General features: G+C 68.4%; 46 protein-coding genes and 1 pseudogene (1 of these 47 running past the window's edge). 24 read left to right on the forward strand and 23 right to left on the reverse strand.

Going from position 1 to position 57671, the window contains the following annotated elements; genetic code table 11:
* Both K3G64_RS10100 and K3G64_RS10105 read right to left on the reverse strand, forming a co-directional pair.
* Positions 1–323, reverse strand: the beginning of a protein-coding gene (locus K3G64_RS10100; RefSeq protein ID WP_238949564.1) for a CPBP family intramembrane glutamic endopeptidase. It extends 439 nt beyond the left edge of the window; the window shows 323 of its 762 coding nt (coding positions 1–323); its start codon is at positions 321–323; its stop codon lies beyond the left edge, outside the window.
* A 28-nt stretch (positions 324–351) separates the two neighbouring features.
* On the reverse strand, positions 352–1140 hold the full coding sequence (locus K3G64_RS10105) for a DUF2470 domain-containing protein (RefSeq protein WP_238949565.1): 789 nt from the start codon (positions 1138–1140) through the stop codon (positions 352–354).
* Between the two features lie 134 nt (positions 1141–1274).
* Here K3G64_RS10105 and pheA point away from each other — a divergent pair, with 134 nt between their 5' ends.
* Together pheA and K3G64_RS10115 are read left to right on the forward strand one after the other, a co-directional pair.
* The gene (gene pheA, locus K3G64_RS10110; protein ID WP_238949566.1) at positions 1275–2201 is read left to right on the forward strand and encodes a prephenate dehydratase; all 927 of its coding nucleotides are present in this window, start codon (positions 1275–1277) and stop codon (positions 2199–2201) included.
* Complete coding sequence (locus K3G64_RS10115; protein WP_238949567.1) at positions 2198–2884, forward strand: histidine phosphatase family protein; 687 nt, start codon at positions 2198–2200, stop codon at positions 2882–2884. The genes pheA and K3G64_RS10115 overlap by 4 nt, the downstream gene beginning before the upstream one ends.
* Here the strand turns inward: K3G64_RS10115 and K3G64_RS10120 are convergent.
* From K3G64_RS10120 to K3G64_RS10130, 3 genes and pseudogenes are all read right to left on the reverse strand, one after another.
* Complete coding sequence (locus tag K3G64_RS10120; protein ID WP_238949568.1) at positions 2864–3064, reverse strand: hypothetical protein; 201 nt, start codon at positions 3062–3064, stop codon at positions 2864–2866. The genes K3G64_RS10115 and K3G64_RS10120 overlap by 21 nt on opposite strands.
* A 148-nt stretch (positions 3065–3212) precedes the next feature.
* On the reverse strand, positions 3213–3563 hold the full coding sequence (locus tag K3G64_RS10125) for a metallopeptidase family protein (protein ID WP_238949570.1): 351 nt from the start codon (positions 3561–3563) through the stop codon (positions 3213–3215).
* A 4-nt stretch (positions 3564–3567) separates the two neighbouring features.
* A pseudogene (locus K3G64_RS10130) lies at positions 3568–4996 on the reverse strand (septum formation family protein).
* Positions 4997–5089: 93 nt separating this feature from the next.
* Here K3G64_RS10130 and serS point away from each other — a divergent pair.
* Positions 5090–6349, forward strand: coding sequence for a serine--tRNA ligase (gene serS / locus K3G64_RS10135; protein WP_238949571.1), 1260 nt, complete (start codon positions 5090–5092; stop codon positions 6347–6349).
* Positions 6350–6358: 9 nt separating this feature from the next.
* Here serS and K3G64_RS10140 read toward each other — a convergent pair whose 3' ends face one another.
* Positions 6359–6694, reverse strand: coding sequence for a hypothetical protein (locus tag K3G64_RS10140; RefSeq protein ID WP_238949572.1), 336 nt, complete (start codon positions 6692–6694; stop codon positions 6359–6361).
* Complete coding sequence (locus tag K3G64_RS10145) at positions 6691–8259, reverse strand: MBL fold metallo-hydrolase (protein ID WP_238949573.1); 1569 nt, start codon at positions 8257–8259, stop codon at positions 6691–6693. Before K3G64_RS10145 ends, K3G64_RS10140 begins: the two co-directional genes overlap by 4 nt.
* 95 nt (positions 8260–8354) lie before the next feature.
* Here K3G64_RS10145 and K3G64_RS10150 point away from each other — a divergent pair, with 95 nt between their 5' ends.
* From K3G64_RS10150 to K3G64_RS10160, 3 genes are read left to right on the forward strand one after another with little or no spacing between them, the layout of a single operon-like run.
* Positions 8355–9131, forward strand: a complete 777-nt coding sequence (locus K3G64_RS10150) for a lysophospholipid acyltransferase family protein (RefSeq protein WP_238949574.1) — start codon at positions 8355–8357, stop codon at positions 9129–9131.
* A 4-nt stretch (positions 9132–9135) separates the two neighbouring features.
* Positions 9136–9897: a lysophospholipid acyltransferase family protein gene (locus K3G64_RS10155; RefSeq protein WP_238949575.1), complete on the forward strand. Its 762-nt coding sequence runs from the start codon at positions 9136–9138 to the stop codon at positions 9895–9897.
* A 31-nt stretch (positions 9898–9928) separates the two neighbouring features.
* Positions 9929–10744, forward strand: a complete 816-nt coding sequence (locus K3G64_RS10160; RefSeq protein WP_238949576.1) for an HAD family hydrolase — start codon at positions 9929–9931, stop codon at positions 10742–10744.
* 13 nt (positions 10745–10757) lie between these two features.
* Here K3G64_RS10160 and K3G64_RS10165 read toward each other — a convergent pair whose 3' ends face one another.
* Both K3G64_RS10165 and K3G64_RS10170 read right to left on the reverse strand, forming a co-directional pair.
* A complete protein-coding gene (locus K3G64_RS10165; protein ID WP_238950576.1) occupies positions 10758–12323 on the reverse strand; it encodes an N-acetylmuramoyl-L-alanine amidase in 1566 nt (521 codons plus the stop codon).
* Between the two features lie 238 nt (positions 12324–12561).
* A complete protein-coding gene (locus K3G64_RS10170; protein ID WP_238949577.1) occupies positions 12562–13479 on the reverse strand; it encodes a hypothetical protein in 918 nt (305 codons plus the stop codon).
* Between the two features lie 205 nt (positions 13480–13684).
* Between K3G64_RS10170 and glf the strand changes: the two genes are divergently transcribed.
* The 12 genes from glf to K3G64_RS10230 all read left to right on the forward strand — a co-directional run bounded on the left by glf (position 13685) and on the right by K3G64_RS10230 (position 33557).
* Positions 13685–14941: a UDP-galactopyranose mutase gene (gene glf, locus K3G64_RS10175; RefSeq protein WP_238949578.1), complete on the forward strand. Its 1257-nt coding sequence runs from the start codon at positions 13685–13687 to the stop codon at positions 14939–14941.
* 13 nt (positions 14942–14954) lie between these two features.
* A complete protein-coding gene (locus tag K3G64_RS10180; protein WP_238949579.1) occupies positions 14955–16925 on the forward strand; it encodes a glycosyltransferase in 1971 nt (656 codons plus the stop codon).
* A 12-nt stretch (positions 16926–16937) separates the two neighbouring features.
* Positions 16938–17483 carry a phosphatase PAP2 family protein gene (locus tag K3G64_RS10185; protein ID WP_238949589.1) on the forward strand — a complete coding sequence of 182 codons (546 nt, stop codon included), beginning with the start codon at positions 16938–16940 and terminating at the stop codon, positions 17481–17483.
* 29 nt (positions 17484–17512) lie between these two features.
* Positions 17513–18427, forward strand: a complete 915-nt coding sequence (locus K3G64_RS10190; RefSeq protein ID WP_238950577.1) for a decaprenyl-phosphate phosphoribosyltransferase — start codon at positions 17513–17515, stop codon at positions 18425–18427.
* Positions 18405–20477, forward strand: a complete 2073-nt coding sequence (gene zomB, locus K3G64_RS10195; RefSeq protein WP_370647136.1) for a flagellar motor control protein ZomB — start codon at positions 18405–18407, stop codon at positions 20475–20477. Before K3G64_RS10190 ends, zomB begins: the two co-directional genes overlap by 23 nt.
* 212 nt (positions 20478–20689) lie before the next feature.
* Entirely contained in the window at positions 20690–21739 is a 1050-nt protein-coding gene (locus K3G64_RS10200; RefSeq protein WP_238949591.1) for an esterase family protein, read from the forward strand.
* A gap of 154 nt (positions 21740–21893) precedes the next feature.
* Entirely contained in the window at positions 21894–22793 is a 900-nt protein-coding gene (locus tag K3G64_RS10205; protein ID WP_370647137.1) for an alpha/beta hydrolase-fold protein, read from the forward strand.
* A 57-nt stretch (positions 22794–22850) separates the two neighbouring features.
* Positions 22851–23312 (forward strand): DUF732 domain-containing protein, encoded by a 462-nt coding sequence (locus tag K3G64_RS10210; RefSeq protein WP_238949594.1) that lies wholly within the window; start codon positions 22851–22853, stop codon positions 23310–23312.
* An 18-nt stretch (positions 23313–23330) separates the two neighbouring features.
* A complete protein-coding gene (gene culp6 / locus K3G64_RS10215; protein ID WP_238949595.1) occupies positions 23331–24338 on the forward strand; it encodes a carboxylesterase Culp6 in 1008 nt (335 codons plus the stop codon).
* A 162-nt stretch (positions 24339–24500) separates the two neighbouring features.
* Positions 24501–26390, forward strand: coding sequence for a long-chain-fatty-acid--AMP ligase FadD32 (fadD32, locus tag K3G64_RS10220; RefSeq protein ID WP_238949596.1), 1890 nt, complete (start codon positions 24501–24503; stop codon positions 26388–26390).
* 12 nt (positions 26391–26402) lie between these two features.
* Entirely contained in the window at positions 26403–31940 is a 5538-nt protein-coding gene (gene pks13, locus K3G64_RS10225) for a polyketide synthase Pks13 (RefSeq protein WP_238949597.1), read from the forward strand.
* Positions 31941–32054: 114 nt separating this feature from the next.
* Positions 32055–33557, forward strand: coding sequence for an acyl-CoA carboxylase subunit beta (locus K3G64_RS10230; protein ID WP_238950579.1), 1503 nt, complete (start codon positions 32055–32057; stop codon positions 33555–33557).
* A 52-nt stretch (positions 33558–33609) separates the two neighbouring features.
* Here K3G64_RS10230 and K3G64_RS10235 read toward each other — a convergent pair whose 3' ends face one another.
* Positions 33610–34029 (reverse strand): hypothetical protein, encoded by a 420-nt coding sequence (locus K3G64_RS10235; protein ID WP_238949598.1) that lies wholly within the window; start codon positions 34027–34029, stop codon positions 33610–33612.
* A 451-nt stretch (positions 34030–34480) separates the two neighbouring features.
* On the opposite strand from K3G64_RS10235, the gene K3G64_RS10240 reads away from it, so the two are divergent.
* Positions 34481–34870 (forward strand): phage holin family protein, encoded by a 390-nt coding sequence (locus K3G64_RS10240; RefSeq protein WP_238949600.1) that lies wholly within the window; start codon positions 34481–34483, stop codon positions 34868–34870.
* Between the two features lie 29 nt (positions 34871–34899).
* The gene (usfY, locus tag K3G64_RS10245; protein WP_238949602.1) at positions 34900–35196 is read left to right on the forward strand and encodes a protein UsfY; all 297 of its coding nucleotides are present in this window, start codon (positions 34900–34902) and stop codon (positions 35194–35196) included.
* 23 nt (positions 35197–35219) lie between these two features.
* Here the strand turns inward: usfY and K3G64_RS10250 are convergent, their stop codons facing one another.
* A complete protein-coding gene (locus K3G64_RS10250; RefSeq protein WP_238949606.1) occupies positions 35220–38411 on the reverse strand; it encodes an arabinosyltransferase domain-containing protein in 3192 nt (1063 codons plus the stop codon).
* On the reverse strand, positions 38408–41695 hold the full coding sequence (locus K3G64_RS10255; protein ID WP_238949615.1) for an arabinosyltransferase domain-containing protein: 3288 nt from the start codon (positions 41693–41695) through the stop codon (positions 38408–38410). Before K3G64_RS10255 ends, K3G64_RS10250 begins: the two co-directional genes overlap by 4 nt.
* Positions 41696–41838: 143 nt before the next feature.
* Between K3G64_RS10255 and K3G64_RS10260 the strand changes: the two genes are divergently transcribed.
* Both K3G64_RS10260 and K3G64_RS10265 read left to right on the forward strand, forming a co-directional pair.
* On the forward strand, positions 41839–42201 hold the full coding sequence (locus K3G64_RS10260) for a PadR family transcriptional regulator (RefSeq protein WP_238950580.1): 363 nt from the start codon (positions 41839–41841) through the stop codon (positions 42199–42201).
* A 14-nt stretch (positions 42202–42215) separates the two neighbouring features.
* A complete protein-coding gene (locus K3G64_RS10265; protein WP_238950581.1) occupies positions 42216–43550 on the forward strand; it encodes a permease prefix domain 1-containing protein in 1335 nt (444 codons plus the stop codon).
* Between the two features lie 21 nt (positions 43551–43571).
* Here the strand turns inward: K3G64_RS10265 and K3G64_RS10270 are convergent, their stop codons facing one another.
* Genes K3G64_RS10270 through pdxR form a run of 6 tightly spaced genes read right to left on the reverse strand, consistent with a single transcriptional unit; the run spans position 43572 to position 52762 of the window.
* Positions 43572–46793, reverse strand: a complete 3222-nt coding sequence (locus tag K3G64_RS10270) for an arabinosyltransferase domain-containing protein (RefSeq protein ID WP_238949617.1) — start codon at positions 46791–46793, stop codon at positions 43572–43574.
* 11 nt (positions 46794–46804) lie between these two features.
* A complete protein-coding gene (locus tag K3G64_RS10275; protein WP_238949618.1) occupies positions 46805–48703 on the reverse strand; it encodes a galactan 5-O-arabinofuranosyltransferase in 1899 nt (632 codons plus the stop codon).
* A complete protein-coding gene (locus K3G64_RS10280) occupies positions 48703–49497 on the reverse strand; it encodes a decaprenylphospho-beta-D-erythro-pentofuranosid-2-ulose 2-reductase (RefSeq protein ID WP_238949619.1) in 795 nt (264 codons plus the stop codon). The genes K3G64_RS10275 and K3G64_RS10280 overlap by 1 nt, the downstream gene beginning before the upstream one ends.
* Positions 49498–49509: 12 nt before the next feature.
* Positions 49510–50880 carry an FAD-binding oxidoreductase gene (locus K3G64_RS10285; RefSeq protein ID WP_238949620.1) on the reverse strand — a complete coding sequence of 457 codons (1371 nt, stop codon included), beginning with the start codon at positions 50878–50880 and terminating at the stop codon, positions 49510–49512.
* Positions 50881–50899: 19 nt separating this feature from the next.
* Positions 50900–51295: a GtrA family protein gene (locus K3G64_RS10290; protein WP_238950583.1), complete on the reverse strand. Its 396-nt coding sequence runs from the start codon at positions 51293–51295 to the stop codon at positions 50900–50902.
* Between the two features lie 48 nt (positions 51296–51343).
* Entirely contained in the window at positions 51344–52762 is a 1419-nt protein-coding gene (gene pdxR, locus K3G64_RS10295) for a MocR-like pyridoxine biosynthesis transcription factor PdxR (RefSeq protein ID WP_238949621.1), read from the reverse strand.
* A gap of 49 nt (positions 52763–52811) precedes the next feature.
* Here pdxR and K3G64_RS10300 point away from each other — a divergent pair, with 49 nt between their 5' ends.
* Both K3G64_RS10300 and K3G64_RS10305 read left to right on the forward strand, forming a co-directional pair.
* On the forward strand, positions 52812–53282 hold the full coding sequence (locus K3G64_RS10300; RefSeq protein WP_238949622.1) for a carboxymuconolactone decarboxylase family protein: 471 nt from the start codon (positions 52812–52814) through the stop codon (positions 53280–53282).
* 12 nt (positions 53283–53294) lie between these two features.
* Entirely contained in the window at positions 53295–54053 is a 759-nt protein-coding gene (locus K3G64_RS10305) for a phosphotransferase family protein (RefSeq protein ID WP_238949623.1), read from the forward strand.
* 6 nt (positions 54054–54059) lie between these two features.
* Here the strand turns inward: K3G64_RS10305 and K3G64_RS10310 are convergent, their stop codons facing one another.
* Genes K3G64_RS10310 through K3G64_RS10330 form a run of 5 tightly spaced genes read right to left on the reverse strand, consistent with a single transcriptional unit; the run spans position 54060 to position 57489 of the window.
* On the reverse strand, positions 54060–54377 hold the full coding sequence (locus tag K3G64_RS10310) for a TFIIB-type zinc ribbon-containing protein (protein ID WP_238949624.1): 318 nt from the start codon (positions 54375–54377) through the stop codon (positions 54060–54062).
* Positions 54378–54433: 56 nt separating this feature from the next.
* Entirely contained in the window at positions 54434–55264 is an 831-nt protein-coding gene (gene wzm / locus K3G64_RS10315) for a galactan export ABC transporter permease subunit Wzm/RfbD (protein WP_370647138.1), read from the reverse strand.
* On the reverse strand, positions 55261–56166 hold the full coding sequence (gene glfT1, locus K3G64_RS10320; RefSeq protein ID WP_238949625.1) for a galactofuranosyltransferase GlfT1: 906 nt from the start codon (positions 56164–56166) through the stop codon (positions 55261–55263). The genes wzm and glfT1 overlap by 4 nt, the downstream gene beginning before the upstream one ends.
* On the reverse strand, positions 56159–56965 hold the full coding sequence (wzt, locus tag K3G64_RS10325; RefSeq protein WP_238949626.1) for a galactan export ABC transporter ATP-binding subunit Wzt/RfbE: 807 nt from the start codon (positions 56963–56965) through the stop codon (positions 56159–56161). Before wzt ends, glfT1 begins: the two co-directional genes overlap by 8 nt.
* Before the next feature lie 20 nt (positions 56966–56985).
* On the reverse strand, positions 56986–57489 hold the full coding sequence (locus K3G64_RS10330) for a bacterial proteasome activator family protein (protein WP_238949628.1): 504 nt from the start codon (positions 57487–57489) through the stop codon (positions 56986–56988).
* Between the last annotated feature and the right edge of the window lie 182 nt (positions 57490–57671).

The following is a 57671-nucleotide window of genomic DNA, read 5'->3' on the forward strand; positions in this document are numbered from 1 at the left end:
CCGAGCAGATCCGGCTGCCAGCGAGGCCGGCCCAGCCCGATTGCGCTCGGCCCGATACCGCTGCGCCACAACAGGTACACCGCCAGCGCACCCCACGCGAGCAACTGGAACACCCAGGCCAGATTGAGCCCGAGGTCGATGAGGTCGAACGGCGAACGGCGTGGGTTGAGCGCGACGACCTGCCCGGCCAGTCCCAGCAGAACCGACTCGATGAGGTTCAGCAGCGCGCTGTAGGCCGAGAGCCCGAAGGTGACCGCCAACACCACGGCGATCTCGATCCGCAGCGCCCGCTGCTGCTCGCCGGGCTGATCGGGGGCACTCACCGCTGCCACGGTAGCGGGCCTGCCGCATCTAGAGCCTGCGCGCGCGTAGCCCGTTGAGGAACGGGCAACCCATCAGTACCCGGATCGCTTGGCTCAGCCCGGTGACGTCGTCGACCGGTCTGGCGAACGGTAGCCGCACGTCGTGGTCGCCGTCGTCGGTCTCCACCCGCAGTCGGACCCCGTAGCGATCCAGGCCGAGCGGACGAACTCGGCCGCGGCGCAGCGTCATCGGCAGCCGACTGGCCAGCCGTTCCACCACGTCGCGGTGGGCGGACTCCAGGTGCTGCAGCCAGCACGACTCCATCGCGCAGAAGGGGTCGGGCCGCGCACCCAGCAGTGCGCCCACCGCCACCGATTCCGCACCGGTGGAGTCGGCGACGACCACCGACTCGATCTCCAGTCGCAGAAGCTCATATGCGGTCTCGCCATCGCCGTGCTCGCTGTTGACCTGCAGCAGCGCGGGATCGGGATCCTGGGCGGCGACCAGGTCCAGCAGCGCGGGAACCTCAGCGGCGGGAATGTCGCGCAACCGTCCGCCGATCCAGACCAGGGAGCGCACGGGCTCGCGCAGGGCCAACGGCGCGTAATCGGTCATCTCCAGGACGGCCTGCACCCCCGCCTCATCGGCGGAGAGCACGTTGGCCGCGACCGCGCTGTCGACCGGCACGGTGATCGCGAACGAGCCGTCGTCGAGCAGGTGGTGCACGGGGGACTCGGCGTTCTCACATCCCTCTACCGCCAGCATCGCGCCGCCCGCGCGAGCGCAGGCGCTGCGGATCCGCTCGGCTGTCGTCGGTGCCGTCGTGATCGTCGTCATGCCGCCTCCAATCAGATAAGGTGAGCCTAACTTAACTAAGAGGCGACGTGCCCCGCAAGGGTTCTGCTGGCTTCCCGCCCAACCGCCCCGTGCAGCGGAACGGCATTACCACGCGGACCCGTTAGGGTTGGACCGTGCCGCGCATCGCCTATTTGGGACCTCAGGGGACCTTCACCGAGGCGGCGCTGCTGAAGCTGTCAGGGGCGGGCATGCTGCCTGCGGACCCGCGATCCGACGGGCTCACCGCGCTGCCGACCGACAGCACGGCGGCGGCGCTGACCGCAGTCCGCGGCGGGGACGCCGACTACGCGTGCGTGCCGATCGAGAACTCAATCGAGGGCTCGGTGTTGCCGACACTCGACAGCCTGGCCACCGGAACGCCGCTGCAGATCTTCGCCGAGCTGACTCTCGACGTGTCGTTCACGATCGTGGCGCGCCCGGGTACGCCGGCCGATCGCGTTACGACCGTGGCGGCCTTTCCCGTCGCGGCTGCGCAGGTTCGGCACTGGCTGGCCGACCATCTGCCCGCGGCGCGCATCGTGCCTGCCAACTCCAACGCGGCGGCCGCAGCCGACGTGGCCGAAGGGCGAGCGGATGCCGGCGTCAGCACCGCGCTGGCCGCCGAGCGCTATGGGCTGGCCGCGCTTGCCTCCGACGTCGTCGACGAACCCAACGCGCGCACCCGCTTCGTCCTGGTCGGCCCACCCGCGGCCCCGCCCGATCGCACCGGGGCCGACCGCACCTCGGTGGTATTGCGGCTGGCCAACGTTCCCGGTGCGCTGGTGTCGGCGATGACCGAACTGGCGATCCGCGACATCGACCTGACCCGCATCGAATCCCGGCCCACCCGAACCGAACTGGGCACCTACGTCTTCTTCCTCGACTGTGTGGGCCACATCGACGACGATGCGGTGGCCGAGGCACTCAAAGCGTTGCACCGACGTTGTTCAGATGTGCGATTCCTTGGTTCCTGGCCCACCGAGGCCGCCGCGGGCGCCGTCCCGCCCCAACTCGACGAGGCGTCCCGCTGGCTGGCCCGGCTGCGGGAGGGCAAGCCATGAGCGGGCGTCTGGTGTTGGTTCGGCACGGACAGTCGCACGCCAACGTCGAACGTCGTCTGGACACCAGGCCGCCAGGCGCGCCGTTGACCGATCTGGGCCGCAGGCAGGCACGCACGTTCGCCCGCGAGTTGATCCGTCCGCCCGCGATGCTCGCGCACTCGGTCGCCGTGCGGGCGGTGCAGACGGCCGGTGAGATCGGCCGTGAGCTGAGCCTCGGCGCCCTCGAGCTGGAAGGCATCCACGAGGTACAGGTCGGTCATCTCGAGGAGCGCAACGACGACGCCGCGGTCGCCGAGTTCGAAAGCGTCTACCAGAAGTGGCATGAAGGCGATCTCGACATTTCCATGCCGGGTGGCGAGACCGGCCACCAGGTGTTGGACCGCTATGTGTCGGTCATCACCGACCTGCGGCTGCGTCACCTCGACGACGACGCATGGTCCGGCGACGTCGTGGTGGTCAGCCACGGCGCGGCCATCCGGCTGGTGGCGTCGGTGCTGGCCGGGGTCGAGCACACGTTCGCGCTGGACCACCACCTGACCAACACCGAGGCAGTGGTGCTCGCGCCGATCACCGACGGGCGGTGGAGCTGTGTGCAATGGGGCTCGCTGACGCCGCCGTTCTATCCGGAGCCCGATGTGCACCCGGTGCAGGATGCGCTGCAGTCAGCCGACCCGATGGGCTGACACCGTCACCGCGCACCGGCAGCCGACCGCATCGCAGTCGATGCTGAACACGTGCAACACCTCAGGTGTCGCACAATCGGGTTCGGTGCACTCCGCGCGCGCCGCCGCATGGTGGATCAGGGTGCCGTGGCAATGCTCCACGCCCGCGCGACAATCGCGGCACCGGGTCACATCAGCCATGAGTTCTTGATAGCACCCGCGGGCGACGCGACGTGGTTGCCGCGCTGTCTCATCCCCGGCTGTTTGGTCTTCGCGCAAGCGCTCATCCCCGGCTGTTTGGTCTTCGCGCAAGCGCTCATCCCCGGCTGTTTGGTCTTCGCGCAAGCGCTCATCCCCAGCCCAACTCGTGCAGCCGCTCGTCGTCGATGCCGAAGTGGTGGCCCACCTCGTGGATCACCGTTATCGCCACCTCCTCGACCACTTCCTCCTCGCTGTCGCAGACATCGAGCAGCGCCTCGCGATAGATGGTGATCGTGTCCGGCAGCGTTCCGGCGTACGAGGAGTCGCGTTCGGTCAGCGCGATGCCCTCATAGAGACCGAGCAGCCCCGGCTCGTCGTCGTGCCGTGCCTCGACGAGGACCACGACGTTGTTCAGCGCGCGGGCGAGCTTCGGCGGGATCAGATCAAGCGCATCGGAGACCAATTCGTCGAACCGCCGTGCGCTCATCCGCACCGACACGCGGCTACGGTCCCGGCGGCGGCGGGGGTGGCGGCACCGGCACGCCGGGGGCGGGGGTGCCGGAGCGGGCGGTGGTGGGGTGCCGGAGCGGGTGGCGGCGCAGGCACGGGAGCGCCCGGCGGTGGCGGCAGGGCGCCCGGAGGCGGCGGGGGACTGTTGATGAACGTGTTGCCCTGCGGGGGCGGCGCCGGCGCCTCGGTGCCTGCGGTCTCGCCGGACTGCTGCGGACCGTGAGTGGTCTGGTCGGTGCCGTCCGAGGAATCGCTGCCCGAAGAGCTGCTGCTGCTACTGCTGCTGCCGGACTGGTCGCTGGTGATCTGCGACGTGCTGTCGTCGGCGCTGACGTCCGGCATCGGGATCGGCGGGAAGTTCAGCCGCTCCTGCGGAATGTCCGGCGGGGGCACCGGCGGCTGACCGTTGATGAGCAACGGGCCTTTGGCGCTGTTGAGCAGCGTGGACCAGCCGCCGTTGCCGAGGGTTGCGCCGATACTGCACGACACCTGGCGGCTGCCGGCCGACCAGCTGGGCAGCGAAATGGTGCTGTAGATCAGCGTCAGCGTGGTGCTGCGCAACTCGATCGGCGCCAGGTAGGCGTCGGTGAGCCGGGTGCACTGGTCCTTGATGAAGCTGTCCTGTTCGGGCTCGGGCGGCAGGCCGGTCGGGAACTTCTCGGCGAGGTTGACGGCGCCGGTGACCTCCATTGCGTGCGGTGCCGCGCAGTCCACCGGGATGTCGGTGGGCTGGTTGGTGGTCGGGTCGATGCCCAGACAGGTCCCCGCGGGCCACACCTTGGACTGGTCGATCTCGGCGACCTTGCCCTTGAACGGCAGCTGCTGGTTGTTGGCCCCCGGCAGCTGCAGCCCACACAGCATGCGGCGCTCTCCCGACTGGCGCCAGGCCTTCTCACCCGACCACAGCATGCTGATGGTGAACCGGCTGTTGGGATCGAACCGCGGTCCCAGATAGTTCTTGACCGCCGCCGAGCACTGCTCCTGGCTGATCTGCTGGATGCGAGCGGCCGACGGCGGCGGCGCTTCGGGGCCGTACTCGCTGCCGGGGAAGGTGCGCATGTCCACCGATTCGGCGACCTCGAACCGATGCTCGGTGGCGCAGTCGACGATCTCGGCGGCGTCGGGCGTGCGGTCCGGCCAGTTGAGGCAGTCGCCCGCCTTGGCGTGCTTGAAGGTGTCGTTGCCGCGCGGCCCCAGCGAGATGGTGCTCGCGGTCAGTCCACTCGGGCCCTCCGCCTGCGGCAGGGCAGTGATGAACCCGGCGATCAGCAAGGCGCCGAGAGCCGTCAGCAGCAGCGCGCGGTGCGTGGACGTGGCGTGAATCCTCTTCCACCACGCCGGCCGCGAGACCTGCTCATCGTCGTGCTCGGATGGCGAACCTGTGCCGTCCGAGCGGTCGGGTGACTGCAACATCCGCTCCATTGTGACAGGCGTGTCACGTGCTGTGACAAGTGTTGCGGTTGTAAAGTTATGCGGTTGTGCTGGGGCGGCCTTCCGACCAGTAGGGTTGCGCCCGTGATCGACCTCAAGCTGCTACGCGAGAACCCGGATGTCGTCCGCGCGTCGCAACGTGCCCGCGGTGAAGACCCGAGCCTCGTCGACACCCTGCTCGAGTCCGATACCGCCAGGCGGGCCGCGGTGTCGACGGCCGACAACATGCGTGCCGAGCAGAAGGCGGCCAGCAAGAAGGTGGGCAAGGCGTCGCCGGAGGAGCGGCCCGCACTGCTCGAGCACGCCAAGGCGCTGGCCGAGAAGGTGAAGGCCGCCGAGGCTGCCCAGGCCGACGCCGAGCGGGCCTTCGCCGCGGCGCACATGGCGATAGCCAACGTGATCGTCGACGGCGTGCCCGCAGGCGGCGAAGACGACTTCGTGGTGCTCGACACCGTCGGTGAACCGCCGCCAATCGACGACCCGAAGGATCACGTCGAACTCGGCGAGTCGCTGGGACTGATCGACCTCGAGCGCGGCGCCAAGGTGTCCGGCGCGCGGTTCTACTTCCTCACCGGTGCCGGTGCCATGCTGCAGTTGGGGCTGATGCAGTTGGCGGCAAGGCTGGCAACTGAGAACGGGTTCACCCTGATGATCCCGCCGGTGCTGGTGCGCCCGGAGGTCATGAGCGGCACGGGCTTCCTGGGCGCGCACAGCGAAGAGGTGTACCGGATCGAGGCTGACGATCTGTACCTCGTCGGCACGTCCGAGGTCCCGCTGGCCGGCTATCACGCCGACGAGATCCTCGACCTGTCCAGTGGACCGCGCCGCTACGCGGGGTGGTCCTCCTGCTTCCGGCGCGAAGCCGGCAGCCACGGCAAGGACACTCGCGGCATCATCCGCGTGCACCAGTTCGACAAGGTCGAGGGGTTCGTCTACTGCACACCCGAGGAGGCCGAGCGCGAACACCACCGGCTGCTCGACTGGCAGCGCAGAATGCTGGCGATGATCGAAGTGCCGTATCGCGTGATCGACATCGCCGCAGGCGATCTCGGCTCGTCGGCCGCGCGCAAGTACGACTGTGAGGCGTGGGTGCCGACCCAGCGGACGTACCGCGAACTCACCTCGACCTCGAACTGCACGACCTTTCAGGCGCGCAGGCTCTCGGTGCGCTACCGCGACGAGAACGGCAGGCCGCAGACCGCGGCCACCCTGAACGGCACGCTGGCCACCACCCGCTGGCTGGTCGCCATCCTCGAGAACCACCAGCAGCCCGACGGCAGCGTCCGCGTCCCGCAGGCGTTGACGCCGTTCGTCGGAACCGACGTGTTGACGCCGAGGAAGTAACGCCTCGCGTCAGGCGTCCAGCAGTTCGTCGAGGCGGGCGAGGAACTCCTTGGGCCGCTGCGGGGTGAACGCGGGTTGCGGCCGCGCCCCCGGCACGTCGAGAGTCACCAGCGTCGACTTGACGGGCCGCCAGAGGTCGAGCGGCAGCCAGCGGCGCAGATCCGAGCTGCCCCAGATCCGGAACCGGTGGGTGAGCATGCCCAGGGGTTCGGCCTTGTAGCCGCGGACCGACCGCAGCGGGATGATCTTCGATGTGCCCGAAGGGAAGTGGTAGCGCCGCAGCGTGATCGCCTCGCGGTCCAACTGGATCAGACCGTCGTCGTAGTACTGGCGCGGCCCGGTCACGTCGCGTCCCGTCTGGAGCGCAGTTCGTGGCCCTTGGTGGTCAGGCAGCGACCGTTCTGGAGGTTCCACTGCCACCCGTGCAGGTTGCAGGTCAGCGTCGAGCCCTCGACCACGCCGAACTTCGACAGGTCCGCCTTCAGGTGGGGGCAGCGGCGCTGAATCTCCCAGCCGTCCAGGGTGATCGAGGCCGAGTCGTCGTGGGCTTCGGCGAACCAGCCGTCGGCGTAGGCGATGCGCTCGTCGGTCAGGCATTTGAAGAACGTGTACAGGAACTCGTTGTAACCGCCGACCCGCCAGGCCGAGAAACGCGTCGACAGGAAGATGGTGTTGACCCAGTCCGGCTCGTCATCCCGCAGCACCGTGCGTACCAGCTCGGGCGCGATGGCGAACCCGTACCGGAATTTCTCGTCGGGAATAGGTTCGCGCACAACACGTTTCGGGAAGTCCAACACAACTGTCTCATCGTGCCCGCCCCCGCGCAGCCGCAGCTCCACGGGGTAGCCGATGCCGTCGCAGATCTGGTCGCTGGCCAGCATGATCGGCTCGAACACCGTGCGCAGCGGTTCCAGCATGGGCTCGCCGGCCGCCGACGCCCAACTGGCCTTCTCCGCTGCCAGCACAGGCGCCATCCGCTCGGCGTAGTCGGCGATGTAGTCCGCCTTGCGGGTGGTGAAGATCGCGTGCAGCTCGTCGTCGGAAAGTGGATGCGCCACCGAATCCAGTTGGGTGCCCGTGAAGTTCGCGGTCGACCCGGGGATCAGCAGCAGGCCGCCGTCGTGGCCGTGCGTGCGCATCTGCTCGAGGAACACGACCTGGTCGGGAAAGATGTTGGCCGGGTCACCGCGGTCGTCGTTGAGGTGGCGCAACGCGGGGTCCAGAAAGCACGGCGGCCCGGCGGACGGAATCACCCACGTGGCTCCGACCTGCGCGATGTACTGGCGGCAGCGGTCCATCTGCCGCTGCCGCTTCTGCACACCGAACGCCTCCTTGGCGCGGGTGGGCATGTCGTAGACCATCGGGTACCAGATGGCGCCGGAGTATTGCAGCATGTGGACATCGACATGGCCGAAGTCGGCGTGCACCACGTCCAGGTCGACGGGTCGGGCGTCGTTCATGTTGAAGGCGGTGGTGACGCCGTCGGAGACCACCAAGCCGGAGTCGCCGATCGGGCCGTCGGCCGGGGCCCGCAACGCGATGATCATCACGTCGAGGTCGCCCTTGGGGCCGCTGACGCGGTGACTCACCGAGTCGGTGGTTTCGAAGAACCAATGAAAGCCGAGCTTCTCCAGTTCCCGGCGCAGATCGGGCACCGGGTAATCCGGCAGCAGCACGACCGCGTCCTTGTTGACGTGCTCGCGCAGCAGTCGGGGGTCGAAGTGATCGCGGTGCAGGTGGGAGACGTAGAGGTAGTCGCAGTCGCCGAGGGCGTCCCAGTCCAGGCCGCTGTTGTCGGGGAACGGAAACCACGAGGCGAAGTACGCCGGGTTGACCCACGGGTCGCACAGGATGCTTCCAGCCTTGGTGTCGATGCGGAATCCCGCATGGCCCACGCTTGTGACCTGCACAAAGACCCTTCCGTCGCGCTCAACGTGCCGGTGTCGAGCTTAACGGCAGCAGACAGCCGACGTCGTATCCGCGCCCGCACACTACGCTTGCGTTCGTGGAACCGGTATACGGCACAGTCATCCAACTCGCGCGGTTCGCCTGGCGCGTCCAGGGGCTGAGGTTCACCGTTACCGGCGTGGAGAACCTGCCCGAGACGGGCGGTGCGGTGATCGCGATCAACCACACCAGCTACTTCGACTTCACCTTCGCCGGACTGCCCGCCTACCGGCAGCGCCGCGGTCGCAAGGTGCGGTTCATGGCGAAGAAGGAAGTATTCGACAACAAGATCACCGGCCCGATCATGCGCAGCCTGCGCCACATCGAGGTGGACCGGAACAGCGGCGCGGCCTCCTTCGACGAAGCCTGCAGGCGCCTCAAGGAGGGCGAACTGGTCGGCGTGTACCCCGAGGCCACGATCAGCCGCAGCTTCGAGATCAAGGGGTTCAAGTCCGGGGCTGCGCGAATGGCGATCGCTGCCGACGTGCCGATCGTCCCGCACATCGTCTGGGGCGCGCAGCGCATCTGGACCAAGGACCACCCGAAGAAGATGTGGCGGCCGAAGGTGCCGATCTCTGTCGCGGTCGGCGAGCCGATCATGCCGACGCTGCCCGCCCCGGAGTTGACCGCGCTGCTGCACTCGCGCATGCAGCATCTGTTGGAGCGGGTGCAGGCCGACTACGGCGAGCATCCGCCCGGCGAGTTCTGGGTGCCGCACCGGATGGGTGGCGGCGCGCCCACGCTGGCCGAGGCCGACCGGATTGACGCCGAGGAAGCGGCCGAGAAGGCCGCCCGCCGCGCGCGACGCGCCGACCCCGCAGGAGCACCGGAGTAGCGCGATGGAGCCGGTTTTTCGGACACTCGAGCTCACCGCGAGGCTGGCGATAAGGGCCACCGGAACCCGGATCGACTATCAGGGTCTGGAGCACCTGCCTGCCACGGGCGGCGCCGTCATCGCGATCAACCACACCGGCTACATCGACTTCCTGCCGGCCGCACTGGCCGCGATGTACCGCAAGCGCCGGATGCGCTTCATGATCAAGGCCGAGATGCAGGACGTGAAGATGGTGGGCTGGTTGATCAAGCACACCGGGACCATCCCCGTCGACCGGCGGGCCGGGGCCGGCGCCTATGCCGCCGCGGTTGAGCGGTTGCGGGCAGGGGAACTAGTCGGCGTGTACCCGGAAGCCACCATCAGCCGCAGCTTCGAGCTCAAGGAGTTCAAGACCGGTGCGGTGCGCATGGCCCTAGAGGCGCAGGTGCCGATCGTGCCGTTGATCGTGTGGGGCGCACATCGCGCGTGGACCAAGGATCATCCGCGGGCGCTGGGCCGCCACAAGCTGCCGATGATCGTGTCGGTGGGAGAGCCGATAGCGCCGGCCGCAACGAGCGGCGAACTCAGCGTCGTACTGCGCGGCGCGATGACCGACTTGCTGCAGCGAGCCCAGCTGGAGTACCCGCACCCCGAGGGGGCGTTCTGGGTGCCCCGCAGGCTGGGTGGTGCGGCGCCGACTCCGGACGAGGCCAGGCGGCTCGACGAGGCGGAACTGGCGGAGCGGGCCCGCAGGCGCGCCGAGCGGGAAGCGAAGAGCCACCGGTGACGTCGGTGAGTAGCGAAGGCGGATCGCGTCGATGACATTGCCCCGGCTGATTGCCTCCGATGTCGACGGCACCCTGCTCGATGACGATGAGAAGGTCACCGCCCGTACCCGTGCCGCGGTTACCGCGGCGGTGCAGGCGGGTGCGCAGTTCGTGCTCGCCACCGGCCGGCCGCCGCGCTGGGTGCAGCCCGTCGTGGACGCGCTCGGCTTCGCCCCGATGGCGGTGTGCGCCAACGGCGCGGTGATCTACGACCCCGCAGCCGACCGCATCGTGTCCGCCCGGACGCTTTCCGCCGGGGCGCTCGCGGAACTCGCCGACATCGCGACCCGCGTCATCCCCGGTGCAGGCCTGGCCGTCGAGCGCGTCGGGCGCAGCGCCCACGACGCCGCGACCCCGCAGTTCGTCAGCTCGCCCGGCTACGAGCACGCGTGGCTGAACCCCGACAACACCGAGGTCTCCGTGGAGGACCTGCTCAGCCGGCCGGCCATCAAGCTGCTCATCCGCAAGGCCGGTGCGCGCAGCGGTGACATGGCCGCCGTGCTCACCGAACACCTCGGCGGCCAAGGTGAGATCACTTATTCGACGAACAACGGTCTGATCGAGGTGGTGCCGGTCGGTATCAGCAAGGCGACGGGTGTCGACGAGCTGGCGCGACCTCTGGGCATCAGCGCCGAAGAGGTGGTCACCTTCGGCGACATGCCCAACGACATCCCGATGCTGCGATGGGCCGGGCTGGGTGTGGCGATGGGCAACGCCCACCCCGACGTGCTCGCCGCGGCCGACGAGGTCACCGCCGACAACAGCGACCACGGCGTCGCGCGGGTGCTCGAACGCTGGTGGCTCTAGCCGTCCCGCACCGCTAGATGCTCATCGGCGGGGTGAACCGCTCCAGCTGTACGGGCAGCGAGTCGGCCGACGGCTTCGGCAGCTCCACCGGGACACCGTCGATGACCCGGGTCACCGTGCCCTTCTCGCGGTCGAAGTTCAGCGTGCCGTGCTGGAAGTTCTGCACGACCCACTGCGGCTCGTTGATTTCGCTGCTGGTCGGCAGGCCGAGCGCCCCGCGTTCGAAACCCAGTGCGCCCCAGGCCTTGTAGATCTCACCGATGACCGGTTCCGCGCCGCTGGTCGGCGACCAGTACACCGCGCCGTGCTCGAAGGTGACGTAGCGGGCCGGGCCTTGGCCGGCGGCCTCCAGCGATGTCGGCCTGCCCAGCGGACTGGCCATCCCGCCCATCGACTCCCAGCGCGCGAAGATGGCGCCGCCGCGCAGCGACTCGGCCAGGTCCTCGGGCCCGGGCGGGTCGTTGAACCGCGCCGCGATGTCGCGGACGCGGTCCATCAGCGCGTATGCCGCGTTGCCCGGGCACTCGGTGGCGCCGACGTCGCGGTGGGTGAAGATCGCGGGCAGCAACGGTGTCGCGCCGACCGGGAATTTCGCGAACGACCCGCCGGACGACGCCAGGGCCACCCGCCCGTGGGGGTCGATGCGGTCCAGGCCCAGTCGCCAGCCCAGGAGGCGGCCGGTGGTGCGCAACTGAATCGGTGTCGGCGGCACCGCCTCGAAGTTGCCCATCATCGCCACACCCCAGGTGTCGCGGTTGAATCCGCCGGTGTGCGCGCCCTCCACGGGTCTGTTCATCCCACCCGCACGTCCCTCGAAGACCTGGCCGTACTTGTCGACGAGCGCGTTGTAAGCCAGGTCGCACCAGCCCAGCGTGCGGGTGTGGTACTCGTAGATGGACCGGACGATGCCCGCCGAGTCCTGCGGCGCGTACTCGTTGCTGCCCGCGGTGTGGTGCACCACGCCGGCGCGAATTCCCAAGTCGAATCGCGGATTTCCGCATTTCATCGACTCGTCGGCCCCCCACCGCGCGCGGTCGATGATCGCAGGCGGCACGCCTGGTGCGTTGACTGCCGACGGCACGGGCAGATTGTCCGCCGGGGGCGCCTGCGGCGGGCTGATCAGCACGGCGTTGACGTTCTGCCCGAACGGCTGCTCGACGTTGGCGGGCACATACCCCAGCCCCGGCCGGTTATCGGGTGTGCGCGGGCCCGGCGTAACGGGCGCGGCCGGTGACCGGTTGACCGCGATCTGCACGGTGGTGGTGCGGCCCACGAACACCGGTTCGGTGCCCCGCACGGCGGCCGGACCGCCGCCCTCCGGCCCTACGCCTGCCATGGGCTCGGCCTCGTACCACGGCCCCCAGCTGCCGTCGGCCCTCTTGGCTCGTACCCGTGCCGTGGTGCCTGCGAAGTCCTGGGCCGTCAAGGCGACCATCGAGAACGGTTCATCCTGGTGGATCTCGCGAACGGTCTCGCCGCCGCCGAGGTCGGTCAGCGGTTGCTGCGCGAGCCGCGGCGGCTCAGGAGCCGGTGCCGGATCGTCGTCGCCCGGCACGCCGTAGACCGCCATGGGCAGCATCACAACCGTCGCCGCGACCGCGGTGAAAAGCAAAGATGGCGAGGACCGCGCACGGGAGGAGCGAATTGGGTGCCGCCCTCGCGAAGAGCGAAAACCAGGACTCGGCACGGCCTGATGTTACGTATGTGTCAGATGTTGCTGCTGTTCCGACACGGCCGAATGCCCGAATTTATCCGCGACCTGCAACGGCACCGCAGAGCCCGGGGGAAGGCTCTGCGGTGCCGTCAGGTGACAGGTCCTAGGCGCCGGGGACGGGCGCCGGGCCCGGCAGGGGCGGTGCGCCCGCCGGAACTCCCGCGACGGCCGGAGTGCCCGGCGGCTTCACCGCCGACATGATCGCCGGCATCACCATGCCCTTGAGCAGGTCGATCGCCTGACCGGCACCCAACTGCTCGGCCATGCTGTTGATCTCGCCGAGGATGCCGCCGCTGCCGGTGCTGGGCGCCGCGGCCGGCATGGTCGCCAGCGACGGGTCACCAAGGATCGGGTAGGTGCCTGCGGCGGGATCGAGCCCGATCGGCGCCGCGATCGGGATCTCACCGGGGGCGGGCAGCCCGGCCGCCGAAGAGATCGGCGTGGTGGCCAGGCCCGGGTCGGTCAGCGCCGGCGGCGTCGACAGGCCCGGCGTGGTCAGGTCAGGAATCGCCGCCGTCGGGCTGGTGAGCGCGGGATTGGGCAGCGCCGGGCTGGTCAGCGACGGGTTAGCCAGCCCGGGATCGGTCAGCGCGGGGCCGGTGGCCGTGGCCGACGGCAGCGTCGCGCTGGGCGTGGTCAGGCCGGGCGTCGTGAGCCCCGGCGTGGTGAGCCCCGGCGTGGTCAGGCCCGGTGTCGTCAACTCGGGCGTGGTGAGCCCCGGTGTGGTCAGCCCCGGTGTGGTGAGCGTGGCGGGCGTGCTGGCGCCCGTGCCCGACAGCATTCCGGTCGGCATCGGCGGCAGGTTGATGCCGAACTGCGACAGTCCCTGGGACAAGGCCGACATCAGCTCGTTGGGCAGGTCGGTGATCATCGCGGCCTGGACGAACTCACGGTGCTGCGCCGCGGGCTTGGTGCTCTCGGACAGTTCGCTCACGGCGACGACTGCGGCGGGGCTGGCGACCGCCAGGGCCAGCACTGCGCTGGTGGCTGTCGAGAGCCGGCGTCGGCGACGGTTCGGCACGGAAGTCTCCTCAATACATGGACTACATCGGTAGGCGATCTCGTGGACAACCCAGGTCTGGCGCTGCTGGCCAGAAGCTAACGTGAATGACGGTACCCATGTGACTTGTGAGACTGAAGTGACGATGCGTAATCGTGAGCCGATCGCAACCTTGCCCATCGTGGCATTCGGGGTGTGATGCCCCGGTCCGATACCCTTGCTGCCGATGACCTCCCCTGTTTCCCCGGTCGCGCCCGGCGCTTCGCGCGGGGGCCCAGCGCACCAGCACCCCAGCACCCCTTACGACCTCTTCGTCGTCGGTTCGGGCTTCTTCGGGCTCACGGTTGCCGAGCGCGTGGCCACCCAGCTCGGCAAGCGCGTGCTGGTCGTCGACAAGCGCCCGCACATCGGCGGCAACGCCTACTCCGAGCCCGAGCCACAGACGGGTATCGAGGTGCACAAGTACGGCGCGCACCTGTTCCACACCAGCAACCAGCGGGTGTGGGACTACGTCCGACAGTTCACCGACTTCACCGGCTATCAGCACCGCGTCTTCGCGATGCACGCCGGGCAGGCCTACCAGTTCCCGATGGGTCTGGGGCTGGTCTCGCAGTTCTTCGGCAAGTACTTCACCCCCGACGAGGCGCGCAGGCTGATCGCCGAGCAGGCCGCCGAGATCGAGACCGCCGACGCGCAGAACCTCGAGGAGAAGGCGATCTCGCTGATCGGCCGGCCGCTCTACGAGGCGTTCGTCAAGCACTACACCGCCAAGCAGTGGCAGACCGATCCCAAGGAGCTGCCCGCCGCCAACATCACCCGGTTGCCGGTGCGCTACACGTTCGACAACCGCTATTTCAACGACACCTACGAGGGCCTGCCGGTCGACGGTTACACCGCGTGGCTGCAGAACATGGCCGCCGACGAGCGCATCGAGGTGCGGCTGGACACCGACTGGTTCGCGGTCCGTGAAGAGCTCCGTGCTGCGCATCCGGAGGCCCCGGTCGTCTACACCGGCCCGCTGGACCGCTACTTCGACTACGCCGAGGGCCGGTTGGGTTGGCGCACACTGGACTTCGAGCTGGAAGTATTGAGCGACTGCGGTGATTTTCAAGGCACACCCGTCATGAACTACAACGACGCCGACGTGCCCTACACCCGCATCCACGAGTTCCGCCACTTCCATCCCGAGCGCGCCTATCCGACCGACAAGACGGTGATCATGCGGGAGTTCTCGCGGTTCGCCGATGACGACGACGAGCCCTACTATCCGATCAACACCGAAGCAGACCGCGCGTTGCTGGCCGCATACCGGGCCCGGGCCAAGGCCGAGACCGCGTCGCAGAAGGTGTTGTTCGGTGGGCGTCTGGGCACCTACCAGTACCTGGACATGCACATGGCGATCGCCAGCGCGCTCAGCATGTACGACAACACCCTTGCGCCGCATCTGCGTGACGGTGCACCACTGACCGAACCGGGCCCGTGAGGAGCGACAGCGCATGAGTGACATCCCGTCCGGCGCGCTCGACGCCGGGGAATCAAGAGCGGTCAGCCTGCTGGCGCGCGTCATCCTGCCGCGTCCGGGCGAGCCGCACGACGTCCGCAAGCTCTATATAGAGGAGTCGGACACCAACGCCCGCCGTGCCCACGCACCGACGCGCACCACATTGGAGATCGGCGCGGAGTCCGAGGTGTCGTTCGCGACGTATTTCAACGCCTTCCCGGCGAGTTACTGGCGGCGCTGGTCGACCCTGGAGTCGGTGGTGCTGCGCGTCGAACTGGTCGGCAGCGCGCGCATCGACGTCTACCGGTCCAAGGCAACCGGCGCGCGTATCACCGTGGGCGGCGAGCCGATCGCCAGCGCCACCGAAGGCGAGGTCGCCGCCATCGAATTCGAGGTCGACCTGTCACCGTTCGAGGACGGCGGCTGGATCTGGTTCGACATCACCACCGACTCCGCGGTCACCGTGCACAACGCGGGCTGGTACGCGCCGGTGGCTGCGCCCGGGCGTGCCAACGTCGCGGTCGGCATTCCTACCTTCAACCGTCCCTCCGACTGCGTCAGCGCCCTGGCCGCGCTGACGTCGGACCCGTTGGTGGACAAGGTGATCGGCGCCGTCATCGTATCCGACCAAGGCACGAAGAAAGCGAAGGACCATCCCGGCTTCGACGCGGCCGCCGCCCCACTGGGGGGTCGGCTGTCCGTGCACGACCAGCCGAACCTCGGCGGCTCCGGTGGATACAGCCGGGTGATGTACGAGGCGCTCAAGAACACCGACTGTGAGCAGATCCTGTTCATGGACGACGATATTCGCATCGAACCCGACTCGGTGTTGCGCGCGCTGGCGATGAACCGCTTCGCCAAGGCGCCGACACTGGTCGGCGGTCAGATGCTCAACCTGCAGGAGCCGTCGCACCTGCACGTGATGGGCGAGATCGTCGACCAGGAGAACTTCATGTGGACCAACGCGCCCCACACCGAGTACGACCACAACTTCGCCAAGTACTCGCTCGCCGACGAGGACAGGGATCGCAGCCGGCTTCTGCACCGGCGCATCGACGTCGACTACAACGGCTGGTGGATGTGCATGATCCCGCGCCAAGTCGCCGAGGAACTCGGCCAGCCGCTGCCGCTGTTCATCAAGTGGGACGACGCCGACTACGGGCTGCGCGCCGGTGAGCACGGCTACGGCACGGTCACTTTGCCCGGCGCCGCCATCTGGCACATGGCATGGAGCGACAAGGACGACGCGATCGACTGGCAGGCCTACTTCCACCTGCGTAACCGGCTGGTGGTCTCGGCCATGCACTGGGACGGAAACGCTGCCGGGTTGCTGGCCAGCCACCTCAAGGCAACCATCAAACACCTGCTCTGCCTTGAGTATTCGACCGTCGCCATCCAGAACAGGGCGATGGAGGACTTCCTGGCCGGCCCGGAGCACATCTTCGCCATCCTCGAATCGGCGCTGCCTGACGTGCGCAAGATGCGCGAGTCGTATCCGGACGCGGTCGTGCTTCCCGGCGCGACGGCGCTGCCGCCGCCGTCGGACAAGCGCCGCAAGAAGGTGAAGATCCCGACGAACCCGTTGGCGATCGCGATCCGCCTGCTGCGCGGCATCATTCACCAGCTTCGGCCGCACGATCCGACCCACCACCGTCGGCCACAGCTGAACGTGGCCACCCAGGACGCCCGGTGGTTCCTGCTGTGCAAGGTCGACGGTGTCACGGTCACCACCGCCGACGGCCGCGGAGTGGTGTTCCGCCAGCGGGACCGCAAGAAGATGTTCGCGCTGCTGCGTGCTTCGCTGCGCCAGCAGCTGCGCCTGGCGCGCAAGTTCAACCGCATGCGCAGGGTCTACCGCGAGTCGCTGCCGGTGCTGACCAGCAAGCAGAAGTGGGAGTCGGTACTGAACCCCGGGGGCGATGGTCTGGCGCGTGGAGCGCAGGGGACGACTCGGGGAATGGCTTGAGGTCGTCAGCACATGCCTGAGAGCCTCCGCGGCGAGGAAGCCGCCCTGGTCGCCGTGCAGTCCGCCCTGGCCGAGCGCCCCGGCGTGCTGACAGGCGCCCGGGCGTTGTCGCATTTCGGCGAGCACAGCCTCGGCTGGATCGCCGTTGCGGCCGTGGGCGCCGTGGCCGCGCCGCAGCGGCGCCGCGCCTGGCTGGCCGCCGGTGCAGGCGCGTTCCTGGCCCACGCGGCCGCGGTGGTGATCAAGCGCATGGTGCGCCGGGAACGCCCGCACCACCCGGCGATCGCCGTCAACGTCGGCACACCGAGCCGGCTGAGTTTCCCGTCGGCGCACGCCACCTCGACCACCGCGGCGGCGGTGCTGCTGTCCCGGCCCACCGGCCTGCCGCTGCCCGCGATGCTGGTACCGCCGATGGCGCTGTCACGCATGGTGCTCGGCGTGCACTACCCGTCCGACGTGTTCACCGGTGTCATGGTCGGGGCCGCCGTCGCGAAGGCCGTCGCCGTAGTGGCCGACCGGGCCGGGAAAGACGTCCCGAGGAGCAGGAACAGCCGATGAGTATCTCCAGTGAGAGCAGCGCAGGACCGATGAGCAGCGAACCGGCGCCGGTCAAGGGTCCGCCGCGCAACGTCGTCACCGGTCTGGTCAAGGCGGTCCGGCCGCGGCAGTGGGTCAAGAACCTGCTCGTCCTGGCCGCCCCGATCGCCGCCTTGGGCAGCGATCTGACCTTCGACTACGACGACGTCGCGATCAAGATCGTCGTCGCGTTCGTCGCGTTCTCGCTTGCGGCCTCGTCGATCTATCTCGTCAACGACGCCCGTGACGTCGAGGCCGACCGCCAGCACCCGACGAAGCGATTCCGCCCCATCGCGGCCCGGGTGGTTCCCGAGTGGCTGGCATACACCACGGCGTCGGTATTGGGCGTCGTCGCGCTGGGGATCGCGTGGCTGGCCTCACCGAACCTGACCGTGGTGATCGCCGTCTACCTTGCGATGCAGTTGGCCTACTGTTTCGGCCTCAAGCACCAGGCCGTGCTCGACATCTGCATCGTGTCCTCGGCGTACCTGATCCGGGCCATCGCCGGGGGCGCCGCGGCGGGAATCCCGCTGTCGCAGTGGTTCCTGCTGGTCATGACATTCGGCTCGTTGTTCATGGTGGCCGGAAAGCGTTATGCCGAGCTGCAACTCGCCGACCGCACCGGCGCGAAGATCCGTAAGTCACTGGAGAGTTACACCGCGTCGTACCTGCGCTTCGTCTGGACGCTCTCGGCAACGGCGATGGTCCTTTGCTATGCGCTGTGGGCGTTCGAACGCGACCGCTTCGAGACCTCCTGGTATGCCATCTCGATCATCCCGATCACCATCGCCATCCTGCGCTACGCCGTGGACGTCGACGGTGGCATGGCCGGTGAGCCCGAGGAGATCGCGTTGAAGGACCGGGTGCTGCAGTTGCTGCTGTTGGCCTGGATCGGGACCATCGGTGCCGCCGTCTTCCTCAGCTGACACCACCCTGGTCCGGCGGACGGGCGAGGCGGACCGTCGCCTCGCCCGCCCACCGGCCCTGCGCTACGACAAGACGGTTCGGGTCAGCCTGTGGCTGAGCGTGCTGGTGGTGGCTTTACTGTTCGGCTGGGGTGCCTGGCAGCGGCGCTGGATCGCCGACGACGGGCTGATCGTGCTGCGCACGGTGCGAAACCTGTTGGCGGGCAACGGTCCGGTCTTCAACGCCGGCGAACGGGTGGAGGCCAACACCTCGACGGTGTGGACATATCTGATCTACCTGGGCGGACTCGTCGGCGGTTCGGTGCGGCTGGAGTACGTGGCATTGGTGTTCGCGCTGACGCTCAGCGTGCTCGGGGTGGTGCTGGCGATGCTCGGCACCGGGCGGCTCTACGCGCCGAACCTGCAGGGCCGCCGGGCGCTGATGCTGCCCGCCGGCGCGCTGGTCTACATCGCGGTGCCGCCGGCCCGCGACTTCGCCACCTCGGGCCTGGAAAACGGTTTGGTACTGGCTTATCTCGGGCTGCTGTGGTGGATGATGGTGCGCTGGGCCCAGCTACCCCGCGCGTACGTACCTGCGGCCGCCCCGCCGTCGCGCGGCGGCGCGCCCACCATCCGCAGGCAACCGCTGGTCCGGCAGAGCCCGCCACCATCTCGCAGCGAATCCAGGTTGTTCGACGCCGCACTGGCTTTCGTCGCCGGGATGAGCGTGCTGGTGCGACCCGAACTCGCCCTGATCGGCGGGCTGGCACTGGTGATGATGCTTATCGCGGCGCGCGACTGGCGGCGCCGCGGGCTGATCGTCCTCGCCGGTGGGCTGGTGCCGGTGGCCTACCAGATCTTCCGAATGGGCTACTACGGTTTGCTGTTTCCCGGCACCGCACTGGCCAAGGACGCTTCGGGATCGAAATGGTCTCAGGGCTTCGTCTACCTGGCCAACTTCAACCAGCCCTACCTGCTGTGGGCGCCGGCGATCCTGCTGACGGGGCTGGCCGGGGTGGTGTGGGTGGCCAGGGGCCGCACCCGGTCGATGCGCACGATCTCGGCGTCAGGTGACGGCTGGTTGGCCCGGATCGTGCAGAGCCCGGCCGCCGTCGTGATCTTCTTTCTGGTCAGCGGACTCCTGCAGGCGCTGTACTGGATTCGGCAGGGTGGCGACTTCATGCACGGCAGGGTGCTGTTGACGCCGCTGTTCTGCCTGTTGGCGCCCGTCGCGGTGATACCGGTGGTGCTCCCCGACGGCAGGCGGATGGCCCGCGGCGCCGGTTGGTTGTTCGTCGGCGCCACCAGCGTGCTATGGCTGGCGGTCGCGGGATGGGCGTTGTGGGCGGCGAATTCGAGCGGAATGGGTAGCGACGCCACCCGTGTGACGTACACCGGCATCGTCGACGAGCGGCGGTTCTACGCGCAGGCCACCGGCCACGCACACCCGCTCACTGCCGCCGACTATCTGGCCTACCCCCGCATGCGTGCGGTGCTCGAGGCGATCGAGAACACCCCCGACGGCGCGTTGCTGCTGCCTGCGGGCAACTACGACCGCTGGGACGTGGTGCCCGCCATACCACCGCCGCCCGACGCGCCGAAGAACGGAAACGGGCCGCACACGGTCTTTTTCACCAACCTCGGCATGCTCGGCATGAACGTCGGCCTGGACGTGCGGGTCATCGACCAGATCGGCCTGGCCAATCCGCTGGCCGCACACACCGCACGCCTCGAGGACGGCCGGATCGGCCACGACAAGAACCTGTTCCCCGACTGGGCGATCGCCGAAGGGCCGTTCCTCAAGGAACCGGAGTACATCCCCGGCTACATCGACGAGGACTGGGTCAAGCAGGCCCAGGCCGCACTCGAATGCCCCGCGACCGAGGCGATGCTCAACGCGGTGCGCGCACCGATGGGGCCGCGCCGGTTCCTGTCGAACTTGGTGCACGCCTATCAACTGACCCAGTACCGGATCGACCGAGTGCCGCTCTACGAGCTGGTCCGCTGCGGTCTGGAAGTGCCGCCGCCGTCGGTTCCGCCGTACACGGGCATGCCGGCGACCGGGCCTTGATGCGGGAATTTCACAGCCTGTAACGCATTGTGGCGCCGGGTCGATAGAGGGGTCGCGCACCGCGCGCCGTGCGGCAAAGGCCATTGGGCGACCAGCGACGACACGCTCTGAATGGAGGTATCACACCAAGGTGTGGTTGACTGCACGGGTTGCGCGGCGAGCCCGACGGGCGATTCCGCGTGCGGCATACGACAGATGGGATAGGTAGAAGCATGAAGTTCGTTGGCAAGATCCGGGGTGCCTGGGTCCGCCGGCTGGCGGGGGCTGCGCTTGCGGCTGCCGTGCTGCCCGGCCTGATCGGCGCCATCGGCGGCTCGGCGACTGCAGGGGCCTTCTCTCGTCCGGGTCTGCCGGTCGAGTACCTCATGGTTCCGTCCGCCGGGATGGGACGCGACATCAAGGTTCAATTCCAGAACGGCGGCCCGAACGCTCCGGGTGTCTACCTGCTCGACGGCCTTCGCGCGCAGGACGACTTCAACGGCTGGGACATCAACACCGCGGCTTTCGAGTGGTATCTCGACTCGGGTCTGGCGGTCATCATGCCGGTCGGCGGCCAGTCCAGCTTCTACAGCGACTGGTATTCGCCGGCCTGCGGCAAGAACGGTTGCCAGACCTACAAGTGGGAGACGTTCCTGACGTCGGAACTGCCGGCCTACCTCGCGGCCAATAAGGGCGTGAACCCGAACCGCAACGCGGCGGTGGGCCTGTCGATGGCCGGTTCGGCCGCGATGGTGCTCGCGATCTACTACCCGCAGCAGTTCCAGTACGCGGCTTCGCTGTCGGGCTTCCTGAACCTCTCCGAGGGCTGGTGGCCGATGCTGGTCGGTCTGTCGATGGGTGACGCGGGCGGCTACGAGTCCAAGGACATGTGGGGCCCGTCGAGCGATCCGGCGTGGAAGCGCAACGACCCGATGGTCAACATCGACCGACTCGTCGCCAACGGCACGCGCGTCTGGGTGTTCTGCGGCAACGGCAAGCCCGCCGAGATCAACGGTCAGGTCGAGGGAGACAACTTCAACGCGAAGTTCCTCGAGGGCTTCACGCTGCGGACCAACGAGACGTTCCAGGAGCAGTACCTGGCTGCGGGCGGTAAAAACGGCGTGTTCAACTTCCCGCAGAGCGGCACCCACAGCTGGGGCTACTGGGGTCAGCAGCTGCAGCAGATGAAGCCGGACATCCAGCGGGTGCTCGGTGCCACGCCGCAGCCGTCGGCACCGATCGCCACCGCGGCGTCGGTCGAGACGCCGGCCGCGGGTAACTGACCCTCTCGTCAGTCAAACGACAGTTGGCGGCGGCGATCCTTCGGGGTCGCCGCCGTCAGCCGTTTCCGGCACGACCCGCGGTGCAGGTTTTCTGCGCGGCCCGCCGCGGTGGTGTGATTGACTACCTCGCGCGGGGACAGCACACGAACGTGAGGTGGGGCAGTTGAAGCAGGGGTTTGTCCGGGTGATCCTGACCGTGGCACTGGCGGCGGGACTGTGGACGGCGGCTGGATCGGTGGGGCCAACGGCCAACGCGCAAGTCGAGATGCTGATGGTGCCCTCGGCGGCCATGGGCCGCGACATCCCCGTCGCGTTCCAGGGCGGCGGCCCGCACGCCGTCGTGCTGCTCGACGCCTTCAACGCCGCCCCCGACGTCAGCAACTGGGTGACGGCCGGCAACGCGATGGCCACCCTGGGCGGCAAGGGCATATCGGTGGTCGCGCCCGCCGGCGGCGCGTGGAGCATGTACACCAACTGGGAACAGGACGGCAGCAAGCAGTGGTCGACGTTCCTCGCCGATGAGCTGCCCAACTGGCTGGTCGCCAACAAGGGGCTCGCACCCAGCGGGCACGGCATCGTGGGCGCCGCTCAGGGCGGCTACGGCGCGATGGCGATGGCCACCTTCCACCCCGACCGGTATCGCTATGCCGGATCGCTGTCCGGCTTTCTGGCCCCTGAACGTACCGGCGTCGACGGCGCCATCACCGCCGGGCTGCAGAAGTACGGCAACGCCGAAACCCGCGACATGTGGGGCCTGCCACAGCTGGGCCGCTGGAAATGGCACTCGCCCAACGTGCACGTGCAACTGCTCGCCAACAACAACACCCGGCTCTGGGTGTGGAGTGCGGGTCCGGGCGGCTGCACCGATCCCGCGGCGATGATCGACTACTGCGACATCGCCCAGGGCACCAATCGCGAGTTCTACCAGCACTATCGCAACGTCGGCGGGCGCAACGGACACTTCGACTTCCCCCCCGGCGGCACCCACGACTGGGGTTCGTGGAGCGGACAACTGGCCGCCATGTCGGGCGAGTTGGTCACCGCCATCAAGTAGGTAGCGACCCGGTTCCGCCCACCGAGAGGCCGCTCGGTCAGCCGGTACCTTGGAAACGTGCGACGCGCGGTATGGACAACAGCGGCAGGGTTGCTGCTGATCACCACGGCCGCTGCGGCCGTCTCGGCATGCTCCGGCGAGGACGTCATGGCGACCATCGGCATGCCGACCACCGAGTCGGCGCCGGCGCACGGCACGTCCGGCGCCGCAGCGCCGGGTCCGCCAACGGTCGGCGGCCGGTCCAACGCGCTGGTCGTCACGGAACGGCAGCGGGGCTACCTGGACGCCCTGACCGCCGCAGGCGTGCAACCGTCCAGTGACCTGCTCGCACTGAGCATCGGGTCATACGTGTGCCAGGCGCGTGCCGCCAAACACGACGAGCAGGAAGTGTGGGACTCGGTGTATCCGCAGGTGCGCAGCGACGTCACCGACCGGCTGTCGTCGATGGCGCCGTCGCCGCTGGACGTCGATGCAGTGACGGCCGACTACATTCGCATCGCAACAGAACGACTCTGCTAACAGGAGCCTTACCGACTCATGGTCAACACCAACCGGCGGAAACGCCATCGGATACTCGCGCTCGTCGCCGCTTCAGCGATGGCGCTGGTGGTGGTGTTGCTCGTCGCCGTCATCGTCGTCGTGCTGCGCAAACCGGACACCCCGCCCACCGCCGTCCCGCCGACGGCGGTGCCTCCGACGGGCCCGCAGACCACCAAGAAGCCCCGCCCGGAATTCCAGGACGCCAGCTGCCCGGACGTGCAGATGATCGCCATCCCGGGCACCTGGGAGTCCTCGGTGCAGATGGACCCGTTCAACCCGAACCAGTTCCCGATCGCCCTGCTGCTCGGCGTCACCAACCCGATCCGCCAACAGTTCGGCAGCGACCGCCTCGAGGTGTTCACCGTCCCCTACACCGCCCAGTTCCACAATCCCTTCGCCCAGGACGGGCAGATGACCTACGACGACTCGCGCGCCGAGGGCACCCGCGCGGCAGTGCAGGCCATGACCGACATGAACAACCGCTGCCCGCTGACCAGCTATGTGCTCGTCGGCTTCTCGCAGGGCGCGGTCATCGCCGGAGACATCGCCAGCGACATCGGCAACGGGCGTGGCCCGGTCGACGAGGACCTGGTACTGGGCGTCACGCTGATCGCCGACGGGCGCAGGCAGGAAGGTGTCGGCAATGACATCGGCCCGACCCCACCCGGGCAGGGGGCCGAGATCACGCTGGAGGACGTGCCGATGCTCGACGGTCTGGGCCTGGCGATGACGGGGCCACGGCCCGGCGGGTTCGGTGCGCTCAACGGCCGCGTCAACGAGATCTGCGCACCGGGGGACCTGGTCTGCTCGGCGCCGCCGGAGGCGTTCAACATCGTGAACCTGCCGAAGACCATCGACATCCTCGTGGGGGGCGCAGGCCAACCCATCCACGCCATGTACGCCACGCCGCAGTTCTGGAATGTGGACGGGGCTACGTCGGTGCAGTGGACACTGAATTGGGCGCGGGATCTGATCAGTAACGCGCCGCAGCCGAAACATGGCTGACCTGTGACCGCAGTGATTTGGACTGCGTGAACCGGTCGCCTAACATTAAGAAAAAGCTAAGGACAGTTAATCAAGGCCGACCGTTAGGATCTGCGAGTTCGAGGCGGGTCGAGGTCGTCCTAATCGGCATCAAGACGGTGTGCCGTTGACAGGAGAGTGAAGATGGGATTCCACAACCCGTTCATCAAGGACGGACTGATCAAGTTCCCCGACAACGGAAGCCTGGTCCGTCACGTCGAACGATGGGCGAAGGTTCGTGGGGACAAGCTCGCCTACCGCTTCCTGGACTTCTCCACCGAGCGCGACGGTGTGGCCCGCGATCTGCACTGGGCGGACTTCGGCGCCCGAAACCGCGCCGTGGGCGCCCGCCTGCAGCAGGTCACCCAACCGGGTGACCGCGTCGCCATCTTGTGCCCGCAGAACCTCAACTACCTCGTCGCGTTCTTCGGCACGTTGTACGCCGGCCGCATCGCGGTGCCGCTGTTCGACCCGAACGAGCCCGGACACGTCGGCCGGCTGCACGCCGTGCTCGACGACTGTCACCCGTCGGCGATCCTGACCACCACCGAGGCCGCCGAGGGGGTGCGCAAGTTCTTCCGCACCCGCCCCGCCACCGAACGTCCGCGCGTCATCGCCGTCGACGCGGTGCCCGATGAGGTCGGCGCCACCTGGGAGCCGGTCGACGCCGCCGAGGACAGCATCGCCTACCTCCAATACACCTCAGGCTCGACGCGAATCCCGACCGGTGTGCAGATCACCCACCTGAACCTGGCGACCAACGTCGTGCAGGTCATCGAGGCGCTGCAGGGTGAAGAGGGCGACCGCGGGGTGTCCTGGTTGCCGTTCTTCCACGACATGGGCCTCATCACGGTGATGCTCTCGCCGATGATCGGCCACTACATCACGTTCATGACACCTGCGGCGTTCGTCCGCAGGCCCGGTCGCTGGATCCGCGAGATGGCCCGCAAGGAGGGCGAGACGGGCGAGGTCTACTCCGTGGCGCCCAACTTCGCCTTCGACCACGCGGCGGTGCGGGCGCTGCCCAAGGAGGGTGAGCCGCCCCTGGACCTGTCCAACGTCAAGGCGATCCTCAACGGCAGCGAGCCCATCTCGGCGGCGACCGTGCGCCGCTTCAACGACGCGTTCGGCCCCTACGGCTTCCGCCCGCACGCGATCAAGCCGTCCTACGGGCTGGCCGAGGCGACGCTGTTCGTATCGACCACCCCGATGAACGAGCCGCCGAAGATCACCTCCGTCGACCGCGACGAGCTCAACAACCACCGCTTCGTACCCGTGCCCGATGACTCGCCCAAGGCCGTGCCGCAGGCAGGCGCCGGCAGGATCGGCGTCGCCGAGTGGGCGGTCATCGTGGACAACGAGACCGCGACCGAGCTGCCCGACGGTCAGATCGGCGAGATCTGGATCAGCGGCCAGAACATGGGCACCGGCTACTGGGGCAAAAAGGACGAGACCGTCGCGACTTTCCAGAACATCCTGAAGTCGCGGACCGACCCGTCGCACGCCGAGGGCGCGCCCGACGACGCCACCTGGGTGCGCACCGGCGACTACGGCGCCTATCACGATGGCCAGCTCTACATCACCGGCCGCGTGAAGGATCTGGTGATCATCGACGGGCGCAACCACTACCCGCAGGACCTGGAGTACTCCGCCCAGGAGGCCACCAAGGCGCTGCGGACCGGGTTCGTCGCGGCCTTCTCGGTACCCGCCAACCAGCTGCCCGACGAGGTGTTCGAAAACGCCCACTCGGGACTCAAGCGCGATCCCGAAGACACCTCCGAACAGCTCGTCATCGTCGGCGAGCGCGCGCCGGGTGCGCACAAGCTGGACATGGGCCCGATCGCCGACGACATTCGCGCCGCCATCGCGGTTCGCCACGGCGTCACCGTGCGCGACGTGCTCCTGACCCCCGCGGGTGCGATCCCGCGCACCTCCAGCGGCAAGATCGGCCGGCGCGCATGCCGCTCGGCCTACCTCGACGGCAGTCTGCGCAGCGGGAAGGTGGCCAACGCGTTCCCCGACGAGACTGACTGAGACTGAAGCGAAATGGCAGACACTCAAGACAATCCCGAACTGACCGGCGACGAGATTCAGCAGGCCCCACCCCAGACCGACATGACCGTCACCGAGATGCGCGACTGGTTGCGCAACTGGATCGCCAACGCCACCGGTCAGGCGCCGGACGCGATCAGCGACTCGGCGCCGATGGTCGAACTCGGCCTGTCCTCGCGCGACGCCGTGGCGATGGCCAGCGACATCGAGGACCTGACCGGTGTCACGCTGACGGCCACCGTCGCATTCCGCCACCCCACCATCGAGTCGCTGGCGACGGTGATCGTCGAGGGCGAGCCGGAACTCGACCACGGCGACGACGACGAGGACTGGAGCCGCGACGACACGGCGGACCGCGACATCGCGATCGTGGGCCTGGCCACCCGCTTCCCCGGCGACATGAACACGCCCGACGAGACGTGGCAGGCGCTGCTGGAGGGTCGCGACGCGATCAGTGACCTGCCCGACGGCCGCTGGGAGGAGTTCCTCGGCGAACCGCGCATCGCCGAGCGGGTCGCCAAGGCCCGCACCCGCGGCGGCTACCTGTCCGACATCAAGGGTTTCGACGCCGAGTTCTTCGCGCTGTCGAAGATGGAAGCCGACAACGTCGATCCCCAGCAGCGAATGGCGCTCGAATTGACGTGGGAGGCACTGGAAAACGCCCGTATCCCGGCGTCGACCCTGCGCGGCGCCAACGTCGGCGTCTACATCGGCAGCTCGCTGAACGACTACAGCTTCCTGGCCATGTCGGACCCGTCGATCGCGCACCCGTACGCGATCACCGGCACGGCCAGCTCGATCATCGCCAACCGGGTGTCGTACTTCTACGACTTCCGGGGGCCGTCGGTGGCCATCGACACCGCGTGCTCGTCCTCGCTGGTCGCTGCGCACCAGGGCGTTCAGGCGCTGCGCTCGGGTGAGGCCGACGTCGCGATGGTCGGCGGCGTCAACGCACTGATCACCCCGCTGGTCACGGTGGGGTTCGACGAGGTCGGCGGCGTGCTCGCGCCGGACGGCCGGATCAAGTCGTTCTCCGCCGATGCCGACGGCTACGCGCGGTCCGAGGGCGGCGGCATGCTGGTGCTCAAGCGGGTGGCCGATGCCCGCCGCGACGGCGACGAGATCCTCGCGGTGATCGCGGGCAGCGCGGTGAACCACGACGGCCGCTCCAACGGCCTGCTCGCGCCCAACCCGGACGCGCAGGCCGAGGTGCTGCGCAAGGCCTACCGGGACGCCGGCATAAACCCGCGCCTCGTCGACTACATCGAGGCGCACGGCACCGGCACCATCCTCGGCGACCCGATCGAGGCCGATGCGCTGGGCCGCGTGGTCGGCCGGGGCCGCGCCGCCGACCAGCCTGCGCTGCTGGGTGCGATCAAATCCAATGTGGGACACCTGGAGTCGGCCGCGGGCGCCGCGAGTCTGGCGAAGATGACGCTGGCGCTGCGTAACGACAAGATCCCGCCGTCGATCAACTACACCGGACCCAACCCCTACATCGATTTCGACGGCGTGCACCTGAAGGTGGCCGACACGGTCACCGACTGGCCGCGCTACAGCGGCCACGCGATCACCGGAGTGTCCGGATTCGGCTTCGGCGGCGCCAACGCCCACCTCGTATTGCGCGAGGTCTTGCCGTCCGACCTCGTCGAGCCCGAACCGGAGCCGGAACAGCAAGAGCAGCAAGCGAAGTCCGCCGGTGCTGGCGCCGTCTACGTCGGTGGTGTGCGGATGGACGAGTACGGCGAGTTCGTGCACTCCGACGACTCCGCCGCCTCCGACAACTATGCCGCCGACGATGACGACGATGCGCTGGACCGACCCGCAGCAGCGCTTGACGACGAGCCGGAACTGCCCGGCCTGACCGACGAGGCGCTGCGGCTGCTGGAGATCGCCCGCGAGGAGCTGGAATCGGCCGATCAGCCGAAACCTGTTGTTCTACTGGCGGTTTCGGGGTTCCTGACGTCTCGCAAGAAGGCGACCGCCGCGGAGTTGGCCGACTGGATCGACAGCCCCGAGGGCCGGGAGGCGTCGCTGGAGTCGATCGGCCGAGCGCTGTCGCGGCGCAACCACGGACGTTCGCGCGCAGTGGTGCTGGCCCACGACCACGACGAGGCGGTCAAGGGTCTGCGTGCCGTCGCCGAGGGCAAGCAGCACCCCAGCGTGTTCAGCTCCGACGGTCCGGTGACAAACGGCCCGGTGTGGGTGCTGGCCGGTTTCGGCGCCCAGCACCGCAAGATGGCGAAGAGCCTGTATCTGCGCAACGAGGTGTTCGCCGAGTGGATCAACAAGGTCGACGCGCTCATCCAGGATGAACGCGGGTATTCGATCCTCGAGTTGATCCTCGACGATGCCGTCGACTACACCAACGAGACCTGCGAGTACCCCATCGAGGTAGTCCAGACCGTCATCTTCGCCGTGCAGATCGCGCTCGGTGAGCTGCTCAAGCATCACGGTGCGAAACCCGCTGCGGTGGTGGGGCAGTCACTCGGCGAGGCGGCGGCGGCGTACTTCGCGGGTGGACTGTCGCTCGAGGATGCCACCCGAGCCATCTGCTCGCGTGCGCACCTCATGGGCGAGGGCGAAGCGATGCTGTTCGGTGAGTGGATCCGGTTGATGGCTCTTGTCGAGTACTCGGCCGAGGAGATCGAAACCGTATTCAGGGAAACCGAAGCTTTCAAAGATCTCGAGGTGTGCGTGTACGCCGCCCCGACGCAGTCCGTCATCGGCGGCCCGCCCGACCAGGTCGACGCGATGATCGCCCGCGCCGAGTCGGAGGGCAGGTTCGCCCGCAAAATGCAGACCAAGGGCGCCAGCCACACCTCCCAGATGGACCCGCTGCTGGGCGAGCTGGCCGCCGAACTGATCGGTATCGAGGCGCACCCCACGCAGGTCGGCTACTTCTCCACCGTCCACGAGGGCCGTTACATTCGTCCCGGCGAGACCATCCACGACGTCGACTACTGGAAGAAGGGTCTGCGCCACAGCGTCTACTTCACCCACGGCATCCGCAACGCCGTCGACAACGGACACACCACCTTCCTGGAGCTGGCGCCGAATCCGGTGGCGCTCATGCAGGTCGGTTTGACGACGGCTGCGGCTGGTCTTCACGATGCGCAGCTGATCGCGACGCTGGCGCGCAAGCAGGACGAGGTCGACTCGATGACCACCGCGATGGCCCAGCTGTTCGTGTACGGGCATGATCTGGACCTGCGTACCCTGTTCCCGCGCCGCTCCAAGGGCCTTGCCGGGGCGCTCGACTTCGCCGACATCCCGCCGACCCGGTTCAAGCGCAAGCCGCACTGGCTCGAGGCGCGTTTCACCGGCGACAGCTCAGTGATGATGCCGGGCAACCACGTCGCGATGCCCGACGGCAGGCACGTCTGGGAGTTCGCGCCCAAGGGTGAGCCGGACCTGGCTGGACTGGTGAAAGCCGCAGCGGCGCAGATCCTTCCGGATGCGAAGCTGGTGGCTTCCGAGCAGCGGGCGGTACCCGGCGAGGGTGCGCGGCTGGTGACGACGCTGACCCGCCACCCCGGCGGCGCCAGCGTGCAGGTGCACGCGCGCATCGACGAGTCGTTCACGCTGGTCTACGACGCGGTGGTGAGCAGAGTGAGCGGCGACGGCGCCGTCGGTGCACTGCCCGCCGCGGTGGCGACCGGAGTCGCTGTCGCCGAACAGGTTTCGCCGGCTGCTTCGCCGGCCGAGGCCGAGGACGAGGGGGGACTAGATGTCGCCGCCGGGGCGGCTCCGGCGATCCTGCAGGACAACCTCACCGCGGGTGCGGGTCTGGCGGCCGGCTTCGCGAAGTGGTCGCCGGAGTCCGGTGAGACCATCGGCCAGCGCCTCGGCGCGATCGTCGGTGGCGCCATGGGTTATGAGCCCGAGGACCTGCCGTGGGAGGTGCCGCTGATCGAGCTCGGGCTGGACTCGCTGATGGCGGTGCGGATCAAGAACCGCGTCGAGTACGACTTCGACCTGCCGCCGATCCAGCTGACCGCCGTGCGGGACGCCAACCTGTACGCCGTCGAGAAGCTCATCGCCTACGCAATCGAACACCGTGACGAGGTCGACCAGCTCGCCGAGCACCAGAAGACGCAGACCGCCGAGGAGATCGCCGCCGAGCAGGCCCGGTTGATGGGCGGCGCGTCGACGGTGGCCGAGCTCGAGGAAGTGCTCGCGGAGAAGGCCGGCGAACAAGCCGCCGGGCTCAGCGGCGCGAACGAGGTCACCGCGACCACACCCGTGGCCGATCCGCAGGCGGAACCCTCGACGCAGGGTGACGGGTCGATCCCGCCGCCGCCGACCGATCCGAGCGGACCGCCCGTCCCGCCGCCGCCGACGGACCCCAGCGGCCCCACCGGTCCATCGCAGTCGACCGTCGCGGCGGCCGCCAAGGCGCTGAGCCAGGAGGCTGTCACCGAGGCGCTCGGCGCCGACGTGCCGCCGCGTGATGCGGCCGAGCGTGTCACCTTCGCGACGTGGGCGATCGTCACCGGTAAGTCACCCGGCGGCATCTTCAACGAGCTGCCGGCCATCGACGACGCCACCGCTGCCAAGATCGCCGAACGACTTACCGAACGCGTCGACGAGGGCACCATCACCGCCGACGACGTCCGCGCCGCAAGGACCGTCGAGGAGCTCGGCACCACCGTCCGCGACTATCTCGAGGGCGGCAAGGTCGACGGCTTCGTGCGGACCCTGCGCGCCCCGCAGGAGGGCAGCAACCGCATCCCGGTGTTCGTCTTCCACGCCGCCGGTGGTTCGACGGTGGTTTACGAGCCCCTGCTCAAGCGGTTGCCGGCCGAGACCCCGGTGTACGGCATCGAGCGCGTCGAGGGCTCGATCGAGGAACGGGCCCGCGAGTACGTTCCCAAGCTGATGGAGATGCAGGGCAACGGCCCGTTCATCCTGGCCGGCTGGTCGCTGGGCGGGGTGCTGGCCTATGCCTGCGCGATCGGGCTCAAGCAGGCGGGCGCCGACGTGCAATTCGTCGGGCTCATCGACGCGGTGCGCCCGGGCGAGGAGATCCCGCAGACGCAGGAGGAGACCCGCGCCCGCTGGGATCGCTACGCCCGCTTCGCCGAGCGCACCTTCAACGTCGAGGTGCCCGAGATCCCGTACGAGGAGCTCGAGAAGCTCGACGACGAGGGCCAGGTGCGCTTCGTCCTCGACGTGGTCGCCCAGAGCGGCGTGCAGATCCCCGGTGGCATCATCGAGCACCAGCGCACGTCGTATCTGGACCAGCGCGCCATCGACACCGCCGAGATCAAGCCGTACGACGGCCACGTCACGCTCTACATGGCCGACCGATACCACGATGACGCGATCTACTTCGAGCCGCGCTACGCCACCCGCCGGCCCGACGGCGGCTGGGGCGAGTTCGTCTCCGACCTGGAGGTCGTGCCCATCGGGGGCGAGCACATCCAGGCGATCGACGAGCCGTACATTGCGAAGGTCGGCGCGCACATGAGCGAGGCCCTCACCGCCATCGAAGCCCAGGAAAAGGATCAGGAGAAGCAGGCGAAGTGAGCACCGAAGTTTCTCCCACCCCCACCCGGAAGTTTCTCCCACCCCCACCCGGAAGTTTCTCCCACCCCCCACCCGAAGACCACCGCTCAACAGCTCACCGAACTCCGCGAGAAGCTGGAGCAGGCCAAGGAGCCCGGTGGCGAGAAGGCCGTCGCCAAGCGCGAGAAGAAGGGCATCCCGAGCGCCCGCGCCCGGATCAACGCGCTGCTCGACCCGGGCTCGTTCCTCGAGATCGGCGCGCTGTGCAAGACCCCGGGGGACCCCAACGCGCTTTTCGGCGACGGTGTGGTCACCGGCCACGGCCGCATCAACGGCAGACCGGTCGGGGTGTTCAGCCACGACCAGACGGTGTTCCAGGGTTCGGTCGGCGAGATGTTCGGTCGCAAGGTGGCCAAGCTGATGGAGTGGGTGGCCATGGTCGGCTGCCCGATCATCGGTATCAACGACTCGGCGGGCGCCCGCATCCAGGACGCGGTGACATCGCTGGCGTGGTACGCCGAGCTGGGCCGCAGGCACGAACTGCTGCGCGGACTGGTGCCAGAGATCTCCATCATCCTGGGCAAATGCGCAGGCGGAGCGGTGTATTCGCCGATCCAGACGGATCTCGTTGTCGCCGTGCAGGATCAGGGCTACATGTTCGTCACCGGACCGGACGTGATCAAGGACGTCACCGGTGAGGACGTCTCGCTCGACGAACTCGGCGGTGCGGTCGCCCAGGCCCGCTACGGCAACATCCATCAGGTGGTGGACAGCGAGGCGGCGGCGTTCCAGTACGTGCGCGACTATCTGAGCTTCCTGCCGCCCAACACCTTCGACGATCCACCGATCGTCAACCCGGGGCTGGAACCGGAGTACACGCCGCACGACTACGAGCTCGACTCGATCGTGCCCGACAGCGACAACATGGCTTACGACATGCACGAGATCCTGCTGCGGATCTTCGACGACGGCGATGTCTTCGAGGTGGCCGAACAGCAGGGGCCCGCGATGATCACCGCGTTCGCCCGCGTCGACGGCAGGCCCGTCGGTGTGCTGGCCAACCAGCCGATGCACCTGTCCGGCTCGATCGACAACGAGGCCTCCGACAAGGCCGCGCGGTTCATCCGCTTCTGCGACTCCTACAACCTGCCCCTGGTGTTCGTCGTCGACACCCCCGGCTTCATGCCCGGTGTCGAGCAGGAGAAGGGCGGCATCATCAAGCGCGGCGGCCGCTTCCTGAACGCCGTCGTCGAGGCCGACGTGCCGAAGGTGACCATCACCATTCGCAAGTCCTACGGCGGGGCGTACGCGGTGATGGGTTCCAAACAGCTCTCGGCCGACCTGAACTACGCATGGCCGACGGCGCGCATCGCGGTCATCGGCGCCGAGGGCGCGGCCCAGCTGCTGGTCAAGCGCTTCCCCGATCCGACGGCGCCCGAGGTGCAGAAGATCCGAGCCGACTTCATCGAGGGCTACAACCTGAACATGGCCACGCCGTGGATCGCCGCCGAGCGCGGGTTCATCGACGCGGTGATCCAGCCGCACGAGACGCGGCTGCTGCTGCGCAAGTCGATGAAGCTGTTGCGCGACAAGCAGATCACGCGCGTGCAGCGCAAACACGGCCTGACCCCGATCTAGTTTTATCCGCGAGCGTGCGTGCCTGCACACGACCACGCCGCGAACCTTCGCATCACCCTATTGGCGGCTGCACCGGAACTTCGGGCGCGAACACCGGCATCGGGCGCGTGGGCGGGGTTCCGATGCCCGGCGGCGCCACCGCGACGGTGGGAAGCTCTCCCCTCGGAGGTTGTGGTAGCTGCTGTCCGGCGCCCTGCCCCTCGGCGGGCGGCGCCGCGCACTGTTTCTGATCGTCGTTCCACACCCCGCCGCTGTGCTTACAGCAGTATTCGTTGGCTGTGTTGATCCAGTTGATGGTGTTGTCGATGCCGTCGTCCAACGCCTGTGTGCAATCGTCGTACGCCTCGATGTCCCACACGGGCTCGGCAACGGCCGCGCCGCTGAACAAGAGAGCGGCACATGCCAGCATGGCGACGAGGCCGGCGAACAGCGTCGCGGATCGGCGCTGTGCGCCTCGGTAACGGTTTGTCATGGTCAGAACCTTCACTGATGCAGTAGAGCCGTCGAAATTCGTGAACCGCGACACATGCCCATGGTTCGGGTCGTCGGCGCTGCCGAATCCTTCGGAGACCGTGTAGGTCGCGGGGCTTGTCTGGTGATGTGCAAGAAGCGCGTGATCGGGCGCTCGACCGAGGGGGCTATGCGGACTCTTCTGCCATAAGGGTCCTCGTCTTCATCGCGACATCTGACGCCGTTCCCCGTTTCGGGGCCGTCGGGGCAAGGATCTCACACCGCACGTGAGACGTGCACCGGTTTCCTCGAACAAGTTCGAGTCGTCGTCACCAAACTCGTTGCGAGCGAAACCATTAAGCCTCGGCGCGAGCTGGTCTCGGGCATGGCATCGCCGTCGGTCTCAGCCGAGGCGCCGGCTGAAATGTCCGTCGACCTTTCCAGCCGTCGAGCAGAGGCCTACGCTGGACGTCATGATCAGGCAAGTCCTGGTGCGCTCGGCGACCCTGTTGGGGTCGTGGGCCGTCGGACTGCTGGTGGCGGCCTGGGCGGTTCCGGACGTGTCGGTGACGGTGCCGGCGTTCATCGTCGCCGTGGTGGTGTTCTCGGTGGGCCAGGCGCTCACGTCGTTGGTCCTGCTCCGGTTGCCGCGCGACTACGCATCGCTGCTCCTCGGCGGCACCGGGCTGGTGCTGACCGCGCTCGCCCTGGCGGTCGCCGCCGCGCTCACCGATGGCCTGAGCATCGACGGGTTCGCGTCGTGGTTGACCGCGACGCTGGTGGTGTGGCTGGTGACGACCATCGGCGCCATCTCCCTGCCCGAGACGTTTTCCCGCGAGCACAGCGGGGCCGCCAGACCGTAAGCGAAGTCGTCCGACCATAGAGAGGCGCGATGGGACTCACTCATCACGATCCGACCGATCACCATCGGACCACGCAACCCCATGCCGGCATCACTATGAAGGACAATTTCTACTGGCCGGGGCTGATCCTGCTGGCGCTGTCGGCGGCGGCGATCGTCGCGACCATCGCCGTCGCCGCCTATGGACGCTACGACTGGCTCCTCTCGACGGCGCTCGTCGCGGTGCTGGGAGCGGTCGCCGGCGCCATGTGGATCGTGGTCGAGAACCGCCGTGTGCTCCGGCTCGAAAAACGGTGGGAATCAGAGAAGCGCAAGCCAGCCGGCTAGGGCGCGCGCTCGCCGCAACGAGGCTACGGCTTGATACGGATGTGCCCCGGGCTGTACAGGCCGCTGTGGGTCGAGGTGTCCAGTTCGAGCGTGGCCGGCCGCGCGTCCGCGGCCTCGGGGGCCGGCTCGAACTTGCGCAGCGACCCCCAGTCGCGGCCCCAGTCCTGTGACAGGTACGTCGCCATCACCTGCGCCCGCAACAGCAGGTCCGTGATGCCGAGCAGCCCGCCGTTGATGCCGTCCTGCCAGCTGTCGGTGTCCTTGCGCTTGGCGTTGTAGTCGGGAGTGATGCGGAACTTCGGCACCTCGGTGACGCCGTTGGCGTGCAGCATCGGCTGCTGGCACGGGAAGGCCAGGCCCACCGCCCAGTCCATCAGCACCGGTTGCTCGGAGCCGACGTACTCCTGCACCGACCGCAGCTCGGGCACCCGCGGCGGGGTTACTGCGACCCAGTCGCCCGGTGTGAGCGAAAGATCCTCGGCCACAACGCGAACCGCCACCGCATCGGCGGGAATCTCGGACCGGGGGAAGCGTAGATTGCGCCACGACGGGATCGGCCCGAGGTCGTAGGGCACCAGTCTGCCGGCGGGCACCGGGGCGCCGTCGGGGCCCGGCCGCGCGAACTCCAACTCGACGGTCTGCCCCTCGGTGCGGGCGTTGAACACGCTGTCACCGGTGATGGTGCCCGCCGCGGTGACCACGACGAGCGGGTGCGCATCGTCGGCAGGCGGCAACCGGTACCACCCGGAGGACAGGCTGCTCTCCTGCTGGGGACCCTGGACGTAACTGCCCGCCACCGGGACGCGCGCCGGGTCCAGCCCATAGGGCAGCGGGACCGTCGAACCGTTCACCCCAGGGGTTTTCAGCTCGGTCGGCCGATCCCAGTCGTAATCGGTCCCCGGCATCGGGAGGTTCACCCGGATAGCTTCGGCGACAATCTCTTCCGGCACGCCGTCAGCGTCGAAACCGGTCGGGTCGACGCCGCCCAGTGGACCCAGCGGGCCGTAGTCACCCGGAAGCGGCGTCAGGAAGCCGTCGTTGGGATCGGGTTCGACCAGCACGTCGTCGGCCAGGCCACAGCCACCGGCCAGCGCCCGCAGATTGGACCACGCATTGGAGTACGTCGGGTACTGCCGGACCACACCCACCAGCATGGAGGCGACGAACACCACCACCATGAAGCCCGCCGTGATGGGAATCGGCGCCGCGGTCAGCGCCCGCACGATGCGTCCCTCGCCGCGCGTGCGCGACGAGAAGTGCAGCCACAGCGTGTACAGGGCCGTCACCGCGAACAACGCGAAGAACACGGTGCTGACGGTGAGGCCGCCCAGCGCCGGCATGTCGTTGTTGAACGGCACCCCGTAGCTCGACACGTACCACCAACCGTTGGTCGTGGCGAAGCACAGCGAGAGCAGGAAGAACACCGCAGCCAGGAACGCCATTCGGTTGCGCGACCACCGCAGTACCGTCGGCGAGACCAGCACCGTCGCCAGCGCCGCCATCGCCGCACCCACCGCGGCGAACAGGCCGAAGTGGTGCACCCACTTGGTCGGGGTGAACATCAGCACGAAGACCGTGGCGAGGATGATGCCCATCAGCCGCCACGCCGGACCCCGTGCCACACCGGCGACCCGCTTGCGCCGCAACATGATGAACATCGACGCGAACAGCGACAACGCGGTGATGAGGAATCCGAACCGCCGCGACAGCGATCCGTCGACCGTCGGCAGGATCAGGTAGAAGTAGCGCAGGTTCTCGGTGTACCACGCCTGGTTCGGGCCGACGTCCGTGCGAATCCGCGTGGCCTCCAACACCGTTGCGAATGTCTGGTCGAAGAAGATCACGGTGAGCACCACGGTGCCCGCCGCCAGCAGTGGCAGCACCAGCGGCCAGGTGCCCACCAGCTGACGCCGCTTCACCAGGATCCGCAGGATCGGCCGGCCGCCGGCGAGCAGGGCCGCCACCGCGATAAGGCCCGTCGGCTGGATACCGAGCGTGAACGCCGCCGTGACGATGGCCAGCGCCGCAGGCGTCAGGCGGCCCGACGTGATGGCCCGCTCGATCAGTACGTAGGTGATCAGCGCGCCGGTGGCGATCTGGCCTTCGGGTCGCAGGCCGTTGTTGAAGGGCATCCACGCCGCCAGCAGCACCAGGCCCGCCGCCCACAGCGCGGGCCTGCTCGCCGCCACGGCGGGTCCCAGTCGGGGCAGCACCTCGCGGGAAAGCAACAGCCAGCACACGATTCCGCACACCAGGTCGGGCAGCCGGATCCAGATGCTGGCATCGCTGATGCTGGTCATCATGGCCAGCAGGTTGTAGTACCAGCCGAACGGATCCTCGGGACTTCCGAACCATCGGAAGTAGTTCGACATGTATCCCGCATGCCCGGCGACCCGTGCCATCGCCAGGATGTAACCGTCGTCCGACGAGTTGGCGCCGATGACATGCCATCCGACGAACCCGCCGACCACCACGACGTCGGCGGCGGTGAACGTGCGCCAGCGCTGCGGAATCCAGCGCTGCATCCGCCTGCCGTCGATCCGGTCGAGGCGCCAGAGCGCGAGCAGCGCCAGCATGGTCGACAGGATCGCCAGCACCATCGCCGCCAGCTTCAGTGGCGTGGGTTCGGTGGTGAACCGGGTGTCGATCTCCGCTGACAGCGAAAGTCCCTGCGGCGCAGGGCCGGTCAGGTCGGTGAACACCCCGACGATCGCCGGCCGCAGGTTCGGGTCCGGGAAGCCGCTGGACTGTTCGGCGCCGTCGGCCTTCGTCAGGCCGACGAAGTTCGCGAAAGTGCCGGCCTCGGAGGAGGTGATCTCGATCCGCTCGCAGTCTGGGGAGGCGACCCGGGCGCGGGGCACGCTGGCCACCACCACATTGCGGTCGGTGATGTCGACGCGTTGCGCGGTGACGGTGACGAACAGGCTCTGCAGCGCGGCCTGCTTGCCGTCCTTGGGTGCGGTACTGAGCACCACCCCGCCGCGCGGCGGCAGCGCGCGAACCACGTCACACGGCACGGTCACCGACATCGACACCGGCGCTTGTGAGATCAGCGGCGCGGTGACGTCGGTCAGCTCCCCGTTCTGGGGCCATTCCAACGTCGCGGTGGTCTGCTCGACCGGAAGCAGCGGTGTCGCCACCGACAGCACGAAACCGAGCAGGCCCGCGATCATCGCGACCCAGCGGGCCGTCCGCACGTCGCCCCGCGAACTCATGGCAGCGCCCTGATCGGTCCGTTGCGGCTCCACCCGAACACCCGCTGCGTGCCCTGCTCGATCGCCGGGTACGGCGCCTGCGAAGCAGGCACCACGCGGTCATAGCGCTCGATCGAACCCCAGTCCCGGTACCAGTCGTTGCGCAGGTAGGTCGGCACCGCCGACGTACGCAGCAGCGCCTGGATGAACAGGAACGGGCCGCCGTCCTCTGCGGACTGCCACATGTTCGACGACGACACCACCTGCGTGAGGTCGGGCAGGATGCGGTACTCCGGCAGCTCGGCCACGCCGAGGCGTTCGGAGAACGGGCGCTGGCAGGGGAAGTTCGCGGCGGTGGCGATGTCCATCAGCACCGGCGTCGAGGAGCCGAGGTACTGCTGAGCGGTCTCGAGCACCGGGACGCGCGGCGGTGTGAACGCGAACCACTGATCCTCGGAGAGGTTGGGGTCATCGGCGACGATGCGCGCGACGTTGGCCTCCGGCGGTGCGGTGGCCAGCGGGAAACGCAGGTTGCGCCAGGCGTTCTGGCGGAATACGTCGATGGGCTGGACCTCGTTGAGCGCCTGGTAGCTGCCGTCGGGCCGGTGGACACCCCACTGCAGCTTGAGCGACTGCCCGTAGCTGAACGACCCGTCCTCCTCGTAGTACCAGATCGCGCCCGCCGCAGCCACGGTCACCAGTGGCCGGTCCGCGGGGCGCTCGCCCGCGGGGAACGGCAACCGGTACCAGGCCGAGGTCAGCTCCGCCGCGACTCCCCCTTCCGAGCCGGGCTCTTCGTAGCTGCCCATCACCGGTGTTCGGTCGGGGTCGAGCCCGAAGGGCAGGAACACCTTCGAGCCGTTGACGCCCTCCGGACCGTAGCCGCCGCCGGTGCCCGCCGCGAAGCCGACCCCGACGACCGGTTCGTTGGCGTTGCCGTCGGAGTTGACCAGACCGGGCTTGACGGCGACCGGTTCGGCGGGGTCGAGGGTGTCGCTGACGCCGTTGGGGTTGAAGCCGACCGGGTCCTCGCCGCCGAGCGGCCCGTACTCGCCGAACCGCTGGCCCGGAACGGGTTGCAGCAGACCGGCGTTCGGGTCGGGTTCGACGAGCACGTCGTCGGCCATACCGCAGCTGGAGCCGGACACCAGCGCCTCGAGGTTGGCCTTGCCGATGGTGTAGACGGGATAGCGCTGTACGGCGCCCTTGGCCAGCGAGCCCACCTCGAGCACCACCATGATGACGGCGACCACCAGAAGCGGTGTCGAGGCGAGCACCCGGTTACGCCGGGTGTCGGCGACCTGGGTGTGGCCGGCGTAGTCGATCCGGAAGTGCAGCCATCCGGCGAGCACCCCCGTCGCGATCGCCAGAGCGAGGAAGATGCCCGTCACCGGGATGCCCGCGAGTACCGGTTGCTTGTCGAACCAGGGCACACCGTAGTTGCCGACGTAGAACCAGCTGTTGAGCCCCGAGGTCGCCCACGCAAGCGCGAACAGCAGCGCGGTGACGAACAGCGCGAGGTGGCGGCGGCTGTGCAGGCCGACCCGGGCGAACGCGAACGCGGTGACCGCCCCGAGCGCCGCCGCGAGCCCCGCGAACGCGCCGAACTGCACCGCCCACTTCGTCGGCGTGAAGGTCAGCAACAGCAGGCCGACCGCGGTGGTCCCGACCAGCCGCCAGACCGGGCCGCTCGCCATGCCGGGCACGCCGCCGCGGCGCAGCAGCACGGCCAGCATCCCGAACAGGCACAGCAGCATGACCAGCACCGCGAACCGGCGCGTCATCGACGAGTCGATGCTCTCCTCGACGGTGAGGAAGTAGTACCGCAGGAATTCCTGATACCAGGCGATCGTCGGCCCGACCACGTACTTGATGCGCGCCGACTCCGCGACGGTGGCCAGGGTCTGGTCGCGGAACACCACGACGAAGATCAACGCGGCCGACGCCACCAGTGGCATCACCTGCGCCGGCACCCCGTCGACGGCCCGTCGCGCCCGCACGTGGCGCACGATCGCGCGAACCCCGACCAGCAACGGGGCGATCGCGATCAGCCCCTGCGGTGCGAGGGTCACGCTGAGCACGGCGACGGCGACCGCCAGCGCGGCCGGCCACAGCCGCCGAGTGGCGATCGCGTTCTCCACCAGCACCCAGCACACGATCGCCCCGAATGCGATCAGCGGTTCGGGCCGCAGTCCGTTGTTGAAGGGCAGCCACGCCGCCAGGAACACCGCGCCCGCCGTCCAAACCGTCACCCGGTTGGCGGCCAACCGGCGGCCCAACCGCGGCAGCACCCAGCGGCTGATGATGAGCCATGTGCCGATCGCGGCCAGTGTCGCGGGCACCCGCATCCACACCCCGGCGGTGCTCACCGCGGCCATCTTCGACAACACCGACAGGTACCAGTCGAACGGCGCCTCGGTGGCGCCGAAGAAGCGGTAGTAGTTCGCCGTGTAACCGGCCTCGTCGGCGACCCGCGCGATCGTGAGGTTGTAGCCGTCATCCGACGACGTCGCCCCGATCAGGTGCCACAGCAGCAGCGTGCCGACCACCGCAGCGTCGGCCAACCAGTGCACAGGCCCCACCCGCCAGAACCGCCGCCACGCGCCGGGAGCGCGCCGTCCCGACCTGCGGTCCAGCACCGCGAGCGCGACGACGGACGCGATCACGCACAGCACGCCGAGCACCATCACCGCAAGCTTGAGCGTGGTCGGCGAGGTGATGAACCGGGTGTCGACGTCGATGCGGGCGGACAAGCCCGGTTGCGCGGCCACCTCCAGGTCGGTGAAGATCCCGGCGACCTGCGGCTTCTTCTCGGCGGGCAGCGTGCCGACGGCACCGGGGATCCCGACGAAATCCGCGCCGACCTCGCCGGGATTGGCCCAGATGCGCACGGCGCTGCACTGCTCGGCGGCCACTGCGTCGCGGTCGGCTACCGCGGCGACGGTGTCGCGGAACGCGACGAACACCACGTCGGCGGACGCGCGGACGAACAACCCGTTGCGGCTGGCGTCGATGCCGCCGGGGGGCACCGTCGACAACACCAGCCCGCCGTCGTCGGGCAGGGTGGCGATGGCCCGGCAGGGAATCGAGACGTCGAGTGACTGCGGCGCGCCCGACACCAGCGGAGCGGTGATGTCGCTGACGAACCCGTCGGCGCCGGGTGTCTGCGGCCACAGGATCGTCGCGGTCGTCTGCTGAACCGGCAGCAGTGGAACCAGCCCGCACAGCAACACCCCGGCGAGGCCCGCGAACACGGCGATCAGCCGAGCGAGGCGGTGGGTCCGCTCAGACTGGTCGCGTGGCACGAGGCTCGATGGTAGGCGAAGCATCTGATGACCCCCTGGCACCAGGCTTTGCCGCCCTGTGTGCGTTGCCGAACTGGAACACCGCATACCTAGATCTGTTAGGGTAGGGCCCCCTAGCACTTCTAGGTATGCGGAGTTCGTTCATGCACATCGACAAGGATCTGGTCGCCGCCTCGGCCACACCGCTGGTCCTCGGGATCCTCGCCGACGGCGAGTCTTATGGTTACGCGATCCTCAAGCGGGTCAACGAGCTGTCCGCAGGCCGCATGCAGTGGACCGACGGAATGCTGTATCCGCTGCTGCACCGCCTGGAGCGGCTGGGCTACGTCTCGGCGGCCTGGGGGACATCGCAGGGTGGACGACGGCGCAAGCACTACGCCATCACGTCGGCGGGGCTGGCAGCTCTCGCCGAACGGCAGCGCCAGTGGACGGTGGTCGCTGAGGCGCTCGACCGCGTCTGGCAGTCCGCCGTCGTCCCTCCGGGCCTGGCACCGGGTGTGTCGTGACGGACGCGAATCTGATGCTGGAATCGCAGATCGCGCACTGGCGCGGCTTCGTCGAGCGGCATCGCGCCATCTCCGCCTCCGATGTCGACGAGATGGAAGATCACCTGCGCGAGCAGATTGCCGATCTGGCCGAATCGGGTCTGTCCGACGACGAGTCGTTCCTGGTCGCCGTGAAGCGGCTGGGCAACGTCGACGCCATCTCGCGGGAGTTCGCCCGCGAGCACTCCGACAGGCTGTGGAAACAGCTGGTGCTCGTGCCCTCGGATACGTCGCCGCAGCATCCGCAGCCCAACCGCGAACTCCTCGTGGTGATCGCAATGGCTCTCGGCGCGGCGGTCGCCCTGAAGTGGGCGCTGGCCGTCCTCGGTGACTCACCGGCCTTCGGCCGTAACGCCGCACTGCTGGTGTTTCCCTTCCTGGCGGGCTATTTCGTCTGGAAGCGCCGGACCGGGCCGCGCATGTGGGCGCTGCTCATGGTGCCGGCGGCGGCGTTGGCCCTCGTGGTGAACACCTATCCGTTCCCGCCCGCCTCGGACACCGAGGTGCTCGCCGCGATTCACCTGCCGATCGTGTTGTGGCTGCTCGTCGGCCTGACCTACGTCGGTGGGCGCTGGCGCCACCACGGTCGTCGAATGGACTTCATCCGGTTCACCGGTGAGTTCGTGGTCTACTGCACCCTGCTGTTGCTCGGCGTCGGCGTGCTGGTGATGTTGACGGCAGGCGCATTCCAGGCCATCGGGGTGGACCTCGAATGGCTTATCGAGGGCTGGGCGGCGCCGGTTGCCCCGCCGGTCGTGGTGCTTCTCTCCGCGTGGCTGGTGGAGGCGAAGCAGAGCGTCATCGAGAACATCGCGCCCGTGCTCACCCGGGTCTTCACCCCGCTGACGATCGTCATGCTGCTGGCGCTGCTGGTGGCTTTCGCCCGTGCAGGCACCATCATCGGTGTCGAGCGCGAACTGCTGATCCTGATGGATCTGATCCTGGTCCTGGTACTCGGCCTGCTGCTGTATGCCATCTCGGCGCGCGACCCGCTATCGGCGCCAACGGTTTTCGACCGGCTGCAGCTGGCACTCGTGCTCAGTGCCCTCGCCGTCGACGTCCTGATGCTGACGGCGATGCTGCTGCGCATCGCCGAGTTCGGCTACAGCCCCAACAAGGCCGCGGCGCTGGGGCTGAACCTGGTGCTTCTGCTGAACCTGGCGTGGTCGGCGTGGCTGCTCTCGAGGTTCCTCAGACAGCGCCGACCGTTCACCGCAGTCGACCGCTGGCAGACCGATTATCTGCCCGTGTACGGCGTGTGGGCCTTGGCCGTCGTCATCGCGCTGCCGCCCCTGTTCGGCTTCGGCTGAGCGTCGTACCGTGCTGGGCACTCAGGACAAGCGCAGCGGCGCCGGGCTCCACAGGCCGCTACGGGTCGTCGAATCGAGATCCAGCCGGGCCGGTTCGGCGTCGGGGTAGTAGGGCGTGAGCTGCTGCAGCGCGCCCCAGTCGCGGAACCAGTCGTCCTTCAGATAGCTCGGCAGCGTGGTGGCCCGCAGCAGCAGTTCGGTGATCCCGAGCGGCCCGCCGCCGAGGTAGTCCATCACCGGCGAGTTCGCCTCGGCGCCGAACCGGTCGGGCAGGATCCGCCACTTCGGCACCTCGATGACGCCGTTGCGGTGGTAGAAGGGCCGCTGGCAGGGGAACGCCAGGCCGACCAGCCAGTCCAGCAGCACCGGGTCCTGGGAGCCGACGACGTCCTGCAGCGTGCGCAGCTGCGGGATGCGGGGCGGGGTCAGCGCGATCCAGTGCTGCGGGTCGAGGTCGTCGTCGGTGGCGACCAGCCGCACCTGGGTGGCGTCGTCGGGGATCGCGGCCATCGGCGCGCGCAGGTTGCGCCACGCAGGCGCCGCGCCGACGTCGGCGAAGCCGATGGAGCCGCCCGGTTCGTCCGCGGCGGCCTGCTCGTCGGTGGCCCACTGCACGACGACCTCGCCCGGATCGAAGCGGCCGGCCGCGGCGACCGCCAACAGCGGCCCGGCCTCGTCTCCGGCGGGCAGCCGGTACCACGCCGAGCGCAGTTCCGCGGGCTGCTGGGTGCCCGAGCGCCAGCTGCCCATCACTGGGGTGGTGGCCGGGTCCAGGTCGAACGGCAGCCGGGCGCGTGATCCGTTGACACCGGCAGCGGCCGTCGTGCCGCCCTCGGTGCCCGCCTCGCCGGCCTGGTCGTCGCCCTCGGGGGTGTCGGCGAAGTTCGTGGCGGTGCCGGGGCCGCTCATCACCTCGTCGGCGGACAGGTCGGACGGGATCCCGTTCGGGCCGAACCCCTGGGCGCTCACCGAGAGCCCCTGCCCCACGGGCGCGCCGACCGGGCTCAGCATGCCGGCATTCGGATCCTGCTCGACGAGGACATCCTCGGCCATTCCGCAGGTCTTACCCGCCAGCGATTCGAGGTTCGATCGGCCCACGCTCCAGGCCGGGTACTGGTCGATCATCGCGAGTGTCAACGACACCACCTGGAACATCACCAGCAGCCACGCGGCAATGGCCAACGGCGCCTGCAAGATTCGCTGCCACCGGGATGGGGATCGGATGGAGCCGGGCGGTGCGGCGTCGCGGCCGGAGAAGTGGAACCACGCCGCGCCCAGCAGTGCCACGAGCGAGAGTCCCAGCAGGAGGGTGGTGAACCCGAACCGCCACTCCGGGAACTCGTTCGACCACGGCACCCCGAAGTTGGACACGTACCACCAGCCGTTCACGGTCGCGAACGACAGCGCCATCGCGAACAGTACCGCCGCGGCGAACACCGATCGGTTGCGGCGCGAGCGCATCGCGGCCGCGGTGACGGCCACTGCCGCCAACGCGCCGAGTGACCCGGCCAGTCCGGCGAACACGCCGAAATGGTGGGTCCACTTGGTCGGGGTGAACATCAGCGCCAGGAACGAGATGATCGTGATGCCGATGATGCGCCTGCTCGGACCCAGCGCTGTCCCCGGAATCCTGAACTTGCGCAGCGCCATCGCCACCGACACCGCCAGGGCCAGCAGCAGCGTCAGCACCGCGAACCGGCGCGCCACCGACCCGTCGGGACTGGTGGTGAACAACCGCTCGTAGCGGATGTGCTCGTCGAACCAGGACAGGCTCGGGCCCACCGCCGACTTGAACGAGTTGGCCTGCAGTTCACCGATCAGCGTCTGATCTCTGAAGATCAGGATGATGGTCACCGTGCACGCCGCCAGGATGGGGGCCAGCAGCGCAAGGTAGCCGAAGCGCGAAGTATGCGCGGCCACAATGGTTTTCAGCGGGCCGACGGCGACGAGCAGAGCGCCGACGGCCGCGATGCCGGTCGGGCCGGAGAACAGGGTCAGCGCGCCGATGATGATCGCGATCGCCACCGGCAGCAGCCTGCTGGTCGCCACGCCGCGCTCGACCGCACACCAGGTCGCCAGGATGCCCAGGGCGATGATCGGCTCGGGCCGCAGCCCGTTGTTCAGCGGCAGCCAGAACGCCAGGAACAGGCCCGCGGCCGTCCACGCCGCCGCCGGGGTGGACTTGACGGCGTGACCCAACCGCGGGATCACCTCCCGGCTGATCAACCACCAGCAGGCCAGCGCCATCACCAGGGTGGGCAGCCGCATCCAGACGCTGGCAGTGCTGACCTGCGACCACAGCGCCAGCAGGTCGTAGTACCAGCCGAACGGCGCTTCGGGGGTGCCGAACCAGCGGTAGTAGTTGGCCATGTAGCCGGCCTGCTCGGACACCCGGGCCATGGTGAGGATGTAGCCGTCGTCGGCGGTGTTGGCGCCGACGAAGTGCCACCACACCAGCACGGCGGTCACCACACCGTCCAGCGGCGTCAACGACCACCAGCGCGGGGGCAGGAAGCGTTTGGCCCGCCTGCCGTCGGCGGCGTCGAGAACGTGCAGCGCGCCGAGTGCGACGACGGTCATCGCGACACCGATGATCATCGCGAGCGTCTTGAGCAGCGTCGGCGTGCTGCTGTAGCGGGTGTCGAGGGTGGCCGAGAACGACAGGCCCGGCGGTGCGCGCCCGGACAGGTCGGTGAAGACGCCGACGATCTGCGGGCGGAAGTCGTAGCCGCCGCGCTCGCCGCGCAGCGGCTCACCGGCGTCCTCGGATTCGGGGCCCTTGACCAGGCCGACGAACTCCCCGGTGACCTCGTCGGCGCGCGCGGTGATGCTCAGCCGCTCACACTGCGGGCTGAGCACCTGATTTAGCGGTGCGCTGACCACCGGGGTGTTGCGGACGATGACGAGCAGTTCGTCGCCGACCCGCTCGACGAGCAGGCCCCGGTCGATGGCCTTCGGCGCCGGCCCGGGCACCGTCGACAGCAACACGGTGCGGTCGCGGTTCTCCGGTCCGACCAGCCCCGCCGCGACGCCGCACGGCACGCTGATCTCCAGGTCGGTGGCGACGTAGCCGATCAGGGGCGCCTCCACGCTTTCCAGCACGCCGTTCTGCGGCCAGTTCAGCTGCGCGGTGGTCTGGGTCACCGGCAGCAGCGGGGTGGCGACCGCCAGCACCGCGCCGAGCAACCCGGCGACGATCGCGATGAGCCGCGTGGTCCGATGGTTCGTCCCGGCGGCAATCACGGAGCCTGATCTTAATTGGGCGTGCGGATGGCGAGGACGAACGGCCCGATGCTGGAGACATCGAAGCGTGGATCGTCGAAGAGCGCCTCGTCCAGCGCGACCTGGTAGCGGCGCACGTTGGGCTGGTTGGGGTACACGTCGGAGGCCAGCCGCAGGGTGTACGTGTCGTCAGCGCCGCGGCGCATCAGGAAGACACTCGGCGGCTTCCACGGCAGGGAGTCCAGCGCCTCGATGAACGCGTCCGAGTCGGTGAGCCTGGCCCAACTCTCGATCGCCTCGGCCCGCTTCTCGAACTGCGCCAGCGGGTTGGCGTAGTGCGACGTCAGGCCCTGGAAGCCCCAGTACGGGTAGTAGGACAGGAAGCTGTAGTCGGCGGTCAGCACGACGGTCTCGTCGCGCGGTCGGCCGGTCACCTCGAGGATCTTGTCGTCGATCTCGCGGTAGTAGCGTTCCGCGCCGGGAGGCCGACGGTCCGCGCGTTGCCCGTAGCCGTCGGTGTCGGTGTAGGCGACGACGATGTCGGGGCGCAGCACGTCCGGGATGTCCTGGCTGAACGTGACCGCGCCGATCGCACCCAGGGTGGCGGCGGCCGCGACGACGCGCCGGGCCATCTGCGGCTGGTACCGGTGAGCCAGCGCCAGCGTCGCATCGAGGAATCCGAACGCGCCTGCGGCGGTGAGCAACACCGTCAGCGTGGGCTGCAGGCGGAACGACAGCAGGGTGGTGCCGGCCAGCGTGGTCAGCATCGACAGCAGCGACCAGGCGTAGACGGCCAGCACCGCGATGCCCAGCGCAGCGGCCCGGGTGGACGAGCGCACCCGCCAGACCAGCCACAACGTGCCGACCATGCACAGGGCGCCCAGCAGCGTGAAGTGCAGCATCGGGAACTCGAGCTCGGCGCCGGCCGATGGCAGATAGTGCTGCGCGGTGCCGGTATCGGCGGGTTCACCCTCGAGCGCGGCCAACAGCCACGGGCCGAGACCGATCAACCACATGGCTCCGGAGATGGCCGCGATGACCAGCAGGCGCAGCAGCGGATCGAGGCTCCTGGGCTTCATGTCGCCGCCGGAGCGGCTCCGGCGCGCCACCGCGAGCCCGAACGCCATGATCGCCAGCGTGAACGCGGCATAGCCCAGCAGCAGTGAATAGAACAGCGCCGCGACCCCGAGGAACAACCCCGTGCCGATGACGGCGGCCCACCCACCGCCCCTGATCTGGCCCCGCAGCCCCGACCACGCGAGCACGAACACCGGCGGCAGCAGCACGGTGATGATCGCCGCGTAGGGCTCGGCGGACGAGTAGGCCAGCGTGGCCGCGGCCGTGGCGGTCGTGACCACCAGCGCGTACTCGAAGCGGACCAACACCGCCCACAACGCGAGTGCCACGACGATCCCGACGGTGATCGAGATGATCGCCCACGGCTTGAACATCTCCCAGGCCGGCGTGCCGGTCAGCGCGGCCAGCCGCCCGCCGAGCCAGAACCAGCCCGGCGGATAGAACGGCGGCATCCCGTAGTAGGTCATGTCGCGCAGCGCAGGGTCGTCGGCCAGCCGGGTGAGGTACTCGGTGCGGAACTGCTGGTCGACGGAGATGCCGAACAGGTACAGCTTCGTCGCGCCCAGCGGCATCGCCAGCGTCACCACCGAGAACGCCGAGAGGAACAGCACCGACGTGGACCGGGCCAGCCACCGCCGACCGCGACGCCACGCCCACCCACCGGCAAACAGCCCGGCCAGACACGAGACCTGCCCGACGGTGGTCAACGCGTGCAACTGATTCGACGAGTTGTACGCCGGCCATTCGACCCGGGCGATCGCGACCAGCGCGACCACTGCCACCAGCGCCGCGACGACGGCGGCCGCCGCCATCTGGCTGGCTACCTTGAAGGGCCCCGCCAGCGCACTGCGCATCAGATGGGCAGCTTGCGGAAGATCGGGCGCGGAATGTGGCGCAAGACCATCATCACGTACCTGAACGTCCCCGGCGCCCACACCAGTTCCTTGCCCTTGGCCGCCGCGGTCACCGCGAGTTCGGCGACGTCCTCCTTGTCGACGGTGAACGGTGCCTCCTTGGCCCCGGTTGCCTTCCAGTGCTCGATCGTGGTGCGGGTGCGCACCTGGCCCGGCCGGATGACCAGAACCCGAACGCCGTGCTCGCGCAGGGCCTCTCCGAGGCCGAGGTAGAAGCCGTCGAGGCCGGCTTTGGTGGACCCGTAGACGAAGTTGGACCGTCGCACCCGCTCACCGGCGGCCGAGCTCATCGCGATGATCTGCCCGAAGCCCTGGGCGCGCATCTTCTCACCGAGCAGCACCCCGACGGAAACCGCTGCGGTGTAGTTGATCTCGGCGATCTGCACGGCCTTGCGCTGGTCCTGCCAGAGTTCCTCGGCGTTGCCGAGCAGACCGAACGCGACGATCGCCACATCGATGTCGCTTGTGACGTCACCCCCGCCCCAAGCCTTGTCGATCACGGCGCGGTGACTTCCGGTGTCGAGCCCGTCGAAGTCGATCCACTCGACGGACTTGGCCCCTGCCGCCGTCATCGCGGCGATGGCGTCGTCCTTGCCGGGATGGTCGGGCAGATCGGCCAGCACGATCCGTGCCTGTGCGGTGCGCAGGTAGCGCGCGCAGATCGCCAGGCCGATCTCCGAGGTGCCACCGAGCAACAGGATGGTCTGCGGATTACCTACGGCGTCAAGAACCATATGCGCGCACCCTTACAACAGCTCCAAACGTCGGGCCATGTCGGATGCGAACACGCCGTTCGGATCGACCTTGCGGCGCAAGGTGATCCACTCGTCGATTCGCGGGTACATGGCATGGAAGGTTTCGGCGGAGGTGCGGGAGTCCTTCGCGGTGTACAGCCGGCCGCCGAACTCCAGCACCCGCCTGTCGAGGTCGCTTACGAACTCGCCGAGGCCGGGCTTGATGGGGAAGTCGACGCAGACGTTCCAGCCCGGGATCGGGAAGCTCAGCGGCGCTTGATTGCCCGGTCCGAAGAGCTTGAACACGTTGAGGAACGAGTGGTGCCCGGAGCGCTGGATGTCGACGATGATGCTCTTGAACTCGTCGACAGCCGGGGTGGGCACGACGAACTGGTACTGCAGGAACCCCGCCGATCCGTAGGCGCGGTTCCATTCACCGAACATGTCGAGCGGGTGGTAGAACTGCGTCAGGTTCTGCACCTTGTCGCGATAGGTGCCGGACTTGCGGTACCACAGCTCGCCGATCGGGCCGAACGTGTACTTGTTGCCCAGGCCGTTGGGGAACAGGTCCGGGAAGGTGAGCAGTTGCGGCGCATCGAATTTCAGCGGGTGCTTCTGCAGCTTCTTCGGCAGTTGGTCGAGCCGGGCCAGCGAGCCGCGTGAGATCGCGGCGCGGCCGAGTTTCGGTGGCGCGCTGATCGCGTCGAACCACGCGCTCGAGTAGGTGTAGTCGTCCTCGCTGCCGTCGCTGTGGAAGGCGATGGTGTCGTCGAGGCCGGCGGTCACGTCGCCGTCGGCGATGAAGTACGCGGTCTCGGTGGGCGTCATCTCGATCGTCGCCCGCAGGATGATCCCGGTCAGCCCGTTGCCTCCGACGGTCGCCCAGAACAGCTCGCACTCCTCGCCGTCGGGGGTCAGCGTGCGGACCTGGCCATCGGCGGTGAGCAGGTCCATCGAGCGGACGTGGCTGCCGAAACTGCCCGCGCTGTGATGGTTCTTGCCGTGGATGTCGCAGGCGATGGCACCGCCCACGGTGACCTGCCGGGTGCCGGGGAGCACCGGCACCCATAACCCGAACGGCAGCGCCGCCCGCATCAGTGTGTCCAGGCTCACGCCCGCATCCACATCGACCATCCTGGTGTCCGCGACGATGGAGTGGATGCGGTTCAACGCCGTCATGTCGATGACCAGACCGCCGCCGTTCTGCGCGTTGTCGCCGTACGACCGGCCCAGTCCGCGGGCGATGACGCCCCGCTCGCCGGCTCGACCCACGGCGTTGGCGATCTCCTCGGGATCCGGGGTCGACAACACCTGCGCGACGGTCGGGGCGGTGCGGGCCCAACCGGTGAGGCGGCGCGGGGTCGTCACCAGGTAATCGGACATCGTGACGAGGGTACCGTCCTCAGCGAAGCCGGAAGATCACCGCGCGCTGTACTACGAAGTTGATCACCGTCGCGGTGCCCTGGGCGATCACGAACGCGACCGGTACGCGCCACGGCTTCCCGTCCCACGCCATGTACAGCAGATAGTTGATGCCGACCTGCGCCGCATAGGTGACCGCATACAGGGCGACGACGGCTATGAACCGCGCGGTGCTGGGCGGTGCCTGGAAGGTCCACCGGCGGTTGATCAGGTACGCGGTGGTGGTGCCCGCGATGAAGCTGATGGTCTTGGCGACGTTGACGTGCAACCCGGCGGCGAGCAACCCGACGTAGAGGCCGAAGTCCACCACTGCCGCCAACCCGCCGGTGACGATGAACCGCCACACTTGCGTACGCAGGCTGAGGTTGGGCGAAATCGGCGGCTCGGCCACCCGGGCAGCTTACGGCGCGCCCGGGCACCGAGGTCAGCGGGACAGCCCGCTGGCGGCCAGGACGTCGCAGAGTGCGTCGACGGCCGCACCGAAGGAATGTTCGGCCGGTGTGCCGAACCCGATCACGACGCCGTCGGGGTCGGGCACCTCCGGGCCGGCCAGCGGGTGGCGCATGAGCGAAAGCCCTTGCAGCGCAACACCGGCCTCGCCGGCACGGTGCAGCACCTCGGGTTCGGCGCCGCCGGGCAGCGTCAGCAGAAGGTTCAGTCCGGCGTTGAGTCCCGTCATGCCGATCCCGAAGCCGTGCAGCGCCTCGACGAGTGTGTCGCGGCGGCGCCGGTAGCGCAGGCGCATCCGGCGGATGTGCTTGTCGTAGCCGCCGCTGGTGATGAAGTCGGCCATGGTCAGCTGCGCGATGCCGTTGACGTAGAACTGTTCGCCGCCAGCGGCTTCGAGCACCGGCTCGACGAGCCCGCTCGGCAGTACCATCCAGCCGAGCCGCAGCACCGGCGACAGGCTCTTACTGGCCGAGCCGAGGTAGGCCACCCGGTCGGGGTTCAAGGCCTGCAGCGCGCCGATGGGCTGGCGGTCATAGCGGAACTCGCCGTCGTAATCGTCGTCGATCACATAGCCGTTCGTGCGTTCGGCCCACTCGACGACGGCGCTGCGACGAGACGGATGCAGCGACATGCCGAGCGGGCTGTGGTGGGCCGGGGTCAGCAGCGTCGCAGGTACGTCGAGGTGTTCGAGGTCGGCCACCACGGCGCCGTGTTCGTCGACGCCGATCGGCACGGTGCTCGAGCCCAGCGCCGCGATGGCATCGCGAAAGATGAAGAGTCCGTAGGCTTCCACGGCGATCGGCCGGTCCCCGCCGAACACCCGCGCCAGCACCTCGACCCCGTGCCGGGTGCCCGCGCAGATGACGATCGAGTCGGGGGAAGTGCGGACACCGCGCACCCGCCCCAGGTAGTCGGCGAGGGCTTGGCGCAGTTCGGGACGGCCGCGCGGGTCGCTCATCCGCAACGCCTCGGCCGGCGCGGCGGTCAGCGCCCGGCGGGTGGATACCACCCACTCGTTGCGGGGGAACTGCGACACGTCGGGCGAGCCGGGCATCAGGTTGTGCACCGGTGCAGCCCGCACACCGCGCCGCGGCGCGGGCACTTGCCGCCCGCCGGTGTTGAGGACCCAGGTGCCTGCGCCCTGCCGTGACGCGAGCCAGCCCTCGGCGACCAGTTCGGCGTAGGCCTCGGCGACCGTGTTGCGGGCCAGTCCGAGATCGGTGGCCAGGCTGCGCGAGGGTGGCAACACCGTGCCAGGCGTCAACCGCCCTGAGCGCACCGCCTCGCGCAGGGCGGTGACCAGCAGTTCTCTGGCCCCGCGGGTACCGGGTGTGATGCGCTCGCGCAGATCCAGGTGCAGATCGCGGCTACCAATATTGGCCCACGAAGTCACCGATCAATTGAACCATGGCGATGGGCCATTGCGCAGTAGCGTCGACCGTATGACACAGACACTTGAATCCCGGACCACCGCCGATCGCCTGAAGATCTACAAGACGTCACCGGAGTTGCTCGACGCGATGATGGCGCTGAGCACAGCGGCGGCCAAGGACGTCGACGTCGAGCTCGGCGAGCTGATCAAGATCCGTGCATCGCAACTCAACCGCTGCGCGTTCTGCCTCGATATGCACACCCGTGACGCCCGCAAGCACGGTGTGAGCGAGCAGAAACTCGACGTGCTCGCCGCCTGGGCCGAGGCGGGCGACCTGTTCAGCGAACGTGAGCGTGCGGCCCTCGAGCTCACCGAGGCGATCACCGAACTGCGCGACGGCCCGGTGTCCGACGACGTGTACGGCCGCGCCGCGGCGGTGTTCTCCGACCGCGAGCTCGGTCAGGTCATCGCGATGGCGGTCACCATCAACGCGTGGAACCGCATCAACGCCGCGATCCGCCAGGAGCCGCCGCGCCGCTAATACGGTGTCAGGGTGCAGACCGCATCGGGTGCCGAGATCGTCGTCGACGGGTCCGGACCTGATGCGGTCGTGTACAAGCTGCACCGCGTGGGCACCGACCCGCGAACGCTGAAGGTCCGGCTGGGCATCGCCGTGCGGTCGGACTGCCTGCTCTCACCGCTGCTGCCGGCGCCCGAGCCCGTGGGCCCGCGGTGGCGGACCCGGTGGCCGCACGTGGAAACCGTTGTGCCGCAACCTGGGAGCCTGCCCTGGGCGGACGCCGGGCGCCTGCTGGCCCGCCTGCACCGTGAGCCGCTGCCACCGCGGGTGCCGCCGCACGGCTGGCCGCAGCGGATGCGGCGCGCGGTCGACGCGCTGCGCGACGACGGTGATCCGGGCGTACGCCGGGCGGCGGCCGGCCTGCCCGATGCGGCTTGGCGGGTGGGTTCGCCGGACCGGCCCGCCACCCTGGTGCACGGCGACTGGCACCTGGGCCAACTCGGCCGTCGCGACGCCCACGCGCCCTGGCTGTTGATCGACGTCGACGACCTCGGCGTCGGTGACCCGGCGTGGGACCTGGCCCGCCCGGCCGGGCTCTGGGCGGCCGGGCTCATCCCGGACGCACACTGGGCGCAGTTCGTCGACGCCTACCGCGGCGCAGTTGGGCCGGCGCTGCCCGACGGCGATCCGTGGCCGGTGCTGGAACCTTTCGCGCGCGCCGCTGTGGTGCAAGCGGCCGCGCACCACCCCGACGACGACCTGCTGCGCGCGGCGTGCGCGCGCATGAGCTGACGTGAACTAGCTGGAGAAGAACAGCCTGCCGAAGCCCTGTTTGCGGTAGTGCTTGTTGCCGCGATGACCCCAGCCGGGGCCGTAGCCGTACCCGTGCTGCATCGGCGCCGGTGGCGGCGCGGACTGCACGAACCGGTTCTCCATCTGGGTGAGCGCCTCGAGCTCGCCGAAGTCCAGAAAGATGCCGCGGCACGTGTCGCACTGTTCGAGGTGGATGCCGTTGCGCTCGTAGGTCTCCATCACTCCGGCGCACTTCGGGCACAGCAGCGTGTTGCCTGCGCCGGGCGTCGGTGCCTTGGGCGGCTCATATGGCGGGATGCTCATACCTGCATAACGGTGCCGTCACTCGCCGGGTTCCACCGGGTGACGCAGTCGACGCCTCACACCCAGTACGGGACGCGGGCGCGGTACTGCCGCATGGCGAATGCGGCCATGATCCAGCCGATCACGGTAAGCACCAGAACCACCACCCAGTGGTGCACTTCCTGGTCGGCGCCCAGCAGCGGGGCCCGCACGATGTCGAGGTAGTGCAGCAGCGGGTTCAGCTCGACGATGTTCACGTAGTTGCCCGCGCCCTGCTGCTGCAACGTGGCCTCGTTCCAGATGATGGGCGTCATGAAGAACAGCAGCTGCACCAGGCTGAACAGCAGCGGGCTGATGTCGCGGTAGCGGGTGGCCAGGATGCCGAAACACAGCGACACCCACACACAGTTGACCACTATGAGTGCCAGCGCCGGAATCACCGACAGATCGGTCCACCTCCACGGTTTCGGGAAGATGATCGCGATGATGACGAAGATGATGATGTTGTGCGCGAAGAGGATCATCTGTCGCCACACCAGCCGGTACACGTGCACCGACAACGGCGTAGGCAACTGCTTGATCAGCCCCTCGTTCGAGACGAATACGTCTGCGCCCTCGATGATCGCCGCGTTGATCAGGTTCCAGACGATCAGGCCGAGGGTGACGTAGGGGAGGTGCTCGGACAGCTCGAGCTTGAACAGCTTCGAGTACAGCAGTCCCATGGCCACGGCGGTCGCCCCGGTGGCGATGGTGATCCAGAACGGGCCCAGCACCGACCTTCGGTAGCGCTGCTTGATGTCCTGCCAGCCCAGGTGCAACCACAATTCTCGCTTGCCGAAGCCGGCGACCAGATCCCCCCAGGCCCTGCGCATCGTCCTCGACTGCGTAGCGGCGTCGGTGAATGTCACTGCGGCGGCCTTCCGAACCTCTCCCTGCGGCCCATACGGCGCAATTCGATCCAATCCCGGAAACCGCGAAGGTCGCGTCGACTGATCAGGAAGTACCAACCGAACCGAACCCACTCTTGCGGAATGTATTTGCGCAGTCCAGCTTGGTTCTGCAGGTATCCGCGGTTGCGATAAGTGAAGTACCGCTTCGTCGCATTGTCCGGGTACTGAGTGTGCATCCGGCCGCCGAAGATCGGTTTGAACTCATCGGATCCCTGAGGGTGCAGGAAAACCGTGTCCAGACACGTGCCGAAGGGCAATCCGGACCGCAGCAACCGTCGGTGTACCTCGACCTCATCGCCGCGAACGAAGAGTCGCAGATCGGGTACGCCGATGGCTTCGACCGTGGAAGCACGGAACAGCGCACCGTTGAACAGCGATGCGATGCCGCGCAGCAGGTCCTGCCCGGCGCCTTCGGTCCGAAGCTCTTCGACGCGGCGCCGCCAGACCAGTCCCCGGCGCAACGGAAAGGCCAGTAGCCTCGGGTCCGCCATGTCGCCGACGATCGGGGACACCGCGGCGAGACCGTGTCGTTCGGCGCACGCGAGCAACGTTTCGAGTACCTCGGAGTCGGCCGGCCGACCGTCATCGTCGCCGAGCCACAACCAGTCGGCGCCCAATGCGAGAGCGTGCAACATCCCCAGCGCGAATCCGCCTGCCCCGCCCAGGTTACGCAAGGATCCCAGGTAGGTGGACGAAATGGGTTGCGCGGCAACTAGTTCACGAACCCGCTGATCGTTGTCATTGTCGACGACAACCAGGTGATCCGGCTGATGTGTCTGCGAAGTCAGCGCATCCAGCGACTTGGCGAGTTCATCGTGCCGCCGGTGCGCCACCACAACGGCGAACACCGTGTCAGTCATGCGGCACGGACCCTCGCCTTGTCTCCTCGAGCGTCTCGCGGACATGCCGCGCGGCATCCTCGCCCTCGTATGCACGTATCACGTCTTCAATGCCGCCCGTCATCTTTATGGTGCCGTGGTCGATCCACATCGCCGTCTTGCACAGCCGGGCCAGGAACTCGTTCGAGTGACTGGCGAACACCAGTATCCCGGATCGCTCGACCAATTCTTGGAGTCGACTCTGCGCCTTCTTGAGGAACTCCGCGTCCACCGCGCCGATGCCCTCGTCGAGCAGCAGGATCTCCGGGTCGATGCTCGTCACCACTCCCATCGCCAGGCGGACCCGCATACCGGTGGAGTAGGTGCGCAGCGGCATCGACAGGTAGTCGCCCAACTCGGTGAACTCGGCGATCTCGTCCACCTTGGCCATCATCTGCTTGCGCGTCTGGCCGAGGAACAACCCGCGGATGACGATGTTCTCGAAACCGGAGATCTCCGGGTCCATGCCGACACCGAGGTCGAACACCGGCGCCACCCGGCCGGTCACCGTTGCCACCCCGCGGGTGGGTTCGTAGATGCCCGACAGCAGCCGGAGCAGCGTCGACTTGCCGGCCCCGTTGTGGCCGACGAGCCCCACCCGGTCGCCGAGTTCCAGCGACATGGTGATGTCGCGCAGCGCCTCGATGACCACGACGTTGGACTCGTTGCGGCCGATCGCGCCGCCCGCCTTGCCGAGGAACGCCTTCTTCAGCGAACGGGACTTGGCGTCGAAGATGGGAAACTCGACCCACGCATTACGCGTCTCGATATGCGGGATCAACTGCGGCTCCTACCCGAAACTCAGAGATACTGGCCGGTCCCGTGTTGGCCCGGTCCGCCGCGGACCCCGACGCCGGGCGGCAGCGCGCCCTGTCCCCGCATCTGTTCGAGCTGCTGGCGTGCCGCCATCTGCTGGGCGAAAAGTGCGGTCTGGATGCCGTGGAAGAGCCCTTCGAGCCAACCGACCAGCTGGGCTTGGGCGATGCGCAGTTCGGCATCAGACGGGGTGCCGTCGTCGGTGAACGGCAGGGTGAGCCGCTCGAGCTCCTCGCGCAGTTCGGGCGCCAGGCCGTCCTCGAGCTCGCTGATGCTGGTGCGGTGGATCTCACGCAGGCGGTTGCGGCTGGCCTCGTCCAGCGGAGCCGCCCGGACCTCCTCGAGCAACTGCTTGATCATGGTTCCGATCCGCATCACCTTCGCCGGCTGTTCGACGAGGTCGGTCAGCGACTTGCCGTCGTTCTGCTCCTCGTCGTCGCCCTCACCTGTGCTGCCACTGATGATCTCGATGTTGTCGTCGTCGGTCATTGCACCTGCGTTCCCTCTAATCGGCGCGCCATTCGTCGATACGGCCGCCAGCTACCCAGCGACACTAGTCGGTCGCAAACACCGGCCCCGCCCGCCGGTACGGGGTCGCCTCCGGATCACCAGCAACGACGGTCGGATTAGCCCTCCGGACGCCGAGCTCACTGGACTAGTATGGCTGCCCA

Origin of the sequence: Mycobacterium sp. IDR2000157661, assembly GCF_022317005.1 — a bacterium.
Classification (GTDB): Bacteria; Actinomycetota; Actinomycetes; order Mycobacteriales; family Mycobacteriaceae; genus Mycobacterium.

Bases quoted from the DNA above. Each gene is read 5' to 3' on its own strand.
- K3G64_RS10105 (WP_238949565.1), bottom strand. From the start codon at position 1,140: ATGACGACGATCACGACGGCACCGACGACAGCCGAGCGGATCCGCAGC.
- K3G64_RS10115 (WP_238949567.1), top strand. From the start codon at position 2,198: ATGAGCGGGCGTCTGGTGTTGGTTCGGCACGGACAGTCGCACGCCAAC.
- K3G64_RS10120 (WP_238949568.1), bottom strand. From the start codon at position 3,064: ATGGCTGATGTGACCCGGTGCCGCGATTGTCGCGCGGGCGTGGAGCAT.
- K3G64_RS10155 (WP_238949575.1), top strand. From the start codon at position 9,136: ATGGAGCCGGTTTTTCGGACACTCGAGCTCACCGCGAGGCTGGCGATA.
- K3G64_RS10160 (WP_238949576.1), top strand. From the start codon at position 9,929: ATGACATTGCCCCGGCTGATTGCCTCCGATGTCGACGGCACCCTGCTC.
- K3G64_RS10165 (WP_238950576.1), bottom strand. From the start codon at position 12,323: ATGCTGCCCATGGCGGTCTACGGCGTGCCGGGCGACGACGATCCGGCA.
- glf (WP_238949578.1), top strand. From the start codon at position 13,685: ATGACCTCCCCTGTTTCCCCGGTCGCGCCCGGCGCTTCGCGCGGGGGC.
- K3G64_RS10180 (WP_238949579.1), top strand. From the start codon at position 14,955: ATGAGTGACATCCCGTCCGGCGCGCTCGACGCCGGGGAATCAAGAGCG.
- K3G64_RS10185 (WP_238949589.1), top strand. From the start codon at position 16,938: ATGCCTGAGAGCCTCCGCGGCGAGGAAGCCGCCCTGGTCGCCGTGCAG.
- K3G64_RS10190 (WP_238950577.1), top strand. From the start codon at position 17,513: ATGAGCAGCGAACCGGCGCCGGTCAAGGGTCCGCCGCGCAACGTCGTC.
- K3G64_RS10200 (WP_238949591.1), top strand. From the start codon at position 20,690: ATGAAGTTCGTTGGCAAGATCCGGGGTGCCTGGGTCCGCCGGCTGGCG.
- culp6 (WP_238949595.1), top strand. From the start codon at position 23,331: ATGGTCAACACCAACCGGCGGAAACGCCATCGGATACTCGCGCTCGTC.
- fadD32 (WP_238949596.1), top strand. From the start codon at position 24,501: ATGGGATTCCACAACCCGTTCATCAAGGACGGACTGATCAAGTTCCCC.
- pks13 (WP_238949597.1), top strand. From the start codon at position 26,403: ATGGCAGACACTCAAGACAATCCCGAACTGACCGGCGACGAGATTCAG.
- K3G64_RS10235 (WP_238949598.1), bottom strand. From the start codon at position 34,029: ATGACAAACCGTTACCGAGGCGCACAGCGCCGATCCGCGACGCTGTTC.
- K3G64_RS10240 (WP_238949600.1), top strand. From the start codon at position 34,481: ATGATCAGGCAAGTCCTGGTGCGCTCGGCGACCCTGTTGGGGTCGTGG.
- usfY (WP_238949602.1), top strand. From the start codon at position 34,900: ATGGGACTCACTCATCACGATCCGACCGATCACCATCGGACCACGCAA.
- K3G64_RS10250 (WP_238949606.1), bottom strand. From the start codon at position 38,411: ATGAGTTCGCGGGGCGACGTGCGGACGGCCCGCTGGGTCGCGATGATC.
- K3G64_RS10260 (WP_238950580.1), top strand. From the start codon at position 41,839: ATGCACATCGACAAGGATCTGGTCGCCGCCTCGGCCACACCGCTGGTC.
- K3G64_RS10265 (WP_238950581.1), top strand. From the start codon at position 42,216: ATGCTGGAATCGCAGATCGCGCACTGGCGCGGCTTCGTCGAGCGGCAT.
- K3G64_RS10275 (WP_238949618.1), bottom strand. From the start codon at position 48,703: ATGCGCAGTGCGCTGGCGGGGCCCTTCAAGGTAGCCAGCCAGATGGCG.
- K3G64_RS10280 (WP_238949619.1), bottom strand. From the start codon at position 49,497: ATGGTTCTTGACGCCGTAGGTAATCCGCAGACCATCCTGTTGCTCGGT.
- K3G64_RS10285 (WP_238949620.1), bottom strand. From the start codon at position 50,880: ATGTCCGATTACCTGGTGACGACCCCGCGCCGCCTCACCGGTTGGGCC.
- K3G64_RS10300 (WP_238949622.1), top strand. From the start codon at position 52,812: ATGACACAGACACTTGAATCCCGGACCACCGCCGATCGCCTGAAGATC.
- K3G64_RS10310 (WP_238949624.1), bottom strand. From the start codon at position 54,377: ATGAGCATCCCGCCATATGAGCCGCCCAAGGCACCGACGCCCGGCGCA.
- glfT1 (WP_238949625.1), bottom strand. From the start codon at position 56,166: ATGACTGACACGGTGTTCGCCGTTGTGGTGGCGCACCGGCGGCACGAT.
- K3G64_RS10330 (WP_238949628.1), bottom strand. From the start codon at position 57,489: ATGACCGACGACGACAACATCGAGATCATCAGTGGCAGCACAGGTGAG.